The sequence below is a fragment of the Clostridium polyendosporum genome, from assembly GCF_018332455.1.
Lineage (GTDB): Bacteria > Bacillota > Clostridia > Clostridiales > Clostridiaceae > Clostridium_AY > Clostridium_AY polyendosporum.
Genome location: NZ_BOPZ01000003.1, coordinates 57,672 through 115,342 on the forward strand (window position 1 = coordinate 57,672; position 57,671 = coordinate 115,342).

Consider the following 57,671-nt stretch of genomic DNA (forward strand, 5'->3'; position numbering starts at 1 on the left):
ATCTCGTATAAGTTTATTTGTTCCTTTACTTTGAGCAGAAAAAATTGAACCTGGTACTGCTATTACATCTTTTCCTTGATCCAATGCATAGTTAGCCGTAATTAGAGATCCACTCTTTTCACCAGCTTCTATAACTATCACTGCGTCACATAATCCACTTATTATTCTATTTCTTCTTGGAAAATTATATGGCAATGGTTTTACTCCCAAAGCAAATTCTGATATTATACATCCAGTATCAGTAATTTTCTTATACAACAACTTATTATAAGCAGGATAAACAATATCTATACCACACCCTAAAACCGCACAAGTAAAACCATTAGATGATACAGCAGACTTATGTGCTTCTGTATCAACACCATAAGCCCCCCCACTTATAATGTTTACTCCTAATTTAGATAAACTATTACTTATTAGATTTGTAGCTTGTAATCCATATCCAGTACAGTGTCTGGAACCAACAATAGCAATATTTCTACCTTCATTTAATTGTTTTATATTACCCTTATAAAAAAGAGCATATGGTGGCATTTCTATCTTTCTAAGAGATTGAGGATAATCTTCATCATTAATAGTTGTGATATTAATGTTATTGCTTTTCAATTTATTAAAATACTCTAATAAAACTTTTTCATCAAATGGTTTTATTATATTTTTCTTCACGCCATTATATAAACAATATTTTACAACCTCATTATAATTAATACAAATATTTTCTTCATTATTATATAATTTTATTAAATGATGTTTTAAATTATCCGTAATGTTTAACATAGAAAACCAAACTTTGTAAGTTTCCATAAAATCACACCTACTTATATAACATCTCCATTTATAAATTTTCTATAATAAAGCGCCTCAACTATATGAGATTTATTAACTAAATCCACATCATCAAGATCTGCAATAGTTCTAGCTATCTTTAAAATTTTATCTATAGCACGAGTGCTTAAAGAAAACCTTTCATAAATATTAGCTAAAAACTCGTCTGTTTCCTTGTCTAATATTATAAACTCCTTAATTTGATTATGACTTAATTGTGAATTGTATTTAACATTTAAATGTTTATATCTTTCCATCTGTTTTATCCTTGCATTCTCAACTCTCATTTTCATTTGTGAAGATTTTTCACCTTTATTTGAAACACTTAACTCATTATAAGAAAGATATGGAATATTTATATAAAGATCTATTCGATTTAGCAATGCACTAGATAACTTCTTAATATATCTTCTTTTTTCCTGATCTGTACATACGCACACTTTTCCTTCATTTAATATCCCATCATTTCCACAGGGACATGGATTAAAAGCAGCTACAAACAAAAAATCTGAAGGATAGGTTACACTACCTGAAATTCTGGTTACGTTTACTTTCTTTTCTTCTAAGGGCTCTCTTAAACACTCTAAAACTCTTTTATCAAATTCTAAAAGTTCATCTAAGAAAAGAATTCCTCGATGTGCTAGTGTAATCTCCCCAACTTTAAGTTCCCTTCCTCCACCCACCATTGTTATCGTTGTGGTTGTGTGATGTGGACTTCTAAAAGGTCTTTTTTTTATAATGCTGCCCTCTTTATTTAACATTCCAGAAACACTATATATCTTAGTTACCTCTACACTCTCTTCATAACTTAAAGGAGGAAGTATAGAAGATAATCTTTTCGCTAACATTGATTTACCTGAACCCGGAGGGCCATAAAGTAATATATTATGATTTGCGCTAGCAGCTATTTCTAAAGCCCGCTTAGCTGTCTCATGACCATACACATCAGCAAAATCATAAACTTCACTTTCCTTTTCTTCACTTATTTTAACGTTTAAAATTGAAGGTTTCATATCTTCATAAATTAAAAAATTAGCTACTTGAACTAGATGTTTAAAAGAGAATAGTTTTAAGTCCTTTATAATTGAGCATTCATGTAAATTATCTTCAGGAATAATTAAATTTTGTATTTTCTTATTCTTACCTTCTATAGCTATTGATAGACAACCATTTACAGCTCTTATATCTCCATCAAGCGAGAGTTCTCCTACTAATAAATATTCTTTTGGAGATTTCAATTTAATTTGATTACTTTCTATTAATATTCCTATAGCAATTGGCAAATCCAACAATGTACCAATTTTCTTAATATCTGCAGGAGCCAAATTTATAGTTATTCTCCCTAAAGGAAATTTAAATCCACTGTTTATTAATGCCGCTCTAACTCGTTCTTTAGATTCTCTTATAGATGTATCCGGCAAACCTACTATACTAAAAGACGGAAGTCCTTTTGAGATATCTACTTCAACATTTATTAAATTTCCATCTAGACCATTAAAAGAAGCACTTAAAATTTTAGTAGTCATTAGCATCACCTCCTTAATGATTATTGACCACTTATTTTTATTAATAATCACTATACTATTATAACGGTAAAATTTGGTCAAAAATATAATTGTAGGAAGGTGGTATTTATGAAAAAATATAATAAGTTAATTGGCTCTTTCGGTGAAAATATAGCAAAAAACTACTTAATTAACGCAGGATATAACAAACTAATTTGTAACTATTATTGCAAATTTGGAGAAATCGATTTCATAGGGTGGGATGGTGAAGTATTATGTTTTATTGAAATAAAAAGTAGGTACAGTCTTCTATTTGGTAGCCCATCTGAAGCTGTTACCTACTATAAAACTCAAAGAATAAAAAAAATAGCACAACTTTATTTATATAAATATAAAATAAATACCTCTAACGTAAGATTTGACGTATTGGAAGTTAATCTAAATTATAAAAATAATGATATTTTAATTAATTTAATAAGAGATGCTTTTAGATAATGCTATATAAAAATTCTATATTAGATTATACTTAGCAGCTCAACGCTTGTGCAAAATTATACTATAGTAATTTTTAAGATTTAAATTTGTAGATTATATTATCTACATAAAATGTTATTTAAAAATGACATTCTATGTATTTCACTTGGACCATACTGCTGAATAGCCTCAATATGATTTTTTGTTCCATATCCTACATTTTGTTTAAATTCATATTGAGGATAGGTACTATGATAATCATTCATAATATTATCCCTATATACCTTAGCAATTATAGAAGCACAGGCAATCGATGCGCTCTTTGCATCACCTTTTACCACAGCTTTGTTTAAAATTTTTATATTTCTTACCGGATAACCATCAGATAATACAATCTCTGGCTTCACCGATAATCCATAGCAAGCATCTAAAAAAATTCTGTTGTTGCAATAAGCAATTCCTTTTTCATCAATTTCCTTATTGCTACACTCGGCTATATTATATGCTATTGCTTTTTGTTTAATAATTTTTGATAATTCTTCTCTTCTTTCATTGTTTAATGCTTTAGAGTCCTTTATACCTAAAATTATATCATCTAAGCTATGTAAATCTAAAATCACTGCTGCAGCAACTATTGGACCAGCTAATGGACCTCTGCCTACTTCATCAACTCCGGCAATATAATTAAAATCACCAAAACTTTTGTCAAAACCGTACATTAAGTTAACTCTAGAAAATTCATCCTTTAGTTTAGAGAATTTATTTTCAATTTTCCTAGAAAGTGCTTTTATATTTTTTCTCTCATCAGTAGAAAGAATTTTAGCTATCTCTTTAATAACTGATTCATTTTCCAAATCTATTTTAATATCAGATAACAATTCATTAACTTTTTTAAAGTTATATTCTGATATATTTTTCCTTAAGTCTTCTATTAAATATTCCAAAAAACCACCTCTATTTAGGCTCTTCTAAAGAGATATTTTCAGACTCTTCTAAAGAGATATTTTCAGACTCTTCTAAAGAGGTTTTTTTAGGCTCTTCTAAAGAAATCTTTCCTATTTTTCCACCTCTAAATTCATCTAATATTATGACAGCTATCCTATTATAGTCTATCTCACCACCTGATACTATTGCGCCTCTTTTTCTTGCTATACTATTTAAGGTTTCTAGTGGTTCTTCAGAAAGTTCTTCTATTTTATATCTTGCCTTTAGTAATTCAGGATGTAATGTTTGAAGTCTATCAACGAGCTTTAATGCTAGCTCTTCTATATCCATAATTTCATCCTTAATAGCTCCAGTGAATGCTAAGCTTAATGCAACTTCTTCATCCTCAAATTTTGGCCAAAGAATCCCAGGAGTATCCATAAGTTCAATACCGATTGACGTTTTAATCCACTGTTTACTCTTTGTAACACCAGGTCTATCACCAGTTTTAGCAATATTATTTTTTGCCATCCTATTGATAAATGTAGATTTTCCTACGTTTGGTATTCCTACTACCATAACTCTAGTAATAATTTTAACTAGTCCTTTAGATTTTAATCTATCATGCTTTTCCTTTAATAATTCCATAAGTATTGGTTTAATATTCTTAATGCCTTCACCTTTTAAGCAGTTTACTTCTATTGCTCTTACATCTTCTTTAGAAAGGTGGCGAATCCAGTCCTTAGTAACTCTTGAGTCAGTTAAGTCACTCTTATTTAACAGTATTAATCTAGGCTTACCCTTACACAACTCTTCTACATCTGGATTGGCACTAGAATATGGAATACGTGCATCTCGTATTTCAATAACAGCATCAACCAGTTTTAAGTTCTCCTTAATTTGTCTTTTAGTTTTAACCATATGTCCAGGGAACCAATTTATAGCCATAAAATCAGTCCTTTCAATTATTATATTTTATATAAAAGTTATAACTCGATCATTATTATAAATAGCATTTATATTAAGTTTCCCATAAAATAAGCTCTTAAAATAAATTCTTAAAATAAATTCTTAGGTAATAAAAAACGGAGCTAAATTAGCCCCTGTTTTTTACTTAATTATATTAAATTAATTCTTTAACCTTAGCAGCCTTACCTACTCTATCTCTTAAGTAGAATAACTTAGCTCTTCTTACCTTACCTCTTCTAGTTACTTCAAGCTTTTCGATGATTGGTGCGTTAAGTGGGAAAGTTCTTTCAACTCCTACATTGTAAGCAATTCTTCTAACAGTGAAAGTTTCTCTTAATCCACCATTTTGTCTCTTAATAACAGTTCCTTCGAAAACTTGGATTCTTTCTCTATTTCCTTCTTTTACTTTAACGTGAACTTTTACAGAATCTCCAACGTTAAATTGAGGTAAATCAGTTCTAATTTGTTCTTGCTCTATTAATCTTATTACTTCGTTCATGTGCATTCCCTCCTTAGTGTAATTTTGACGTTCATACCAATGAGTTGACAGAGGAACGCCCGTACTAGCACAAAGGTAATTTTATCATAAGTATATTACTTAGACAATACCTTTTTTATTTTTCTTTTAATAGTTTAACATCTTCCTTTGTAAGTTGTATTTTCTTGAAAAGATCTGGTCTTCTCTGTTGAGTTATTATTAAAGATTTTTTTCTTCTCCATTTTCTAATATTATCGTGATGCCCTGAAAGCAAAACCTCAGGTACTCTTTTACCTTCAAAATATTCAGGTCTTGTATATTGAGGATATTCAAGAAGTCCACTATAAAAAGATTCATCTTGAAAACTTTCTTCTCTGCCAAGTACTCCAGGAATTAATCTACCTATACTATCTATTATAGGAATACAGGCCATCTCTCCCCCAGTTAATACAAAATCACCAAGGGATATTTCCATATCAAAATACTCATATGCTCTTTCATCTATACCCTCATAATGGCCACAAATAAATATTAGTTCTTCTTCTTTTGATAATTCTTTCGCTATCTCTTGATTAAATGTTCTGCCTCTTGGTCCCAGAAATATAACTTTTCCTTTATTTTTTTTCTTAATATCCTTTATACAATCTACCACTGGCTGAGCACTCATTACCATTCCTGCTCCTCCACCATAAGGATAGTCATCAACTTTTTTATGCTTACTAGTAGTGTAATCCCTAATATTTATAGCTTCAATAGTAAGAGTCTCATTTTTTTGTGCTCTTCCTAGTATGCTATGATTAAAGATATCAAACATTTCTGGAAAAAGAGTTAAAATATTAATCTTCATCTTGCCATTCCCCTACTGGTCGAATTACAATTTTTTCATTTTCTATATCTATTTCTAACACTATTTCTTTTAATACAGGAATTAATACTTCTTTATTACCCTTAACCCAATAAACGTCATTACTTCCTGTTTTAATTACATCATACACTTTACCATATTCAAACCCAGTAGTATCATAAACTCTACAGCCAATTAAGTCAGCTATAAAATATGTATCCTCCGGCAACTCAATTGCCTCTTCTCTTGGAATTGTAAGATATTTTTGCTTATATTTTTCTGCATCCTCTATCGAATTAATTCCTTCTATCTTTAATATAACTCTATCCTTTTGAAACTTAACACCTTCAATGTTTCTTTCTACACCGTCTATTAAGACTTTTTTTAAATAGTTAAATCTATCAACATCTTCAGTTAGCGGAAAAACCTTAACTTCTCCCTTTAATCCATGAGTATTTACAATTTGACCAACGTTTAAAAATTGTTTCATAGAGTCACCCCTATTTCTTTATAATGTGTAAAAAGAGCTAGGGCAATCCTAACTCTTATTAGATAATTTCTACTACAACTCTTTTATTGTCTTTTACTGCTGCAGCCTTTACCACTGTTCTTATAGCTTTTGCTATTCTGCCTTGTTTGCCGATAACTTTTCCCATATCTTCAGGATCTACCTTTAATTCAAGTATTAATGATTGCTCACCTGCAACTTCTTTTACTTGAACAGCTTCTGGATTATCGACAAGTGATTTAGCAATTAATTCTACTAACTCTTTCATAAGAATCCACCGTAGGGCAATTCCTAAGGCAGAATTCACCTCCCAAGCATAATTACTTGTTTATACCAGCTTTATCAAAAAGTCTCTTAACGATATCAGTTGGCTGAGCACCATTACTTAACCATTTTGTAGCCTTTTCAGCATCTATTTTAACTTCTGCATCTGGTTTAGCTATTGGGTTATAGTATCCTATTTCTTCGATGAATCTTCCATCTCTTGGGCTTCTTGAATCAGCAACTACAACTCTGTAGAAAGGAGCTTTTTTAGCACCCATTCTTCTTAATCTTATCTTTACTGCCATGTTTTTCACCTCCTTTAAAAGCTAATTAATTTATATTTAACTAAAGAAAGGTAGTTTTCCTAACAATCCTTTTTTAGCATTCTTTTGTATTGACTTAAATTGCTTCATGTTCTTTTTCATCATCTCATATCCCTTTAGAAGCTTATTAACTTCTTGAATTGAAGCTCCTGAACCTTGAGCAATTCTCTTCTTTCTTGATGCAGAGTGTGCAACTAAACTAGGATTTCTTCTTTCTTTAGCTGTCATTGATTGAATCATAGCTTTAACTTTAGATAGTTGTTTTTCACCCTCTGAAAAATCTATGTCACCTAACTGTTGAGAATTAACTCCTGGAACCATTTCTAACAGCTTATTTAGAGGACCAAGCTTTTTCATTTGCTCCATAGCCATCAAATAGTCATCAAAATTAAATTCTTGGTTCATCATTCTATCACTAAGCTGTTGTGCTTCTTTTTCATCAATAGCTTGCTGTGCCTTTTCTATTAAAGATAACACATCACCCATTCCAAGAATTCTTGATGCCATTCTATCAGGATGGAACACCTCTACATCATTCATTTTTTCACCAACACCAGCAAATTTTATTGGCTTGCCAGTGATATGTCTTATTGATAAAGCAGCTCCCCCTCTTGTGTCACCATCTAGCTTAGTAAGTATAACACCTGAAACATCTAATGAATCATTGAAGGTGTCAGATACATTTACTGCATCCTGACCAGTCATTGAGTCAACTACTAACAATATTTCATTGGGATTTACTGCACTCTTAACATCTCTTAATTCTTGCATTAAATCTTCATCAATATGAAGTCTACCTGCAGTATCTATTATAACAAGGTTATATCCATTTTCTCTTGCATTAGCAATTCCTGCTTTTGCTATATCAACAGCGCTTACTTTGTCACCCATTGAGAAAACCGGAACATCAATCTGCTTACCAACAACTTCAAGTTGTTTAATAGCGGCTGGTCTATAAATATCACAAGCAACAAGTAGTGGCTTTTTATTCTTTTTCCTCATATGAAGCGCAAGTTTTCCACACATAGTGGTTTTACCAGCACCCTGTAAACCTACTAACATCAAAACAGTAGGTCCTTGATCTGAGTAATTAATTTTACTCTCTGAAACTCCCATTAAGGCAGTAAGCTCATCATTAACAATTTTTATAACTTGCTGTGCAGGTGTTAAGCTTTCAAGAACTTCTGCCCCTACACACTTTTCGCTTACATTAGCTACAAATTGCTTTACAACTTTATAGTTAACATCAGCTTCTAAAAGCGCAAGTTTTACTTCTCTCATGGCTTCTTTTATATCTTTTTCAGTAAGCTTGCCTTTTCCCTTGAGTTTCTTAAGCGTTTCCTGAAGTTTAGACGCTAAACCCTCAAAAGCCATGTTAACCCTCCTATCCGTTAATAATATCTTCTAAGACATTATCTATATAATCAATAATTTCAATTTGAAGTTCATACTTAACTTTTAAATCGTTAATTAATTTATTTCTTTTCTCTTTTTTTATATTGCCTTTTTCCAGCAACTTAAGTTTTTCTTCATAAGCTAGTAATTGCTTATAACATCTTTTTAGAAGATCATGTATTGCTTGTCGACTCGTATTATTGATTTCAGAAATCTCTGCTAATGATAAGTCGTCATTATAATACATAGTCATTATGTCCTGCTGCTTCTCAGTAAGCAAGGATCCATAATAATCTAATAAAAGAGAAATTTCAAACCTGTCTTCCATATAACCACCCAACTCACAAAAAATATAATATCAAAATACAATCTATGTGTCAAGTACTTTTACTTAACACATAGATTTTTTTTAAAATAGAGCTTCAGCAAAGCTTTCTGCATCAAATTCTTGTAAATCTTCTATACCTTCTCCTACACCAATGTACTTTACTGGTATATTCAAGGAATTTTTTATAGCTATTACTACTCCACCCTTTGCTGTACCATCTAGTTTTGTTAGAATAATGCCATCAATAGGACATGCCTCCATAAAATGTTTTGCTTGAATTACGGCATTTTGTCCTGTAGTAGCATCTAAAACTAAATATGTTTCTTTTTTAACATCACTATATTCTCTTTCCAAAATTCTATTTATTTTTGAAAGTTCATCCATAAGATTTTTCTTATTATGCAGTCTTCCAGCAGTATCACAGATTAATAGATTAACATTTCTTGCTTTTGCAGCTTGGATAGCATCATAAACTACTGCTGCTGGATCTGAACCCTCTTGATGTCTTACAATATCCACATTAGCTCTCTGACTCCAAATCTCAAGTTGATCTATAGCTGCAGCTCTAAAAGTATCAGCAGCAGCCAATACAACCTTCTTTCCTTCATTTTTAGCTTTAGCTGCTAATTTTCCAATAGAAGTAGTCTTCCCTACACCGTTAACCCCTATAATAAGAAGAACTTTTTTATCAGTTTCTTCAGTTTTATTATCGCCTTCTCCTTCTTTAAGCATTTCTGTAATTACTCTTTTAAGACATGGCTTTACTTCTGCAGGATCTTTAATTTTTTCCTCTCTAATTTTAACTTTTAATCTATCTATGATTTCCATTGTAGTTTCCATACCTATATCAGATGTAATAAGAATTTCTTCAAGTTCTTCATAAAGATCATCATCAATAGTAACTGCAAGATTTAGTATATCATTTATCTTGTCAGTTAAATTATCCCTTGTTTTAGTTAATCCAGTTTTTAATTTTTCAAATAGTCCTCCAAGCATATTAATCCTCCTTATGTTGTTAAATCCACAGAAACCACTTTTGATATGCCTTTTTCTTGCATTGTTATTCCATACATTATATCACTAGCTTCCATTGTTCCTTTTCTATGAGTTATAACTATAAATTGAATTTTTTCTGAAAATTTCTTAAGGAATTCAGCATATCTATATACATTAGCATCATCGAGAGCAGCTTCTATTTCATCTAAAATACAAAATGGTGTTGGCTTCATCTTTAGAATAGCAAACAATAAAGCAATTGCTGATAAGACCTTCTCACCACCAGACATAAGATTTATATTTTGAAGCTTTTTACCAGGTGGTTGAACATTAATATCTATATTAGAAGTAAGCTCATCACCTTCTGAAAGTATAAGTTCTGCACTTCCTCCTTTAAACAATTCAATAAAGGTTTCATTAAAATTTTTATTTAAAACTATAAAATTCTCTTTAAATACCTCTTTCATCTTAGAGGTCATCTCCATTATAACACCAAGCAACTCTTCCTTTGCTTTCTCTAAATCGTCCCGCTCATTACTCATAAATGTGTATTTCTTAGACAATTCTTTATATTCTTCAATAGCACTTACATTAACTGTTCCAAGTTTTGATATTTCTACTTTTATTTTTGATATATCGCCAGTATATTTTGATATATTCTCTATTTCTGTAGCTAAATCAAGGGCTTCAGCATAAGTAAGATTTAATTCATCATTAAGCTTATTGTAATAATTTTGTTTTTCAACTTCTTGCTTTGTTTTAATAATATCATTTCTATGAATTTCTTCTTCTTTTTTCCTAATCTCAAAAGTTAGACTTTCTATTCTACCATCTAAAACTTTAAGGTCATCCTTTAACTTAACTCTTATTATTTCTGAATTGGTAGCTTTATTCTCCAACTCAGCAATGGTATTAATTAGGATATCTATTTTCACTTTGTCTTCTTCAATTTTATTTTGCCAAACAACTCTATTATTTATAGATTCATCTATTAATGTATTTAATGCTTCTACTTTCTTATTAAGTTCTAAAATTTCTCTTTCTATTCTAGAAATTTCACTAATTTTATTTGAAACAACCTCATCTATCTGCGCTTTGGTAATTTTCTTTTCAGTTATTTCTTCTTTATTCTCAATTATTTTACTACTCACATTTTTTATTTCAATGTCAATATTTAATATTTTCTGCCTGTATGACAAATTTAAAGCTTCAAGATTTTTAATTTCATTATTCTTATCATTGATTTCGTTATCATACTTTTCAATCTTACTTTGGTTAAGTATTAATTCATTTTGAGCAGTCTTTATATTTGACCTTAGCTTTATAGTATCCTTATCTATATTAGATATTTCATTTTCAATTTTTGCAACTTCAACATTTTTATAATGTATTTCATCTCTTAAATTGAGATTTTCTTCATCTAGTATCTTAACTTCTTTTTTATCATTTTCTATAATAATATTTATATTACTAATACTATTTTTAGTATTTTCTAATTTAATACCTAATTCATCAATTTCTCTTTTTCTACTTATAATATTCGTACCTTTATTATATATACTTCCACCAGTTAAAGCACCGCCTGGATTTACCACTTCTCCATCTAAGGTAACAACCTTATATGAATAATTAGAAACCCTTGCTACATTTAAAGCACTATTCATATCCTTACAGATAATAGTCCTACCTAATACATATTTTATAGCATTATCAAACCTATTATCATACTTTACAACATCTGAAGCTATCCCAATAAATCCATCTACCGCTGTAACATTGCTATCAATAGACAATCTTTTACCCTTAATAATTGATAAAGGTAAAAAAGTTGCTCTTCCAAGCCTCTTCTCCTTTAAGTAAGAGATTAATTCCTTAGCAGTGTCTTCATCCTTTGTAATAATATTAGAAATTGAACTTCCTAATGCTATCTCTATAGCTGTTTCACATGTTTTTTCAACTGAAATTACTTCACCTAATACTTGACAATCCGTATCATCTACATGAACTAATTTCTTATGAATATGTTCCATTAATAACTTTACAGATTTGTTATAACCTTCATACTGCTTTTCTAAATTTGTAAGAATGTTTTGATTTGCTTCCAACTTATTAGCACTTTCAAGTAAATCTCTCAACTGTTGTTCATTCTTAACTATTTTAGCAAGCTTTTCAGATATCTGTTTTTTATTAGATTTAATTATATCTTCAATGTTCTCTATCTCAAGTTTTATAGATGATATCTTTTCCTCTAGTATAAGCTTAGTGGAAAGATTTATTTTAAGTGAATTTTCGTTATTAACACAATTTTCTTTTATTTGATCTATAGAATCATTTAGGTTTTTTAATTGATTTAATAATAAGCTTCTATTGTTATTAAATTCAGAAATTTTCTTAGTATTTTGAAGCTCTTCATCTTTAAGTGCTTGTAATTCACTCTCCTGAGATGCAATTGATTTAATTAGTTCTTCAGTCTTTATTTCTAAGTTTACTACATTTTCGTTTAGTTTTGTTTGAAGAATATTTTTTTCAACTAATTCTTTTTGTAGATTACTTCTACTATTGTCTAAACATAGTACCTTGCTATTTAATTCTTCAATCTCACTTCTATTATTATCTATGGAAACTTGTAAATTATTAATCCTTTCCTTAAGAAGCTCTATATTAGCTTGAAGTTCGGCGCATTCTTCTTTACTTTTATAGTAAACAACTCTTTCTTCACTTGAAGAACTTTCAATATCCTCTAATCTTCTTTCAATCTGCCGTAGATTATTCTTCTCATCAAGCAATTCTTTATCTAAAACTTCTTTTTCATTAAGTAGTTTGTATATTTTTCCACTCTGTTCCTCTATTACTTTTTCAATTTTTTTTATAAAATAAACATAAAGTGAAGTTTCTTTTCCTATTAATTCTTTAGAAAGTTCTAAAAAAACTTTAGCTTTTTCATTTTCAACTTTTAACGGTTCTAATCTCTCTTCATATGTAGAAATTATATCATTAATTCTAACTAAGTTTTGCTGAGTATTATCTAACTTTCTTTCTGCTTCATCCTTTCTAGTTTTAAACTTCACGATTCCAGAAGCTTCTTCAAGAAGTGCTCTTCTCTCTTCTGGTTTTCCACTTAAAATAGCTTCAATTTTACCTTGTCCAATTAATGAATAACCTTCTTTTCCAATACCAGTATCCATAAATAAACTTGTTATATCTTTTAATCTGCATTGAGAGTTATTAATAAGATACTCACTATCACCCGATCTAAATATTCTTCTAGTAATTATGACATCAGAGTAATCAATTGGAAGTTCTCCATCTGAATTATCTAAGATTAAAGAAACCTGTGCAAGGCCTACTGGCTTTCTGTATTGAGTGCCGGCAAATATAACATCCTCCATTTTTCCACCCCTAAGGGTTTTAACACTTTGTTCTCCTAATACCCATCGCACAGCATCAGAAATATTACTTTTTCCACTACCATTAGGTCCAACTACTGTCGTAACTCCTTTTTTAAAATTAAGTTCCGTTTTATCAGCAAAAGACTTAAATCCCCTTATCTCAAGAGATTTTAGAAACATATGTCCACTCCTTACTACTAATACAAGTTCAATATTTAATGAAACTATAGAGGCTCTTAACTTTAGATCCTCTTATAGATACACAACTTCATAACTAAACTTATAATTCATGAAAAAGCATTGCATGTCGAGGCTATTATGCTGCCATTTCACAAAGTGAAATCTGGCTCAAATTTAATAGGATCGATGCCTATTAAATTTTATTTAACATGAATTGTTTAGAAATTGAAGTTGTTTATCTTTAATACAATTCTCAATTTAGTTAAAAATTTTTATATATTTATACTTCTATTATAAATTGAAATAAACTTAATATAAAAATTATTGTAATCATTCCCATCATTATTTTGTTAATTCTTTTTCTAGTTTTTTTCTTCATTAAATTCAACTCCCTATTCTATATTAGTTTATAGTAAATACGCTTAAATATCAATAATTGAGTAATATAAAAAAGCCTTAGAGATTCCCCTAAGGCCTTTATTTTATCTTGGTTCAACGATAAATTTTATAGCAGTTCGCTCTTCTCCATCAATAGATATTTCCGAAAACGCTGGTACAACTACTAGATCTATTCCATTAGGAGCTACAAACCCTCTAGTAATTGCTATTGCCTTCACTGCTTGATTCACAGCACCTGCACCCACGGCTTGAACTTCTGCAGTGTTTTTTTCTCTTAACACAGCTGCTAAAGCCCCTGCAACAGATTTTGGCTGGGATTGAGCTGATACTTTTAATACTTCCATAACCATTCCTCCCTATTAACTACATAAACTATTAGGTAAATCTTATAGGAAATATATTCTATAAAAGTTTAAAATATCCTTCTATAAATTACTAACAACCAAAATTTTATATCGACAAATTATACACTTTATCGTCAACCAATATTTTAACTTCCTCTTTACTTACATTATGAGAAGTCCTCACGACAATATCTAAATTCTTCAGTTGTTTTTTTAATTGGTTAAAAAACTGCTTCTTATTTGTATAAAGTTTAGAAATATTTCTTTCATTAATTTGAATTTCAGCTCTTCCAATAACATTTTTTAAACATTGATATATTTTATTATTTATTATACTTCCTTCTACTAGCTCTCGAAAGGCTGGATGGAATGGTCCAATAACAATATCGCCACCAACATTTATATTATCAGTTGGTTGTAATCCAATTCTTATAACTTTAATATTGTTTTCTATATACATACTATATATTTGTTTTGTTATCTCAACTGCTTCGTCTAAAGAGTATGGAATATACTCTCCTCTTAAATACATGAGTTCCATTGGAGTTTCTTTAATTACTAAAGCTGGATAAATTCTGGATATATCAGGTCTCATTAATATAGATTTTCTAGCTGTTTCTATATCTTTCTCAAAAGTATCTCCAGGTAAACCTAACATTATTTGATGACCTAAAGTAAACCCAAACTCTTTAATTAGTGAAGAAGCTTTTTTCACATCCTCTTCAGTGTGACCTCTTCCTGATTTTCTAAGTACCTTATCATCTAATGATTGAACACCAAGTTCAATCACGTCTACTCCATAACCTTTCAAATGTGTCAAAATATCATGATTTATGTAATCTGGCCTTGTTGAAAGTCTTATAAAGTCAATCTTTCCAGAGTCTTTATATTCCTTTGCCACTTTTAAGAATTCCTTTTGTTTATTAATAGGAATTGCGGTAAAAGTACCTCCAAAGAATGAAATTTCAACTGTTGCATCTTCTTTTATAATTGTCTTTAGGTATTCTTCTACAGTTCTTCTTACATATTTATCATCTATACTATCTTCTTCACCAGCTATCTTGTTTTGATTGCAAAAAACACAATTGTGCGGACAACCAAGATGAGGAACAAATATAGGTATAATATAATAATTCTTACTCATTTGCTTCCTCCAAGCTCTTTAATGCTTGTTTTGCAGACATTTGCTCAGCCTCTTTCTTGCTGAAACCTTCACCCTCACCTAACACTTTATCTTCAATTATAACTCTTGTATAAAATTTTCTTCGATGAGGTGGACCTTCAAACTTTACAAGTTCATAAGAAATATTAGTTTCTCCATTTTGTTGTAAAACCTCTTGTAATCTTGTTTTAAAATCTAAGATAATTTTATCATTTATCGCCATATTAATTATATCTTTAAAATTTGTTAATATAAACTTTTTTGCTACGTTAAGTCCTTTATCTAGATATATAGCTGCTATTACTGCTTCAAGACAGTCTGCTTGAATAGACATCCTTTCTCTTCCACCGGTAAGTTCTTCACCTTTGCTCATTCTGATTATTTTCCCTAACCCTAATCTCTTTGCCACTTCATAAAGTGAGTTTTCACAAACTATTAAGGCTCTTGTCTTTGTTAATTCTCCTTCTGTCTTATTCTTACAGTTGTCAAATAAATATTCCGAAATACACAATTGTAGAACTGAATCGCCTAAAAACTCTAGTCGTTCATTATAAGGAACATCTTTCTTATATTGATTAGCATAAGAACTATGAGTTAAAGCAGTTTCTAATAGACACTTATCATCAAAAATAAAACCTAATCTATCTTCAAATTCATTAAGATTAAAATCATACATTTTCTTTGGTTCAACTCCTTAAGGCTTATTCTTCAGTTTGCTAAATTAACAAATTCAAGAATAAACTTAAATATATTTTTAAAATATAAAATCCCGCATTAGGCGGGACCTTTTATTCCTCACTATGTTCTCTAATGTATTCTACTACATCACCAACAGTTGAGAATCCTTCAGCAACTTCATCTGGTATCTCCATTTCAAGCTCATCTTCTAAAGTCATGATAAGCTCAACTATATCAAGTGAATCTGCTCCTAAATCTTCAATGAATGATGATTCCATTTTAATATCATCTTCACTTATACTTAATTTGTCTGCTATTATAGCTTTTATTTTTTCAAACATAATAATTATACCTCCTAATATAAAACCTAATTAGATAATATTATATATCACAAACATCGTCAATATAGCTTATAAATTTATATATCTATTTTTTTATAATTTAACCAAATTTATTATTTAAATTCATTTTCATTTATATTTTCGATGTCCAATTTTATCTTTTTAATAATGTTATTATTGCTAAAAATCTGTGCTTGTCTTATAGCATTTTTAAATGCTTTACTATCTGAACTTCCATGAGCTTTAATACAAACTCCGTCAACACCTAGAAATGGTGCCCCACCATGCTCAGTATAATCAAACTTTTGTTTTATACCTTTAAGAACAGGCTTAACTAAAAATGCACCTAGCTTTGCTCTAAATGTAGAAGTAATCTCATCCTTTATGATATTAAACATAGTAGATGCTACCCCTTCATACATCTTAAGTACTGTATTACCAACAAAACCGTCACAAACTAAGACATTTACATTCCCATTGGGAATATCTCTTGGCTCTACATTACCAATAAAGTTTAAGTTACTTTCCTTAAGCATCTTATAAGTTGCTTTGGTAAGTTCATTCCCTTTTTCTTCTTCTGAACCTATATTTATAAGACCAACAGTAGGATTTTTAATTCCTAATACACTTTCAAAATAAATCTTTCCCATGATTGCAAATTGCAATAAATAATTTGGTTTACAATCTACATTAGCACCAACATCTAATACCATAAATGAATTATTTTTACCTGGCATAATTGGAGCCAAAGCAGGACGTTCTATCCCTTTAATTCGTCCTACAACCAGGGTACAACCTGCAAGAAAAGCACCAGTACTTCCTGCAGAAATTATAGCATCACACTTTTTTTCTTTAACAAGTTTAAGTGCTTTATTAAGTGAAGAATCTTTCTTTTTCCTTAGAGCCATTACTGGATGTTCATTAGTACTAATTACTTCTGTAGCATTTATAAATTGCACTCTATTTTTATCATACTTAAACTTATCAAATTCATTTCTAAGTTTTTCTTCTGGGCCTGTTATATATATTTCAATATCATCGTACTCTTTAAGTGCTTCAATACACCCTTCAATCACTGCTTTAGGAGAGTGATCTCCTCCCATGCCATCAATTGCTATTTTCATATCAAATGACCCCTTTTTTTTGCATATAAAGAAAAGAAAGTCTAATGACTTTCTTATTCTTGAGAAGCAACAACTTCTTTACCTTTATAATATCCACAACTTTTACATACTCTATGAGCAAGTTTCATTTCATGGCATTGTGGGCATTCAACAATACCTGGTAAGCTTAATTTGAAATTTTGAGCTCTTCTTGAATCTCTCTTAGCTTTAGAAGTCTTTCTAGCTGGATTTCCCATAATTACACCTCCTTATTAGCAAACAAGTCCTTAAGTTTTGCCAGTCTGATGTCAACATCTCCAATATCACAACTACATCGTTTAGTATTTAGATCCGTTCCACACTGCTGACAAAGACCTTTACAGCTTTCACTGCAAAGTCTTTTAATAGGTAAGGTTGATATAATGTTGTTTACGATTATTTCAGTGATATCAAGTTTATCACCATCTGCAAGAATGATGTCATCATCATTCTCTGCTGTACTTTTATTATTTGTAAACTTCTCATTTACCTTAATATTGATAGGATATGAAAAGTTTTTCAAGCATCTTGAGCAACAAAGTTCTAAATCCGTAGTAACATCTACATCTAAAGCCACAATATCTGCACTGACAGTTAATATGCCATTAACTGTAACAGGTACTAAAGACTTTATAACCTCACCGTCGAATGTTAATTCATTCATATTAAAGGTATAGATAACTTGTTTAGTTCTTTCTCTTTTGCTTAATAAATCTGATATTTGTAGTATCATAATGTTTAGCTCTCAAGTGTGTTTTACCCAGAGCTAACATTCACACTCCTTAAATAAATTAGTAATATTTACTGACAACACAATTTATTATATAAACAAGGATTTTAAAAGTCAAGTAATTTTAATATTATTTTATTGTAAGTGCTTGAGTATCCCTAGCAATCATTAATTCTTCGTTAGTTGGTATAGCAAATACTTTAACCTTTGAACCTTCAGTACTTAATTCAGCTATCTTCCCACTCACATTATTTCTTTCAGCATCTATTTCAAGTCCAAGGAATTCTAACCCCTTACATATCTCCGCTCTTATTGCTACTGAATTTTCACCAACACCAGCAGTAAATACTATGCAATCTACACCACCCATTGCTGCTGCATATGAACCTATATATTTTCTTACTCTGTAATAGAACATATCAAGAGCTAATTGTGCTCTGTGATTTCCTTGTGCTGCAGCACTTGTTACATCTCTAAAGTCACTGCTCACACCTGAAACCCCTAATGCTCCTGATTTCTTATTTAATAAAATATTTACTTCTTCTGTAGAATAGCCTAATTCATTAATTAAGTAGAAAATAACTGCTGGATCTATATCTCCACATCTTGTACCCATTACTAATCCTTCAAGCGGAGTAAATCCCATTGAAGTATCTATTGATTTACCGTTCTTTATAGCAGTTACGCTTGAACCATTACCTAAGTGACAAGTAATAATTTTAAGGTCTTTAACATCCTTACCCATAACTTTTGCTACTTTATTAGAAACATATTTATGAGAAGTTCCATGGAAACCATATTTTCTTATATTATGTTCTTTATATAGCTCATATGGTATAGCATATAGAAATGCTTTTTCTGGCATTGTTTGATGGAATGCAGTATCAAATACAACTACCATTGGTGTATTTGGCATTAGAGCTTTACAAGCATTTATTCCGATTATATTTGGAGGATTGTGAAGTGGCGCTAATTTTGCACATTCTTCTAATTCCTTCATTACTTCATCATTTACAAGAACTGAGTTTGAATATTTCTCTCCACCATGTACTACTCTGTGACCAACAGCTGATATTTCATCCATTGATTTAATAACACCATTAGCACTGTCAACTAAAGCATCAAGAACTAACTTTATTGCATCCTGATGACTTTTCATAGGTTGTTTAATTATATATTTATCTCTTCCTTCAACTTTTTGAGTAAGTATTGAACCTTCAATTCCTATTCTTTCAACTAATCCTACCGCAAGAGCCTGTTCATTTGACATATTTATTAATTGATATTTTAATGATGAGCTTCCACAATTTATAACTAATATGTTCATTATTTTTCTCCTCCCCAAAACTAACTATATACCTAAACTAATTATACCCCTAAACTAACTATTCTTTATTGTTTGTGCTTGAACTGCAGTTAATGCTACAACGCTAACTATGTCATCTGAGCTACAACCTCTTGAAAGATCATTTATTGGTTTAGCAAAACCTTGGCAAACTGGTCCAATAGCTTCAGCGTTAGCAAATCTTTGTACAAGTTTATAGCCTATATTTCCCGCTTGAAGATCAGGGAATATTAATACATTTGCTTTTCCAGCCACATTACTATTCGGTGCTTTTTGTGAAGCTACCTTTTCAACTATAGCTGCATCTAATTGCATTTCTCCATCTATCATAAGATCTGGTCTTAGTTCTTTTGCTTTTTCTGTTGCTTTTCTCACTTTTTCAACTAACTCATGATCTGCTGATCCCATAGTTGAGAAAGATAACATTGCAACTCTTGGTTCAACTTTGCAAAGGTTTCTTGCAGTATCTGCTGTTGCAATAGCTATTGCAGCTAATTGATCTGCAGTTGGATTTGGATTAACTGCACAGTCTGAGAATAATAACATTCCCTCTTCTCCATACTTTGATCCTGGAACCATCATAATAAAGAAGCTAGATACTACGGATACTCCTGGTGCAGTCTTTATTATTTGTAAACCTGGTCTTAACAAATCACCAGTTGTATGAATCGCTCCTGAAACCATTCCATCAGCGTCATCCATTTTAACCATCATTGTACCAAAATAAAGAGGATCTCTAACGATTTTTTCAGCTTTCTCTAATGTCATCCCCTTACTTTTTCTTAACTCATAAAATCCATTGATATATCCTTGAAGTTTACCTGATGTTTCTGGATCTTCAATAGTAACTCCTTCAAGATTAACCCCTAATTTTTGAGCCTTTTCTTTTATTTTAGCAGTATTTCCTACTAAAATAACATGTGCTAAGCCTATTTCTGTTATTTTTTGAGATGCTACTAATGTTCTTTCTTCATCTCCTTCAGGAAGCACAATCTTTTTTCTATCTTGTTGTGCCATTTCCCAAATTTGTTTCATAAGTTCCATGTTAATTTCTCCTTTCAATAGAAACGAAATTGTATACAATATAATGATACTCCTAAAATACTATAAATTTCAACATATAAACTTCAAAATTCTAGAAGTTAGTATATTAAAACAATTCACAATTGTCGCAAAAAATTCTTTAATATTTTATCCGTATTCATATAATTTAATAATTGTTGTATTATATAATTATCAGATTTTTTTTGAAAAGGAGTACTTTTATGAAGGTTGTAGGAATTATCACTGAATATAATCCCTTTCACAATGGCCATAAATTACATCTTGAAGCAACAAGAGAGACAACATCAGCTGATGGTATAGTATGTGTTATGAGCGGAAACTTTACTCAAAGGGGAATTCCAGCAATTTTAGATAAATGGACTAGAGCTAAAATGGCAATAGAGAATGGAGTAGATTTAGTATTAGAAATCCCTACTCTTTTTGCTGTTTCTTCTGCCGAGTTTTTTGCTAAAGGTGCTGTTGATTTACTTAATTCTCTAGGGATAGTAGATTCTTTATGCTTCGGAAGTGAAAGTGAAAATATAGATTTAATTTATTCTATAGCAAAGATTTTAACAAATGAACCTATGGAATTAAAAATGATTATTAAAAATGAAATGGATAATGGAGAGCCATTTACTAAAGCACGGAGTACAGCAATTTTAAAATACTTACTAAATTCTAATAGCAGCCTTAATAAAGAGAGAATATTGCCACTTTTGAATTCTTCAAACAACATACTAGGCATAGAATATTGTAAGAATCTTATTAAGACACATAGTAATATTAAGCCCTTTACAATTAAGAGAATTGGTTCTTCATATAATGATGTAATACCTACATCTGAATTTGCAAGTGCAACTTCTATTAGGGAGTTAATAAATAAAAATGTATCCATAAATGAACTTGAAAGATATATACCTAAAGCTTCACTTCATATTCTTACAGATATTTTGCAAGAAGGATATAAGTTACCATCATCGGAAGAAATGTTTTATTATATAAAATATAAGTTATTAACTAACCCTACCTTAATAAACAAAATTCCAGACGTTATCGAAGGTTTAGATAACAAAATTAGAAAAGAAATTATCAACGCCACTTCACTAACAGACCTAATACTAAAAATTAAAAGTAAAAGATATACTTATACTCGAATCTCAAGAATACTTTGTCAATTTTTTATTGGCTTTGACGGATTTAATATTATAGATTTAAGAAAATGCACTCCTAGTTATATAAGAATCCTAGCATTAAATTCAAAAGGAGCTCAAATATTAAAACTAATCAAGAAAAATTCACAATTAGAAATCATAAATAAACCACCAAAGTATATTAATGATCCTATGCTAAAACTCGATATTCAGGCAACAAATGCTTATTCTATACTTAATCCCCAAATACCTATTAACTCAGATTATATTATTAGCCCAATTGTGAATTTTAAAAAATAGATTTAAATTTAAGTTAGTAATCTTATTTACCTATAATTTATTTTAGAATACTAAAAATTAGATATTAGAAATATAAATACTATATATGGGATAGGGGGTGATCACATTTATAGTATTTTTATATTAATTATAATTATAATCATCTTAGTATTAGTATTATTAAAGTTATTGAATAGTAGGACAAGCACTTTTATGACTCTTTTACTAACAATTATAATACTCTACTTTATTGTAAATCCAAAAATATGCATACAATCCGCACTTTCCGGTGCCCAATTATTTGTCAATGCAATTTTGCCTTCATTATTTCCATTTATGGTTATATGTAACATGTTAATTGCTTTTGACGGAATAACAATTTACTCAAATGTATTAGGCCCTATATTATGCAGGCCCTTAAAGCTAAGCAAGAATTGCAGCTTTGCAATCATAGCTAGTTTATTATGTGGATATCCTTTAGGAGCAAAGTATAGTGCTGAACTATATAAGAATGGATATATAACTAAAAATGAATTTAATAGATTACTAAATATAGCTTCAAATGCTGGCCCTCTTTTCATTCTAGGTTCTGTAGCAAGTTCAATGCTTAATAACATTTATTATGGTTATATAATACTTGCTGCTAATTACCTTTCTGCGTTCATAATAGGTTTAGTAACAGCAGAGAACAATCACGGGGTAACAATGGAATATAAAGGTAAAGTTCAAACAAAAAATCTCGGCGAGATAATGAAAAATGCCATCAGTGATGGCATAAATGGTATTCTTATGGTTGGTGGATATGTAATAATCTTTTCAATTATTATTTCAATCCTTAAAAATAATGTCTTATCAACTATTATATCTACCTATTTTCTAGATGGAATTACCATTAATAGAGATTTAATATCTGCATTTTTTCTTGGTATCATTGATTTAACTAATGGATGCTACATAATTACTTCAAGTAGTTTAGATATACCAATAAAATTATGCTTTCTAAGTTTTCTTTGTAGCTTTGGTAGTTTTTCAGTTATTGCTCAAACTAGCGCATTTTTTTACAAGTATGAAGTATCTCTATTAAAATATGTAGCCTATAAAATAATCCAGGGTATTATTGGTGCAATAATAACTTTTTTAGCATCAATATTCCTTCTAAATACGATACCAACTTTCAGTTCGACCCTAACTAACAGTACTATGATAGTATCTGCACCATTCATCCTTTTACTAATACTAACAATTATAACGATAATAGCAAATAAATTACTTCATGCTTCTTAACTCTTTTACATTTTCTCTTATTGTTGCAGAAGCTTTATTAAGGTTTTCTGAAAGTTCTACAGCAAACTTTTCTACATCTGTTTTTATTAACTTTAAACACTCATTTGTCTTATTATCTATTTCTTTCTCAAGTTGACATAAAACTTCATCAGCATAATCTCTTGCACCAAGTCTAATAGCTTTAGCTTCTCTTTGTGCTGAAGCTATTATTTCCTGTGCCTTAATTCCAGCTTCCTTTACGATATCATGGTTTTCAACCTGTTTTTTTATCATTTCCATCGTTTGTTTCTTTACAGCTTCATATTCTTTTTGTGCTTCACCTAAAATTCTCTCTCTTTCATTCATGACCCATTGAGCTTTCTTAAACTCATCAGGAAGATAGTTAATAATTTGATCTACTACCTCTAGAATTTCCTTTTTATCCATTACAACCTTTCCCGTAATAGGTACTTTAGCTGAACTCTCTACTATATCCTGTAAATATTCTAGAAGTTCAATGATATTAACCTCTATTTTACTCATGATTTTCCATTATTCCCCCTTTATCTTTTTTATTACATCAGGAATTATTTCATCAGGAACTAATTCCTTTATGCATCCCCCAAACTTTGCTACTTGTTTTACTGCTGAGCTACTTAAGTAAGAATACTGTGCATTAGTCATCATAAAAACTGTTTCTACCTCTGGATCTAACTTATTATTCATCAGTGCCATTTGAAACTCATATTCAAAATCTGATACTGCTCTTAAGCCTTTTAAAATAACATTAGCATTTTTTTCTTTCATAAAGTCTATAAGCAAACCATTAAAACTCTCTACCTTAACATTTTTATAATTCTTTGTAACTTTTTCAATCAGCTTAACTCTTTCATCTACGTTAAATAAACCCTTTTTTTCTACATTAACAAGCACAGCAACTATAAGTTCATCAAAAACCTTAGCTCCTCTTTCTATAATATCCAAATGTCCATTAGTTATAGGGTCAAAACTCCCAGGATATACGGCAATTTTCATTTTAGTCCTCCTCTACTCTGTAGAAACAAACTGTTGTATTTCCATACTTTCTATGATTATAAAGTTTAATCTTGCTAGTACCTTCAAAAATCTCTTCACTTGTATCTATCTTCGCAACTATAATTCCATTTTCATCTAAAAGGTTTCTTTCTTCCACTATCTTTATAGCTTCTGGGATCATATTCTTTAGATATGGAGGATCTATAAATATTATATCAAACACCTTATTTCTGTCTGCCATAGTTCTTAATGCACTATAAGCATCCGTATTTAAAGGATGACAGAAATCTTGGAATTTAAGATTTTCAATATTCTGCTTTAATACTGGAAAAGTTATTGGACTTTTGTCTACAAGATAGCATTCTTTTGCTCCTCTACTTGCAGCCTCTAATCCTAAACTTCCGGTTCCTGAAAAGATATCTATTACTACTGCATCTGGAATATACCCTTGTATTATACTAAACATTGATTCCTTAATTCTGTCTAACGTAGGTCTTGTATCATAAGTTGGTGGTGATAGAAGTTTTCTTCCTTTTGCTTTTCCTGCAATTATTCTCATTTGTTTAATCCTCCTTTAACATACATAACATTTTACCATAATAGTCAAACTTAAACAATTATTTAATATTAGTTTATAATTAACTAATAATTTAACAACAGTTATTAAATATACTGATAGTTTATTAAATCCTTGAAAATTTAAGCTTGTTTTTTAATTAAAGCATATATATTTTGAGTTTCTTTCTAAGTTTTTTGATATTTCCTCAACTAAAGCAATATTAATACAATCTTTACTATCTATAACTCTATTTGCTTCTTGACTAGCACATTTTAATATCATCATATCTTCTATTATATCAGCAAGAAGCAGCCCTGAATCGCCATGTTGTTTAACACCAAACATTTCTCCAGTGCCCCTTAACTTTAAATCCTGTTCAGATATATAAAATCCATCTGTACTTTCAGTCATTATCATCATTCTTTTCTTAGTAATATTATTCTTTGCATTTGCAATTAAAATACAATATGATTGATATTCTCCTCTTCCTACTCTACCTCTTAATTGATGAAGTTGAGCTAATCCAAATCTCTCTGCATTTTCAATTATCATTACACTAGCATTAGGAACATTTACACCAACTTCTATAACAGTTGTTGATATAATAGCTTTAACTTCACCACATTTAAATCTATTAATTATTTCTTCCTTTTCTTTACCACTCATTTTTCCATGAAGCATAGCAATTTCAATATCACTAAAATAAGTTTCCTTTAATTCATAAAAAAGCTTTTCTACAGAATTTAAGTTTCCTTTTTCATCTTCTTGGATTAAAGGACACACTATATATATTTGTCTACCTTTTTCAATTTCTTTCACAGCAATAGAGTAAGCTTTTGCTCTTAAATTATTTTGAAAAAATACTGTTTCTATTCTTTTTCTTCCTGGTGGAAGTTCATCAATTACCGAGACATCTAAATCACTATAAAGATAAAGAGCTAAAGTTCTTGGAATTGGCGTCGCTGTCATAACTAGTACATCAGCTTCTTTGCTTTTATTAATAAGCTTACTTCTCTGCTCAACTCCAAATCTATGCTGCTCATCTGTTACCACTAATCCAAGGTTTGCAAATTCTACATCATCTTGAATAAGAGCATGAGTACCTATAACAACAACAGGAGTTCCGTTCTTAATAATCTCTTTTATTCTTCTTTTTTCTGCTAAAGATGTATTTCCAGTTAATTGTTCAATATTAATATTAAAACCTTTAAAAATCTTTAATGCTTCTTTATAGTGTTGAGAAGCTAATATTTCAGTAGGAACCATTAATGCTACCTGGTAACCATTCATATAAACATTAAACATAGCGATAAGCGCAATAATAGTTTTTCCACTCCCTACATCTCCTTGTACCAATCTATTCATTGGATATGGACGCTTTTGATCCATAAGAATCTCTCGTATAACTCTAGTTTGAGCAGTAGTTAACTGGAAAGGCAATGAATTTTTTAAGTCTTTTAACTCTTCTGCCATCTTAAATTCAATACCACTTTTAACTTCTTTTATATGCTTCTTAACAAGTAATAACTTCATGGAATATGTAAAAAGTTCTTGAAACTTCAACCTTGCTATAGCTCTTTCTAAACCTTCCTTATAGCTTGGAAAATGGATATTCCTAATGGCATCATCTAAAGATACAAGATTATATTTTTCAATAAGGTAATATGGAAAATTCTCAGTTATTTTTATTTTATCCAATACCTGATGAATCAGTTTTGATATTATCTTATTAGTTAAATCATTTTTTAATGAATACTTAGGAACTATTTCATTTTTAATAGCATCATTACAGGCGATAATAGGATTAATTATCTCAAGTGTATTTTTTTCTTTTTTAAATTTTCCCATTAAATTATAATTTTCACCTGCTCTAAAATTATTTTTTATATAGGGCTGATTAAACCACTTTGCAATTACTTTGTGCCCCATATATTCAAAATTTAAGGTAGTTAATCTTTTCCCTGTTTTTGTTCTAAAATCTTTCTCAAAGCATATTGCTTTACATGTTAAGATTTGTTTTTCATCATCCACAATCTCATCAAAAGTACTGTTACCAGTTACAAATTCATAATCTTTTGGAAAGTATAGTAATAAATCTAGTACTGTAAATATTCCTGTCTTATTTAATTTTTCCTCTAATTTTAAACCAACACCTCTTATACTACTTACTTCGCTATATATATTCATTAAATCACCTCTAACGCAGAATAAACCTTAGCAGACATAGAGCCTATTCAATTTTAGCCAGATTTCACTTTGTGAAATGGCATCAAATAAAGAAAAAGCGACAAAGCCGCTTTTTTATTCAACAGAAATAATGAAGTAGTATAATGGTTGCTCACCCTTATAACACTGAACATCAATATCGCTATACTTTTCTTCAATGTTAGTAAAAAAGACATCAACTTCTTCTTCTTTACAATCTTGACCGTAAAACAACGTGATTAATTCACTTTCATCATCTATCATTTCATCAAGTACTTTTTCCAGAACATCAAAAACGTCTTCTCCAACTTCCTTTATTTCTCCCTCAATTAATCCAAGAATATTACCTTCTTTGATTACAACTCCATCCATTTCAGTATCTCTTACAGCATAAGTGATAGATCCTGTTTTAACCATATCTGTAGCACTTGTTAACTCTTCCACATTCTCTTCCACATCAGCTTCGGGATTAAACGTGGTTATACAAGTAATACCTTGAGGTATAGTTTTAGTTGGTATAACTCTGATATCTTTGTCTGATACATCTGCAGCTTGGTTTGCTGACATTATTATATTTTTGTTATTAGGTAATACAAATATATGCTCTGCATTTAACCTGTTTATACAATCTAAAATATCCTGAGTGCTTGGATTCATCGTCTGACCACCTTCAATAACATAATCAACGCCTAAATCCTTAAATATATTCTTTATACCTTCTCCCATAGCAACTGCAATAAACGCATATCTTTTTAATTCTTGATAACTATCTTCTACTGCTGCTGTTTTTTCTTCTATAGCAAATTCATGTACACTTTCACTTAATAGACTTCTATGTTCTTCTCTCATATTATCAATTTTTATTTTTGACAATTCACCTAATTGTATAGCTTTAGATAAAACTATACCTGGATCATTTGTATGAATATGCACTTTTATGACATCATCGTATCCTACAACAATAATTGAATCTCCATGTAATTCTAAGTCATTTTTAAATTGAGTTACTTTTTTGCTATCACCTAGAATTATAAATTCTGTACAATAACCAAACTTAATATCCTGAGTATTATAATTATTTATTACTGAGACCGTATTAGCTATTGATTTATCTGTAGTTAAAACCTCTATATTATCTCTAAGCACTTCCATAATACCTTCAAATATAATTATTAGCCCCATTCCTCCAGAATCTACAACTCCAGCTTTTTTTAAAGGAGGAAGCATCTCTGGAGTTCTATCAAGCATTATTTTACTTTGTTTGTATACGCTATCCATTAATTCAGTAATATCATCCGTACAACAATTTACTGCAGTCTCTGCTGCAGTCTTTATTATCGTAAGTATAGTGCCTTCTGTTGGTCTCATTACAGCTTTATAAGCTGATTTACACCCTTCCCTTAAAGCATTTGCAAACTCTTGTGAATCAGCCTCTACCTTATTTTCTAACCCTTTGGAAATTCCTCTTAAAATTTGCGAAAGAATAACTCCAGAGTTTCCTCTAGCCCCCATCAAAGCACCTTTTGCAAATTTTCTTGATATCTCACCTATAGATAAATGCTTTGAATTTTCAATTTCTTTAACTGCGGCTCTAAGAGTCATTGACATATTTGTTCCAGTATCTCCATCTGGTACTGGAAATACATTTAAGGAGTTAACAAAACTACTTTTCTCTTTTAGCTTATTACTACCATTAACCATCATATTATAAAAAGTTTCGCCACTCAACTTCGTATGTTGCATTAATGTTACCTCCTAGACTCTTACAGCTTGAACGTTAACAGTAACTGCTGACACCTTTAGTCCAGTATGATTTTCAACATTATATCTTACTTTTTGAATTACATTGTTAGCAATTACAGAGATTTTTGTACCATACTCTACCATAACAAAAAGCTCTATAACAAGTTTTTCATCCTTGAAGCTTATCTTTACTCCTTTACCTAAATTTTCGACCCTCATAAGCTCCCAAAAGCCATCAGTAGCGCTTTTTGATACCATACCAACGATACCATAACACTCCATAGTAGATAATCCAACAATTTTTGCAATCACTTCTTCAGAATATGTTATATTTCCAAGTTCATTTGAAATTCCTAACATAAATATTCCTCCTCAATTATATCCATTAAATATATTCTATATTAAATAGGAATATTATTCAAGAATCATATAGCATGCTTAATATTTATTGCAATATTATTTTTATATTTTACTTGCATAAATTATACATAATGTGATAGAATATTATCTGTCCTATTGAAGAGTTTTATCTTCAGAGTCAAGGAGGTGTTTTCAGGTGTCAAGAAGATGCGAAATATGCGATAAAGGTGTTATTTCAGGAGTACAATACAGCCACTCACACAGACAAACAAAGAGAAAATGGGCTCCAAACATAAAGAAAGTTAAAGCTATCGTAAACGGAACGCCAAAAACTGTTCACGTTTGTACAAGATGCTTACGCTCAGGCAAAGTTCAAAGAGCTATATAATGTTTCTTTAAAATGCAATTGTATTTAAAACAATTGCATTTTTTCTTGGCTAAAACTGAGTAGGTTGATACATACTCAGTTTTAGCAATAAAAAAGCATGCAGAACTACTGCATGCTTTTTTACTCTTGATAATTTTTACTTTTCCTATGTAAGTTATTTATTATCTTTTCTTACAAATAACCTTATAATGCAAGATAAAAATTTAGGCAATTTAAAAGCAATAATTTTCATATTTTACACTCCTTTATTATTAAAGTCTCAGTTACTTATTATTAATTAATCATTTAAAAAAAAGTCCAATAAGATAAGCTATAATCAATCTTTTCTCTAAAATGAACTCATAGTAATAAATGTTAATAGTATTTAGAAAAACCATATAATGGGCAATAAAAAATCACCAATAAGTTGCTTTGCTATTATTTTATGCAATAGTCAACTTATTGGTGACAATTAATCTCTTGAATATATAACTAATAATTTTCCAGATAGGAAATCTACTTCTATAGGGGTATTTATGAATTCATTTGATACTGTTCTGCTATCCCCTATTTTCAAATCATATTCCTTAAGGGGATACTTTGCACCCTCTATAGATAATTTTTTCACTACATCACCATAACACTGAAAGGAAATTGTTTGTCCATAATTACCACATAAAGTAGTCTTACCTTCTACTAAAAAAATAGTATTATTATCATCTTTTATTTTAGCCCTTTTATTTAATTCTAACGCTTTTCTTAATAACCCTAAATTTCCTAAAACATGATCTAATCTAGAGCCAGTACAACCAAGTAATACTATTTCTTCTGAACCTTTTTCTATAGCTCTATTAAAAGCCAGTTCGCTATCTGTATAATCCTTTTCTGGCAAGAACTTCACCATTTCCACATCTCGAAAGTAATCTATAACTATTTTATCAGCAGAATCAAAATCACCTATTAAAATATGCGGCATTACTCCATATTCGTAAAATACCTCAGCGCCTCTATCTGCTGCAATTAAGCAATCTGCATTCTTAATTTCACTTAAGAAAAGCTCCTTTGATGGCATTTTTCCTCCAGCAACAATGACACTTTTCATACTAAATACCTCTTTTTAACGCTTCCATATTTTCTTCTATCTTGTCACCATTAAATACAGCTGAACCTGCCACTATAACATTAGCACCAGCTTCGACTACCTTATTTATATTAGTGGTATCAATACCTCCATCTACTTGAATTAAAATTTCTTTTCCAATATCTGAAGCCATATTTTTAATCTCTCTAATCTTATTAAGAGAATAATCAATAAATTTTTGTCCTCCAAAACCAGGATTAACTGACATGATAAGAACCATATCTAATGATGATAATATGTCTTTTAAAACTACTGTTGAAGTTCCTGGATTTATTGCTACTCCAGCTAATTTACCTTTACTCTTTATGTAATTTATAGTTCTATCAATATGTCTATCTGCTTCATAATGTACTGTTATCATATCAGCACCACTATCAATAAATTCATCTATAAACCTTGATGGTTCTTCTATCATTAGATGTACATCAAATATTTTTTTAGTAATAGGTCTTAATGCTTTCATTATTGGAAATGCAAAAGAAATATTCGGAACAAACTTTCCATCCATTACATCAATATGAATGAATTCTGCCCCTGCTTCGTCTATTCTCTTAATTTGTTCTCCTAATCTAGCAAAATCTGCTGAAAGTATTGAAGGTGATAATTTTACCATTTTGTCTTCCTCCTATTTAATATTTCTTCTAAAGTTTTCGTATAAAATTCATATCTATAAATATTAATCTTTCCATCTTCAACCGCCTGCTTTACTGCACAGTTTGGTTCCTTATAGTGATTACAGCCAGTAAATTTGCAAAGATTATTGTACTCCTCAAATTCAGGAAAACTAAATTTCAAATCGTCTTTCTCAATAAAATCAATTTCTAGAGTTGAAAATCCTGGTGTATCAACTAAGAAACCTTCTTTTACCTCTATCAATTCACTGTGTCTAGTAGTATGTTTTCCTCTTCCTATTTTTTCACTTACTTCTCCAGTTTGCATACGTTCTTCTATTCCTGACAAATAATTTAATAATGTTGATTTACCAGCACCAGAAGGTCCACATAATACTGTTACATTGTTTGTCAATCTTTCTTTTAACTGCTCTACTCCTATTCCCTGTTTTGCTCTTATAAACAAAACCTCATATCCTATATCATTAATTTTCTTTCTAATTTGCTCTTTTTCTTCTTCAGTACACAGATCAACTTTATTTAAACATACTATTGCCTTAATATTATTGTGCTCACAAAGAACTAAGAATCTATTAAGCAAATCATAATTTACATCTGGATTCTTTATTGCAAAAACCACAAAAGCTTGTGTTACATTTGCTACTGTAGGTCTTATAAGTTCAGAAGTTCTATCTAGTATTTTTTCAATAACTCCCTTATCTTTTTCTATTTTTATTTCTACTTTATCTCCTACCATAGGTTTTAACTCATTGTGTCTAAATTTTCCCCTTGCTTTACATTCTACTATTCCAGAATCTGTCTTGATATAGTAAAATCCGCCTATGCCTTTTATGATTATTCCTTTCATAATACCTCCAGATCACTTAATATTTATAAGGATACCTACATTTAATTTTTATTAGACCACAACATTAATCTTGTTTTTAATGTTTTATCTGAAGTTATAAATTTAATTACAACCTTATCAAACTATACCCCTATATATTTATAATGATCAATTTATTAGAAAAAATTCATAAGGTGCCAGTAACTACTGACACCTTATGAAATTATGGCTGCTTAACAGATTTATTTAAGAGTTACTTGAATTGTCCCGCCTTCAGCTACCTTATCAGTACTAACCTTGTAGACTCTAGCGCTATTGTCACTATTTTGACCACTATAGCTTATTTTTATTCCTCTTGAATTGGCCCAAGCAACTGCCTCTTCGCTAGTTTTTCCCATTAATTCTCCAGTATTATAAGTCTTCTTTTCTGGTTCTTTTTCTGGTTCTTTTTCTGGTTCTTTTTCTGGTTCTTTTTCTGGTTCTTTGTAAGTATAGTAGTATACAGTAACAGCTGTACCTTGTTTTACTTCAAAGCCCGAATCTGGATTTTGTTTGTAAATTTTGCCACTGACATTCTTTTTACTATCATCTGAAGTTACTGTTTCTACCTGTTTCATATCAAGCTTTAATTCATCTAAAAGTGTCTTAGCCTCATCTAAGGATTTCCCTGCTAAATCTGGTATCTTAGCAGTCACTATCTCTGGTCCTTTACTTACTACTACATTAATTTTTGTATTTTTTTTCACTTCAACATTAGCATCAGGATCTTGTGATATTATTGTATCTTTTTCCACAGTACTACTATATTCATAATTTACATTACCTAAATCAAGTCCAACAGATGTCAATGTATTACGTGCTGCTTTTAAACCCATACCCCTAATACTTGGAGTTTCTATTTTTTCTTCGCCCAGACTAACCACAACTCTTATTTGATCTTTTGGTTTTGCTTTTTGATCTGGAGAAGGTGACATTCTCAATATAATTCCTTCAGGTTGATTACTATTCTCTGTACTAGCTTCAACATAAATAAGTCCAGCATTTTCAATAATAGTCTTAGCTTCATCTTTACTTTTACCAACAACATTAGGTATAGTAATTAATTCCTCTGACGCCTTCGTCTTAAGATTTCCTGATTGATTTTTAATCCAGAAAGATGCAGATACTGCACCAAATGCTAGTACCAATACTGCTAATAGTGAAAAAATTACACTTCTCTTTATCTTTATTGGTATCTTACCTATGTGTATCCTCTTTATTGGTGTAGTTCTCTTACTTTTATTTATTAGCTTTTCATTCTTCTCTTTATTCTTATGCTTATCCTTATCTTGGTTATAATCTTGATTATAATCTTTATTATTTTCATCAGCTTCACTATAATCATCTTCGCTATAATCATCTAATACCTTTTGATCATTAGAACTATCTACTATTACTGGAGCCATAATTATTGTATGATCTTCTTCTAAATCACTTTGCTGTGATGCTATTATTGCATTTGGATTTTCTTTTATTCTTTCAAGATCACTAATAATTTCTTTAGCTGATTGATACCTCTTAACCTGCTCCTTTTCCATAGCCTTCATAATAAGATTATTAAGACTATCAGGAATCTTTGTATTAAGATTTTTAGGAGGTGTCAATTCTTCCTGTATATGCTTTAATGCTATAGCTACAGGACTATCTCCATTAAATGGTACTCTACCTGTTACCATTTCATAAAGTACTACCCCTAACGAATACAAGTCTGTTCTACAATCTGTATATACGCCTTTAGCCTGTTCTGGTGAAAAATAATGAGCTGACCCCATAACACTGTTAGTATAAGCAAGCGTAGAAGAATCTGTTGATTTAGCTATACCAAAATCAGTTACCTTAACAATCCCTTCTTCTGTAACAAGAATATTCTGAGGTTTAATATCTCTATGAATAATATTGTTTCTATGAGCACAATCTAAGGCATTAGCTACTTTTAATCCAACATTAATGGCAGTTTCATAAGATAGCTTTCCTTGTTCTTTTATTATTTCCTTAAGATTTTTTCCCCTTACATACTCCATAACAATATAGTGAATACTATCTTGTGTTCCTACATCGAGAATATTAACAATATTTGCATTGTTTAAATTTGCTATGGCGGTTGCTTCCCTTTTAAACTTTTCAACAATTTCTTCATTACTATTAAAGGTTTCTTTTAGTATTTTTACTGCAACAAATCTCTTTAATTTATTGCATCTAGCTTTATATACGAAAGACATACCGCCTTCGCCAATCCTTTCAACCACTTCATATCTTTCCCCAAGTATTATGCCAACCATAGTTATATCTCTCCTCCAAAAATCATTACTGTTATGTTGTCTTTTCCCCCTCTGCCATTCGCCAAATCAACTAAAACACTACAGGCCTCTTCAAAACTTGATTTTGATAAAACTATATCTCTAATTTCTTCTTTGGAAACCTCATTAGTTAAACCATCCGAACAAATCACGTAAATATTATAAGTTCCTTTTTCTATGTTATATATATCAGCCTCAACATTAACACCTGTTCCAACAGCTCTGGTAATAACATTTTTTCTTGGATGATTTAATGCTTCATCTTCACTGATAGACCCACAGTCTAATAATTCTTGTACTAAAGAGTGATCCTTTGTAATCTTAATTATCTCTTTATCCTGCAATCCAAAACAACAACTATCTCCAATATGTGCAATTTGTGTTATATTATTGGTTATTAAACATGCTGTTAAGGTTGTTCCCATGCCATTTAATCCTTCGTTACCTAAAGAGTATTTAAATAAATCAAAGTTAGTTTCCTTAATTGCATTAGCTAGAAGACATGTCTCCTCTATTATACCATAATTTTTTCTAACATATGTAATTACACCCTCAACTGCCAATCTACTAGCAACTTCTCCTGCATTATGCCCACCCATTCCATCTGCAACAATATATAGACAAAAATCATCGCAAGTAACATAACCAGCATAGTCTTCATTTATTTGTCTTCGATTACCTATGTCAGTTTTTATGCCTATCATAAAATTCCCCCTCATTTACTTTGGGACTTGATATAATTTCTCCTTAATTGACCACACGCTGCATTTATATCTGATCCCATCTCTCTTCTTACTGTAACTTCAACACCATAATTTTTCAATATATTTGCAAAATCTTCAATAGTCTTTTTAGATGATTTTTTAAAATTATTTTCTTTAACTTCGTTAACAGGTATTAAATTAACATGACAAAGTAACCCTTTAAGTAATTGGCTAAGAGCCTTTGCATCTTCTTTAGAATCATTAATATCCTTAACAAGAGAATACTCAAAAGTAACTCTTCTGTTTGTTTTTTCTATATAATATCTACAGGCATCTAGAATCTCTTTAATCATATATTTATTTGCAATCGGCATTATTTCCCTTCTTTTTTCATCACTAAAAGCATGTAGGGATATTGCTAAAGTTATTTGCATTCCCTTATCAGCAAGTTCATAAATCTTTGGAACAATACCACAAGTCGATAAAGTTATATGTCTTTGGCCAATATTCAATCCATAGTCGGCATTTACAAGTAAGAGAAATTTCATTACATTGTCAAAGTTATCAAATGGTTCTCCACTTCCCATTAAAACAACATTAGAAATTCTATCTTCTAATATTTTTTGTCCAATCATTATTTGAGATAAAATTTCTCCTGCAGTAAGATTTCTAACCATACCTTCTAAAGTTGAAGCACAAAATCTACATCCCATTCTACATCCAACCTGCGTAGAAATACAAATTGAATTTCCATGCTTATACCTCATTAATACTGCTTCAATTACATTACCATCCTTAAGGCCTAGTAATATTTTTTGTGTATCATCTTTCTCAGATTTGCTTACCTCAACAACTTCTGGAATACCTATATAGAAATTATTATTGAGCTTTGAGATTAAGCTTTTTGAAAGATTAGTCATATCTTCAAAACTCCAAATCTCTTTTTTATAAATCCATTCCATAACTTGCTTAGCTCTAAAGGCCCCTTCACCATTATCTTTCATCCATTGTTGCAATTCAGTTAAACTAAAATCAAGTATGTTCTTCATTTTTTCACCTACCACGTTTCATTAGTTTAGCTATATAGAATCCATCCATTCTGCTATTTGGTATTATAGTTAATGAACCATCATTATTATATATAAGATTATCAGCTTTTCCCACAAACAACTTCTCAATAACAGCATCTTTATGCTTACTCAAAAACCATTGAATATTTTCTTCATTTTCTTTCTTATTTAGAGTACAAGTAGAATAAAGCATTATTCCATTAGGCTTTACATAATTCCAACCATTCTCCATAATTTTTCTTTGTATATCTATAATATCTTTTAAGTCTTTAGGAGACTTAGTCCACTTAATCTCTGGTTTTTTCCTAATTATGCCCAGGCCAGAACATGGAACATCTATTAATACTCTATCTGCACAACTAACATACGCACTATTTAGTTTTGTAGCATCCATAATTTGTGCTTCAATATTAGTAAGTCCAAGTCTCTTACAATTTTCTTTAATAAGTTCTAGCTTATGGTCATATACATCAAAAGCTAAGATTCCGCCATGGTTATTCATAAGTTCACCAATATGCGTTGTTTTACCTCCCGGAGCACTGCATAAATCTAAAACTTTTAAATCATCCTCAAGATCCATTGATGGAGCCACGAGCATAGCACTTTCATCCTGTACAGTAATACATCCCTCTTTGAAGAGAGGATTAACCTCTATATTTCTTCCTTTAATAATATTAATAGCTTCAGGACATATAAAACCCTCTTCTACCTCATACCCCTGAATCTTTAATTGTTCAAATACATCATCATAATCTTTCTTTAATTGATTTACTCTTACTGTTACATCTGGTGTAGAATTTAAACCTAAAAGTATCTTCTTTGCTACTTCTTCTCCGTATTGTCTGATAAATAATTCTACCATCCATTCTTCCATTGAATATTCAAAAGCTAATCTTTTTATATTCGACGTTCCTTTATTAAAGTCCTTATCTTTGTTTCTTAAATAATTTCTTAATACTCCATTTACAAATTTAGAAGATTGTAAAGATACTCTTTTAGCTAAATTAACCGCCTCATTAACTATAGCATAATCTGGGATTTTATCTAAGAATCTAATTTGGTAAATAGCACTTCTTAAAACATTAATAAGCTTTTTATCAATTTTATTGATATCTTTAACAAAGCTTGAAATTATAAAATCAATTGTTTTTTTATACTTAACAGTTCCATAAATCACTTCAGTTACTAATGCCTTATCCTTATCATTAAGATTACTCTCATTAAGACGCTTATTCAATTCAATATTTGAATAAGCACCATGAAAAAGAACACTATCAAGTATATCAACTATAACTTTTCTGCTGTTCATTATCTTCCCTCAAATCTTTAATCATTTCTGTCACTTAATATAATTAATCTAATTAGCTGTGACACCGCCATTAAGGTTGCTGCTACATAAGTCATAGCTGCAGCATCAAGAACTTTTCTTGCACCTTTTATTTCATCATTATAGAGAATGCCTCGTGAACTTAAAATTTTTAAAGCTCTTGAAGATGCATTAAATTCTACAGGTAAAGTTATTAATTGAAAAATAACAACCCCTGAGAATAATATTATCCCAAAAGTTACTAAAGGTTGGATTCCAAGAACAATTCCAAGTAAAAATAGAATCCACGATAATCCTGAACCTAAATTAACTACAGGCACGATAGAGTTTCTAACAATTAAAGGTATATAAGATCTTTGGTGTTGAATTGCATGACCAACCTCATGGGCTGCGACACCAATTGAAGCTACTGAGTTACTATAATATACATCCTGTGAAAGTCTTAAAACTTTATTTTTAGGATCGTAATGATCAGAAAGCGATCCTGGCACTAACTCAACTGGAATATTATAAAGTCCAGCATTATCTAGAAGCATCCGTGCTACCTGAGATCCTGTTAAACCGTTATTACTTCTAACTTGTGAATACTTTTTAAAGGTTGAAGAAACCTTCATTTGTGCATATATAGAAATCAATAAAGCTGGTAGAATTAAAATATATGTTGGATCGAAAAACATAAAATCATCTCCTATCTTCCTAAGACTGTTCCTTCTTCTATGGTGTTACCGTTGATGTACTGTTCTACCCTTAAAGGCTTACCATTTGGAAACTGAATCTTTTCTATTAATAACACCTTATCTTCAGTTGCAACTTCAATACCATTTTTAGAAACATTAAGAATTGTTCCAGGTTCTTTATTGCACTGTTTTTCTATTACTTTAGTTTTGTATAGTTTCATCATCTCGTTATTGTAATAGGTATACGCTATTGGCCATGGGTTTAATCCTCTTACTAAATTATGAATATCCTTCGCACTACTTCTCCAATCTATTACGGCTATTTCTTTGTTTAACATCGAAGCATAACAAGATTCTTCATCATTTTGTTTAATTGGATTAATTGTACCATCCACCATTCCTTTTATTGTTTTAACTAATAGCTCTCCACCTGTTATCATAAGTTTATCATGAAGTTCACCAGCAGTCATTTCCTCTGTTATTTCAAATTCATTTTTTAACAACATATCGCCAGTATCTAGTCCTACATCCATAAGCATCGTAGTATTACCAGACTTCTTTTCTCCTTTAATTATACTCCAATTAATAGGTGCAGCCCCTCTATACTTTGGAAGTAATGATGCATGTAGATTTATACAACCATACTTTGGTATATCCAACACTTCCTTAGATAGTATCTGTCCAAAAGCTACAACTATTATGAAATCTGGTTCCATTTGCCTTAGTTCCTCTATAGTTTCAGGCTCATTCTTAAGCCTTACTGGCTGATATACAGGTATATTATATTCAACAGCCACCTCTTTAACTGGAGATATAGCTAGTTTTTTACCTCTTCCCTTCGGTCTGTCAGGTTGAGTAAATACTGCTTTTACTTCATATTCCTCTATTAGTCTTTTTAGTGATGGAACTGAAAAGTCTGGAGTTCCCATAAATACAATTTTCATTACTATACCTCCTACTGCTTCTTAACATGGTCTACAAATAATATTCCATCAAGGTGATCATTTTCATGGCATATAGCTCTTGCCAAAAGATCTTCTGCTTCTAGAATAAACTCTATTCCTTTTTCATCTAACGCCTTAACTTTTACCTTTTCTGGTCTTTCTACTTCGCCCTGTTCTCCTGGTACACTTAAGCATCCTTCTACATCTATTTTACTTCCACTCTTCTCTAAAATTTCAGGATTTATAAATACCTTCGGACCATTTCCATCGTAAATATCAATTACAAATATTCTCTTTAATATCCCTACTTGAGGAGCTGCAAGGCCCACACCATCTGCATCATACATTGTTTCAATCATATCTTTAATAAGAGTTAATACTCTTTCATTTATTTCATCAACATTTCTGCTTTTCTTTCTTAATAAATCTTCACCAATTTTTCTTATATTTCTTTTTGCCATAAAAACTCCTCCTAAGTCAAAGTATTTGGATTTATATCCATACTTACTCTTACTACATTATAAACATCTTTTAATTGATCATAAACTATTTCTTTAATATTGTTAGCAATATTGTAATCAAATTCACCCTTGATTATAATCTGCCACCTAAACATTTCATTAATCTTTTGAATAATAGAAGGACACGGTCCTAAAACATCAATGTGATTTTCATTCATTAATCTTTCTTTTACTTTATCTCCAAGAATCGTTGAAAATTTAATTAATAAATCTTGCTTTTGTGAGCTTAAGTTTATTATCATAATCTTAGAGAAAGGAGGGTAATTCATTATTTTTCTAATATTTAACTCTTCCTTGAAAAAGCCATCATAATCATAAATTGACGAATACCTTAAACTATAATGTTCAGGTGAATAGGTTTGAACTATAACCTCACCTTCCTTATTGCCTCGTCCTGCTCTTCCAGCCACCTGGGTAACTATCTGGAATGTTCTTTCAGCGGATCTGAAATCAGGTAAATTTAAAGAAATATCTGCTGTTATCACTCCTACTAGAGTAACATTAGGAAAATCAAGACCTTTCGAAATCATCTGAGTTCCTACCAATATGTCTGCCTCACCATTTTTAAATTTATTATAAATTTCTTCATGAGAATTTTTCTTTCTAGTAGTATCTACATCCATTCTAAGTATCCTTGCCTTGGGAAAAGACTGCTTTAATGCAACTTCAACCTTTTCTGTACCAGCGCCAAAATATTTTACATATTTACTTCCACATTTTGGACATAAATTAACCTGTTTTTTTGCAGACCCACAATAATGACAAACAAGATACCCGTTAGTGTGATATGTCATTGAAATGTCACAATGTTCACACTTAAATACATAACCACACTTTCTACAGGACACGAAGGTTGAGTATCCTCTTCTATTTAAAAAAATTATAACCTGTTCTCTTCTATCAAGCCTTTCTTGAATTTCCTTATGAAGCTTTCCGCTAAATATTGATTTATTATTTTCTTTAAGCTCTTCTCTCATATCAATAATATTCATTTTAGGAAGTACAGCATTATCAACTCTTGAATTTAATGACACAAGTTTAATTTCATCTTTTAAAGCTCTATAGTAGCTTTCTATACTTGGTGTTGCAGAACCATATACTACTTTACAGCCAGTAAGCCTTGATTTTAACTCAGCAATTTCTCTTGTATGATATTTAGGATTCTGATCAGACTTGTATGTACTTTCATGTTCCTCATCTATGATAATCAAACCAAGATTATGAAAAGGTAAAAAAATTGCTGAACGTACCCCAATTACAAGTTTAACCTCTCCATGCTTTATTCTATACCATTCATCAAATCTTTCTCCATCAGATAACTTACTATGAAAAATGGCTACATTCTTACCAAATCTCCCTTTAAACCTTTCTATCATCTGCGGTGTAAGTGAAATTTCTGGCACTAAAACTAGAGAAGTTTTATTTTCTCTAAGCATTTCATTAACAAGATTCATATAAACCTCTGTTTTACCACTGCCAGTAACCCCTTTGAGTAAAAATTGTGTTGCTGTTGATGTTAGTATTGTATCAACAGCATTTTGCTGTTCAGTATTTAAAATCTTTTTAGAGTATTCAACATATTCTTTTTGATTAGATCTATCAATTTTTTGTTCTTCAAGCTTTAGAAAGCCATTATCCAAAAGCTTATTTAAGGAATATAAAGAAACATTGAACTTTTCATTCAGTTCACTTTTAGTATATATTCCATCATTTTCTTTTACAATATTAATTACATTAATAAAATTAGATTTATTAAAGTTTTTATCAAGTTCTTTTGAAAAAGCAACTAAGCTTTTAGTTTTTATCTTGATTCCCTTCATTATTCCAGTAGGTATAAGAACTCTAATAGCTTCTATATATTTGCATAAGTATCTTTCTCTCATAAATTCTATGATAGTTAAATCTTCTTTGGTTAGAATAGGAGTCTCTTCACAGAGAGTTTTTACCGCCTTAAGTTTTGATATATCTCCCTGAAAAAAATTACTAAGAGTTATTACAAACCCTTCGATAAGCTTATTTCCCTTACCAAATGGCACCTTTACTCTATGACCAATTTTCACCCTATTACTTATGCCTTCATCAACTAAATATGTAAAAGGCCTATCTACCTGGACTGAATCATTATTAACTATAATTCCTGCAAAAATATTCACATATCCCACCCTTTATAAAATCAGTAGAATTTATATAAGATTATATAAATTCTTATAAAGTAAAAAAGCGCACTTAGCGCCTTTTTATAATATCAAATAAATTCTTTGCTACTTCTCTTTTACTCATCTTATCTAGAAATGAGGTTTCTCCACATCTACTTATAATAGTTACCTTATTATCCTCTGTACCAAATCCAGTATCACTAGAAGTAATATCATTTGCTACAATATAATCAAGATTTTTTCTATCAAGCTTAGACTGAGCATTTTCTAAAACATCATTACTTTCTGCTGCAAAACCTACTAAAATTTGATTTTTCTTTCTCTCACCTAATAATTTTAAGATGTCATTATCTCTAGTGAATTCAACCAAAAGATTTTCGGAACTTTTCTTAATTTTTTTACTGCTGTAGTTTTGAGGCTTATAATCAGCAACTGCAGCAGATTTAATAACTATATCTATAAAGTCAAAGTGCTCAAGTACTGCATTTAGCATTTCTTCATTTGTTTTTACCCTTACAACTTTCATACCAAAAGGATCTGGTAAAGATGTAGGGCCAGAAATTAATACTACCTCAGCCCCTCTATCCCTTGCTTCCTCTGCAATAGCATACCCCATTTTTCCAGAAGATCTATTTGTAATATATCTTACAGGATCGATTGGTGCTATTGTAGGACCTGCGGTTACAAGGACTTTCTTTCCAATTAAGTCTTTTTTCTCATTCAACATAGAAAGTACAATTTCTGAAATCAATTTCGTATCTGCTAACTTTCCTTTGCCCTCATCCCCACAAGCAAGCCTTCCACTGGCTGGTTCAATAAACTTGTAACCATATTCCTGTAACTTTTTAATATTTTCCTGTACCATCAGATTTTCATACATATTTGTATTCATGGCAGGAGCAAAAACTACTGGTGCTTTCGTTGCCATAATTGTAGTGGAGAGCATATCATCTGCTATCCCATTAGCAACCTTACCAATTATATTTGCAGTTGCAGGAACCACAAGAAATAGGTCTGCTCTTTTAGCTAAAGAAATATGCTGAATTTCCCAAGCTTTAGGCTCATCAAACATGTCTGTAATGACCATGTTTTGACTTAAAGATTGAAATGATAAAGGTGTAACAAATTCAGTTGCAGATTTAGTCATTATAACCCTTACTTCAATATCATTTTTTCTTAAGGTACTAATAACATCCAGTGCCTTATAAACAGCTATGCCACCGGTTACTCCTACAACAACACACTTTTTATCCATTTTTACTTAAAGCCTTCCTTTATTTGCTCATATTTTACTAATTCTTGATTTACCTCATTAATTGACACTGTTAATGGTTTATTAGAATCAACCTTTACAAATGGTTCTGCACCATCTATTATTTGTCTTGCTCTTTTTGATGTTACTATTACAAGAGAATATCTATTATCAACCTTTTGTAATAAATCAACTATTGATGGATTAATCATAGAGTTGTTCATGAATTAAACCCTCCTTTGAATCAAGTATTTTCTCTTTAATTCTATCAACTCTGCATTTTTCAGCCTGAATAATACTTTCTATTTTTCTTACTGCTTCTCCAACAGTATCATTAACCACTGCATAATTATATTTTGATACATAATTTATTTCTTGATACGCAGCTTTGAATCTAGTCATTAAAGATTCTTGAGTTTCACTTCCACGTTTTATAATTCTTTGTTTAAGCTCTTCCATAGACGGAGGAAGTATAAATATAAAAACTCCATCTTTCGCATTTTCTTTTACTCTTAGAGCACCTTGAATGTCAATTTCTAGAATAACGTCCCACCCTTTTTCAAGCATTTCTTCAACCGTTGATTTAGGTGTGCCGTAATAATTACCATAAACTTCTGCAAACTCAAGAAAATCATCAGATGCAATTCTATCTAAAAATTCTTCTTTTGTTAAGAAATAATAATTAACTCCATCTTCTTCTCCCAGTCTAGGCTTTCTTGTGGTAGCAGAAACTGAGATGAACAAGTTGGGATTCTTTTCCAAAAGAGCCTTACAAATGGTTCCTTTACCGGCTCCAGAAGGACCTGATATTACTATCAATACTCCTCTGTTATGATTTTTCATTATTCATCAACCTCTTCTACATCATCATCTTTTGTTGATAATCTATGTGCAACAGTTTCAGGTTGAACTGCTGATAAAATTACATGATCACTATCTGTTATTATTACAGCTCTTGTTCTTCTTCCATATGTAGCATCAATTAACATACCTCTATCTCTTGCTTCTTGAATTATTCTCTTAATCGGTGCTGACTCTGGACTAACAATCGCAACTAATCTGTTTGCTGAAACTATGTTACCAAAACCAATGTTTATTAATTTAATACTCATTTTATTCCTCCTAATTATTCAATGTTCTGTATTTGCTCTCTTATCTTTTCTATCATGTTTTTTATATTAATAACTATGTTAGTTATTTGCAAATCTGTTGATTTAGATGCTATAGTATTAGTTTCTCTATTCATCTCTTGTACTATAAAATCAAGTTTTCTTCCTACAGGTTCATTTAATTTAAGTGTATCTCTCATTTGTTTAAGATGACTATAAAGTCTTGTTATTTCTTCATCGATAGTAGCTTTATCTGCAAAAATTGCAATTTCAGTGGCTAATCTATTTTCATCAACCTCTACATTACCTAAAAGATCTTTGATTCTTTCTTGCAATTTTTGTCTGTAAGCTTCAACTACTGACATAGACTTCTCTTCTATAATCTTTATCCACTGCTCAATTTCACTACACTTTGATATAATATCCTCAGCGAGTTTATTTCCTTCCACTTCTCTCATTGCTATAATTGTACTTAATGACTTATTTAAAAGTGGAAAAATATCTCCCCAAAGTTCTTCTAGATTTTCTTCTTTTTCTTCTAAAGTTATAACATCTGGAAATCTTGCAACAAGAGATACTGAAAAATCATCCTTTAGATTGTATCTGCCCTGTAATTCTTCAAGACATTTTACATAGCTATCAGCTAAAGTTGTGTTTATTTTAGCTATAGTATCAGACTGTCCATAATTCTTATAGTTTATAAAAATATCAACTTTTCCTCTATTTAATCGTTCATTTACTATTTTTCTAATGCGTTCCTCTAAAGAAATCATTGATTTTGGCATTCTTATGTTTAAATCTAGGTATCTATGATTAACACTTTTTATTTCTAAAGAAAAAATATGATTACTTCCTTCTTCACTAGTTGCTCTTCCAAAGCCTGTCATACTTTTTACCATTTTCTTATCCTCCTTTTATTTAGCTTTTTCCGTACATAAAACTCATAATACATTTATATTATTTATTTATTCCATTGTCAATGACTTGTTAACAAAATGTTTACATTTATTTTAAAAGAATTACCTCACCAGCTGTACTAGTGAGGTAATTCTTTATATGTATATATAATTGCAGAAAACTATTTTAATGATTTGATACCAACTTTACAATAAACATTATTGCTAAAGCAAACATTACAGATGATATCTTCTTCTTTTCCTTATTAAATATGTTATTAACAAAATTAAGTACTACATAAGATAATATTCCTACTATTAAACCATCACCTATTGAATATGTTAGTGGCATTAATATAATTGTTAGAAATGATGGTACAGCTTCCGTAACCTCTGAAAAATCTATTTCTTTAATAGAGCCCATCATTAGATATCCAACATATATAAGTGCTGGTGCTGTAGCTGCTGATGGAATTGCAACAAATATTGGTGAAAAGAACATTGCAATTAAGAATAGTACTCCTGTTGTTAATGCTGTATAGCCTGTCCTACCGCCTTCTTCTACTCCAGTAGCACTTTCTACATATGTAACTATCGCTGATGTTCCCATTAAACCTGCAGCAGTAGTTCCTATAGCATCTGATAAGAGAGCTCTTCCTGAGTTTGGTACTTTCCCATTTTCATCAATCATATTTGCTCTAGCAGCAACACCAACAAGTGTACCAACTGAATCAAAAAAGTCAACAAATAAGAAAGTTAACACTATTGATACGAATGTTAGTATATTTCCAGTTGATGTTAACCATGAAAAATCGACTTTACCTGCAATAGGTGCTATAGATTCGAATTTAAAAATTCCATTTGGCAGGAATATACCAAAAGCTTTAGCACCTTCTGTATCATAAAGAGCGTATGCCCAAGCTATTAACGTACTACCTAAAATACCCCAAAGCATTGCCCCTCTAACTTTCTTTTTCTCAAGCACAGCTATTAATAATAAACCTATTAAAGCAACTGCTACTGATGGAGTAGTAAATCTACCTAATGCTACAAAGGTAGCTTCATTTTTAACTACAATACCAGAATTAGCTAGTCCTATAAATGCAATAAATAATCCAATACCACCTGTAACTGCTAACTTTAAACTCATAGGTATAGCATTAACTACCGCTTCACGTACACTTAATACGGATAAAAGTATAAATATTACACCCTCAACAAAAACAGCAGTAAGTGCAACTGTCCATGGTACTTGTTTTCCTAAAACAACAGTATAAGCAAAGAATGCATTTAGACCCATACCAGAAGCAAGACCTAATGGAAGATTTGCATAAAGTCCCATTACTATAGTTGCTAAAGCCGCTGATAAACATGTAGCAGTAACTAACGGACCAGCTGGCATACCAGTTTTACTAAGTATAGCTGGATTTACAGCAATAATATATGCCATAGCTAAAAATGTCGTGATACCTGCTATAACTTCTTTTTTGTAGTCAACATTAGTGTTTGATAAAATTGCCAATTTTCTTTGTTTAAGATTATTACTTTTCATGAAAGATCTCCTCCTATGTTTAATGATCGATGCTACACCAAGAACAAAACTTGATCAACATCATTTTAAATGTGGTTGTTAACTAAACAGAATCGCTCATAGTCAGATATTTACGGCATCTGGTAGAAACTTTTGAACCATATCATCAAAAATATATGAGTGATCTTATCACGAAAAATATTATATATTTTTAGAAATATAATTGTCAACGTTCCGAATATCCTTATGTTAGTATTTTTTTCACTTCATTTAATTATTATATAAGCCTCTTTCAAATATTTCTTTTATTACCTTTAAGTCATTTGTAAAGCTTAATGCAGTAATCAACTTTATTCTTGCCTTTTGTCCTGGCATATTATCTCCAAAAATTACACCAAGATTTCTTAGTTCCTTCCCTCCACCATGATATCCATAAGAATCAAAAACTCTTCCTTCAAAGCATCTTGAAACTATAACAACTGCAATATCCTTCTCTATAGCTCGTTGTATACCCCCAACCATTTTAGGAGGAATATTGCCTCTTCCCATTGCCTCAATAACTATACCCTTGTCTCCTTGAGAAATGAAAAAATCGATTAATCTTGAGTCCATTCCAGCAGCACATTTTATTAAGCTTACCTCAGCACTTATGTTACTAATTGGAATATGTTGCTCTTTTCCACTATTCCTATAGAATATAACTCTATTATTATCAACTATACCTATAGGACCAAAGTTTGGTGTTTTAAATGCATTGAGAGCCATAGAGTTAGCTTTAGTTACCTCCCATGCGCTATTAAGTTCTCCATTAAAACAAACCAATACGCCCCTATCCTTTGATTCTTCAGATATAGCAGTACAAATTGAAGCTGCTAGATTAGAAGGACCATCATAGCCAAGTTCAGAACCACTTCTCATAGCTCCTGTAAAAATTACCGGTTTTTTAGTATTTAAGGTTAAATCTAAAAGATATGCTGTTTCTTCAAGAGAATCCGTACCATGAGTTACTACTACTCCATCAACATCCTGCCTATCAACAAGCTTTTGTACATATTTTGATAACTCAAGCATAATTTCAGGAGTAATATGTGGTCCTGGAAGACTAGAAAAAGTATATGATTCTATATCAGCAAAGCTTTCTATACCTGTTACCATAGACATTATTTCTTCCCCTGTAAGACTTGGCACTGCTGCCTTTATCCTAGGATCAACCTTCATTGAAATAGTTCCACCATTAAATACTACTGCAATTTTTTTCATAGTTATTCCTCCAAGCTCTATAAATGTAATGTAACTAAATTTTTATCAAAAAGTATTATACTTTATACACATGAAATTGTATAGTCATCCAGTATATTCAAATTTAGCCAAATTTCAATCTGTCAAATACAATAAAATAAAAATTTCACCATAAAACAAAAAAGCTAAGACAAAAATAACTTTAGATAGAATTTATTTAAATTACTTAGAAAAATTTTAAATTTAGTTATAAAAACCAGTATTGAGATATTACTATAATATCTCAATACTGGTCTTTTTATTTACAAGATAATGAATAATATATAAATTTTATAAAAATCTACTTTTATCTCACTCTCTATTTCTACGATTAATATTTTCAATCCTCGTATACTGTTGAAGATTATTTACACTAGTTAGAAAATCATGTATAAAATTTGCTCCTCTTGAAATCAATAGTCCAGTCAATATTTGCCCAACGTAATCAATTTTTGTAGGTAGACCTACAACTTCAAGAAAATTTGCACCAGTGGCTAAACATAACAAAATTCCTATTAATATAGCACCTAGTCTATTAATATTAAATTTACCTTCTGTAAAAATCATCTTTAAATGTTCCCATACTGCTTCTGAGATAGCAGCTAAAATAATAATTTCAGTAAATCCATTCATTCTTATCCCCCCTAAATTACAATATTCCAGGGGATAAAATATTATACTAAGAAGCACCTTATCAATATATTATTTTGCTTCTTTTGCAGCTTTTAAAATTTCTTCAAAATTTGGTTGATTTGTAATCTCTTCCAAATATTCAATATAAACAAATTCATTGTTTGAATCTACAACAAATGCAGCTCTAGTTAATAACCCAAGCTCTTTTATATAAGTTCCTGTAATTTCACCAAACTTTCTATCTTTATAATCTGAAAGAGTCTTAACATTTTCTACTCCCTTTGCAGCGCACCATCTTGCTTGTGCAAAAGGTAAATCCATAGATATTGTGTAGCATGTAACTTCAGGCATTTCCTTTATTCTTTCATTGAATGTCGCTACTTCTAAATCACATACTGGTGTATCAACAGATGGAACTGTTAAGAATATTCTTACTCCTTTTGTATCTTTCAAAGTAACTGGCTTTAAAGAATTATCATATGCAACAAAATCTGAAATTTTCTCTCCCTTGACAACCTGATTTCCTACTAAAGTTAATTCATTTCCTTGAAAAGTAATCTTCATTATTTAATCCTCCTTAATTTTTCTAACGATTAATTATATTATTATTATATACCTTACAAACCTCTTTGTAAATAATAATTATTAATTAATAATTATTATAATTAAAAAGAGAGCTTTTCAGCTCCCTTATTCAGCATTTTTTCTATTCTTAGCGTGTTTCTCTTGATTATCACATGCAGGAGTACGTTTTGTACCTATGTTAACTTCTTGTTTGTTTAACTCACTTTTTTTACCTTTAGACACATCTTTCACTCCCCTCAAATTTATCATTTCCAGTTGTACATTTAAAATACGAAGTAAATTAACAGGAAACCTTGAATTTTAGCTAGATTTCACCTCGTGAAATGACAACAAATAAGTGGCTCTAAAAGAGTTCTATAAAAATCAAATTATCTTCTTCTATTTTGCACCATATCAATAGCACCTAAAACTATATGAGCTAATCCAAATCCAACTAGAGCTGTTTCAGCCATTGGTACAATATCTCTTTTCTTTAGCCTATTTTTTCTTAAGTCATTTGCCCTTAGAGCTGCTGCTCCTAAAGTTACTGCTGTTCCTAAAACTGTAGGAATTGTGCCTTCTCTTAATCTCATAATAACGCCTCCTTCCTATTTATATTTTTTTGGTTTTATCAATGATTTATTCTTATTTTTCTTTTCCTATTTTTCATTTATATTGAAATAAAATTTTAATTTTATTTTTTTAATTCCCATTTAAGAGAATATTATTTACAAGCATATATATTTTAAAAAATTCTCTTATTAAAATTCAGATATTCTAACTCTCAAATATTTATATAGACCACTTTCATAGTGATTATTATACTTATTTTTATATAATAAAATTTTAGAAAACAAAAAAAGAGCCTTTAAGACTCTCCCTTACTTATAATTTTTGTTAAACCATTTAATAATATTGTTTATTCCATCCTCTTCATTATCATGTTCAATAATGAAACTTCTTACATCAGAATTAGGCATACTTACATCAACTATGAGTAATCCTTTTTCTTCTCCAACTATAACAGTTCCCTCTTTCTCAGGATTATTTTTTCCCGTAAACATCATGCTCTTTGTATGAGTATTACTTTCAATAGATCTTATACTATTAAATTCAATAAGATTACTTGTATTATCTTTTATAACTTCTAATATTTTTTCAAATTCCTTAGTGTGAAAACTATTCATATATATTAACCCCCTTGCACTAATCATACCTTATGTTTTAAAATTCTACCCATTATTAATAACTTTATTCTTTTAGATAAATAACTTCATAACTCAATTAATTAAGAATTAAATCTATTTATCTTTATCTGCTGCTATTTAACAAAATGAAATCTTATCAAACCTCAGCAAACCTTAAGTTCACTAATGGTCTTGTTACAAAAAGAAAGGAGCTGCAAGGCCCCTTTATGATCTTCCTTTACTTGTCTCTTCTAATTCCCATAATTCTTTTTTCTTTTTTTCTTCTTGTTTCTTTTCTTCTTTTTTTTCTAGATAATCTTGTCTTCTTTTTTCATCTCTTGATGGCATAAAAATCACCTCATATTTAGTTTCTCCTTTGGATAGAGGCTTTATGCGGTATTTTAGCTTATGTGTTAAGAAGATCTTAACCTTGCCTTTTTTTATTATAAAAAAGGTGGCAGTAGCCTACTTCTTTCCCCAGTATAATAAATAGCTAATTCGTGATAATATTAAATTTTACTCCAACATATATGTTTCTACATCTACTATAAGTTTATCATTCATAGAATTAATAATTTTTGGAACGTTAATTACTAAGTTTAATCCATCAAAACTTCCTGTAATCCTTGTAATATCTACATTAGGAACATAAAAAGACTTAGATATATTGCTACTTTGCTGAACTATAAATACATTTCCCATTAGACTATTATTTGCTACTCTATTCACCTTTACTGTAATTATTAAATGGTTATTATTATAATTAATACTTATGTTATTTCTTTTTACCCCTTGTAACTTACCATAAATAAGATACTTATCATCAAGCTCATTCATATTTAAGTCTATATTATTACTACTTAATTCATTAATGATTTTAAGTAATCCAAACATATACTACTCCCTAATAAATTCTTTCTCAATTCATTTTATTAGGAAACCACTTCTTTGTTCCTTTATATAAAGAAATTAAAACTTAAAATAAATAAGCTTAAAACTAAAGCCGAGCAGTCTGGATGCCTGCTCGACTTTAGTAAAGATTGAAATTGTTTATTTTTATTTAGAATTTAGGCAGTTCTTTACTTTCATAAAAGCATAGTCTATGGCAGAATCAAGATTATTAGTATTCTTTCCACCACCCTGAGCAGAGAAGCTGCTTCCTCCACCATTTCCATCAATTAAGGTAATAGCATCTTTTAAAAGAGAATTCATACTAATATCTTTTAAGTCCTTTGAACACATGAATATAAGATGTGCTTTATCTTCTGATTTAACAGCAAACAAAGCTATAACATTTTTAAAAGCTGTTAATTTTGAAGCTAGGAGATTAACATATTTAAGATCTGAATCAGTATATATAGATTTTACTATACTAATATTATTTATTTTTTCGCTTTCATTAATCATGTTTTGAATTTCATAATCAGCTATTTCAGATTTTAAAGCTCTATTTTCAGCAATAATTTTATTAAAATCTTGTGTAAGTTTTTGTATGTAAGCTAAAGCATCACTTTCACTACACTTTAAAGTACTGCATATTTTTGAAGTGAATTGGTACTTTGATAAACTGTCTGAAATAGCTCTTTTTCCACATAGAAATTCTATCCTTGTAGTGTTTTTATATTTTTCCCATTTCCTAATTTTAATTAACTGAACTTCTATTGTTGATCTAGGATGTAGTCCACAGCATGGATTTACATCTATATCTCCAATTTTAACTATTCTTATTTGTTCACCTGTTTTAGGAAGAGTTTTTTTGATAGGAAGTTTTTTTAGTTCAGACTTAGAAGGAAATAAAAACTCAACTGGAACATTGTCTAATATAATATTATTTGATAGATTTTCAGCTTCTTGTATTTGTGTTATATCAAGCATTTTATCCACATCAATTGTGCAATAGTCTTTCCCTAAATGAAATCCAACAGTATTTGCATTAAACAATTCAACAAAACAAGAAGAAAGAATATGTTGACCAAGGTGTTGCTGCATATTATCAAATCTTCTATCCCAATCAATAGAACATTTAACCCTATGAATTTTTATAGGTTTTTTTGAAGCTACATGGTATATAACTCCTTCATTTTCATATACCATCGTTACAGGAATTGATTCTATGTATCCAGTATCACTAGGTTGTCCTCCACCTTCAGGGTAAAAGTAAGTTTTGTCTAGCTGGATGTGAAATTCCTTATCTTTTTCAATTATATTTACTATTTCCGCAGTAAACGCTTTTTCATATTGATTTTCATAATAAAGCTTTTGCATTAGTATACATCTCCTTTGAGTAGGTATATTTAAAAGTATATATAACTAGTTTCTTTAATAAGAGTACTATTAAAGATTATAACCTAAATCATCTATGATAGATTATAACTCATTAAAATAATTAAGAAAAAACTAATATAACCAAGTAAAAAGAATAAAGCTGAGCAGGTATTGAACCTACTCAGCTTAAGTCAAATTTCACTTCCTGAAATGGCAGTTTATTTTATTGAAGCAACTTGTTGCTTTAATGAACTTTGTGTTTTATTTTCATTGTTTTCTACACTATCTTCAGTGTCTTGTTTTTCTTCCTTAAAGCCTAATACTAATGTACCTGCAAATGCACCAGCAAATGCTATTATCATACCTATAATATAATTAATCATTGATGGACCTGATACTATTGCAATACCTGGAATACCTGTTACTCCAAGTCCATTCATTCCAACCTTAGTTAATACAATGTATCCTCCACCTAATGCTCCACCTATAGCAGCTGCTATGAATGGTTTAACAAGTCTTAAGTTAACTCCAAATATGGCTGCTTCTGTAATACCTAATAAACATGATAATGACGCTGGTACTGCAACTTGCTTAAGCTTTTGGTTTTTAGTCTTAAAATATACAGCAAGAGCTGCTCCACCTTGTGCTATGTTTGCCATTGCCCATATTGGTAATAAGAAGTTTATTCCTATATCCTTATTTCCTAAAAGTCCTGCTTCAATAGCATGGAAGCTGTGGTGAATACCTGTGATAACTATTGTTGAATATAATCCTCCAAATAAAAGTCCAGCTACTGGTCCTAAAGTATTATAAAGTGTTTGTAAACCAATAGAAATACCATCACCTATCATTCTGCCAGCAGGTCCTATAACTATTAATGAAAAGAATCCTGTAATCATTACTGTTAAGAATGGAGTTAGAAGTATATCTAATACGTTTGGTATTATCTTTCTTAAACTTCTTTCAACATATGCCATTACCCATACAGCTATAAGTATTGGTAATACTGTTCCTTGGTAACCAACCATACCTATATTTAAGCCAAATACATTGATTGAGTTTTTTATACCATCTCCAAGTGTCCATGCATTTTGTAATGCTGGATGAATCATTATTGCTCCAAGAGCAGAAGCTAAAAATGGATTAGTTCCAAATTCTTTTGCAGCTGAAAATGCTATAAGTACTGGTAAGAATACGAAAGCAGCATTTGAGAACATATCTAGTACTTGGAATACACCACTCTTACCATCTATCCATCCAAATCTTGTTGACATGCCTAAAAGTCCCATTAAAAGACCGGATGCAACTATTGCCGGAATAATTGGCACGAATATATTTGAGAGCATTCTAGCAAATCTTTGAAGAGGATTCATCTTCTTCATTGCAGATTTCTTTTGTTCACTTACAGAGGATTGTGCTATAGATCTACCTTTTAGAAGTTCTGCATAGACCTTATTTACAGCACCTTGTCCTATAATTATTTGATATTGTCCTGAGCTTAAGAAAGCTCCCTTTACTGCATCAATCTTTTCAAGTTCTTTTGTCCTTGCTAAAGAGTCATCCTTTAACATAAAACGTAATCTAGTTGCGCAGTGAGTAACACTTTCAATGTTGCCCTCTCCCCCAACTAAAGGTAGAATTTGATTTGCTAATTTGCCATAATCCATTAAAATTCCCTCCCTTTTTCTACTTAAACATTTACATTTTTGCTTCACCTTAACAATGTGTTTTTAAAGAATTTAGTTTCTAATTATACGTCAAGCTATAGATGCTATTTTATTTTTGTCTATGATACTAAATTTGGAGAAACAAAAAAACCCAAACCAAAATGATAGAACACCTCTATCCATTGATTTGGGTTTTGCCTGCATCACCAGTAACAATCCCTAGGGATTATTCTCTTTACATTTTTAATTATATCAGCCCATGTAAACCTTGTCAACAAAAATTGTAATTTATTTTCGAACAATAAATTAGTTAGTTAAAACTACTAGTACCTAAAGGTTGAAGCTAGAGAAAAGTATACCCAAACTGATGGAAATCAAAAAAAGATTCTACAGTGACAATAATGCTAATATTGCAGCATTTCTTTTCTTACAAAAGCCATTTTCTCCCACTTTTTAGTTTTCCATCTCCATAGCATAAATACTCCTCTAAACCACTCATCACATGCAAAAGCTGCCCATACGCCTACAAGACCAAAACCTAAATGAATTCCGAAGAGATAGGATAATGTTACACTTATTCCCCACATAGATAAAACCCCCATATAAACTGGAAACTTAACATCCCCAGATGCTCTTAAAGCATTTATAACCACAACGTTAAAGGAACGGCCTGGTTCAAGGAAAGCATCTACAATAAGTACCATGCTGCCTACTGCTAAAATAGATGTATTCTTTGTAAATAAGGACAATACTTGAAATCTAAAAGCTGCAAATATAAGTCCCATACCAAAGGAGATAATTATAGCAAGCTTTAGACTTTTAAGACAGGTTTCATAGGCCTTTTTCTTTTCATTCGCTCCAACTAAATGCCCAATTAATATTTCCGTCCCCTGACCTATAGCTCCCGAAAAAAGAAAAGCAAACATCACTATGTTTTGTACATAAGCTTTAGTTATAAGAGCTTCATTTCCAAGAAAATTGATAAAATAAGTGATTGTGAGCTGTGAAATATTATAGGAAAGTTGCTCTCCTGCAGTTGGGATACCTATTTTTAAAAGATCTGTTACAATCTTTTTAGGAAAAGACCTTAGATGTCTAATACTAATTCCTCTCTCCACATTTCTGAACACTACATAAAGCATTACTATAAGACCTAATATTTTGCTAATGTTAGTAGAAATAGCAACTCCACTAACTCCTAATACAGGAAGACCAAATGGTCCAAATATAAAAAGATAATCAAGGATTACATGAATAATATTCATTACTAAAGTTACAAACATTGATATCTTAGTAAAACCATGACTCCTAACTATAGCGGTACAAGTCATAAGTACTGACTGAGAAAATAAAAAGCCACCTACAATTTGAAGATACTCCATACCATACTTCATAAGTTCCTGACGTATTCCCATAGTGCCTAAAATCCAACGAGCCCCCAAAAACATTATTAAGCTAAGAATAAGCCCAAATAAAAAGTTCATAATTAATGAAACAGTGGCAACCTTTGAAGCCACCTCTTTGTTCCCTGCTCCAAGATTTTGAGCAATAAGTACAGAAGTTCCTGTAGCGAGAATTCCAAACATTATATTCATCATTCCTATGAGCTGATTGGAAACTCCAACAGCAGCTACAGCATTATCAGAGTATTTACTTAACATTAAGGTATCCACACTACCAAGCAGCATAAAAAGTAAAATTTCAATAAATATTGGCCAGGTCAAATTAAATACTGTCATCCTCTTTTCAGAATTAGCACTATATATCACAGTAATCATCCCCATTTCATAAAAAAATAGGAAGCGTAAATTCTATTAACTCTTTACGCTTCTCCAATTAATTATTTCCTAATAATATTTTATTGCTTCATCTTTTAAAATAATCTTGAGTGCTGCCTTTTTATATCAGCCTTTTCATTTACTTTCTACTATAGCAAGTGCTACTGCACCTATAACTCCAGCATCAGTTCCAAGTCCTGCTGGAACAATTCTGCATACCTCTGCCATTGCCTTGAAACACCTTTTATTTACAACCTCTTGAACCTTATCAAATACAATTTGACCCGCCTTTGAAACACCTCCACCTATAATAACTACTTCTGGATCAAAGGTTGATATTGCATTTGCTATACCTATACCTAAGTAGTTTAAAGCTGTATTTACTATATCCTTAGAAACATCATCCCCAGCAGCTGCTTCCTTAAACACTTCTGCTGAAGTTACAGTACTATATTTCTTTAATGAAGTTTCTACCTTACTTTCTACTGCTTCTCTTCCTCTCTTACCTATTGCTGTCCCTGAAGCCACTGCCTCTAAGCATCCAAGATTTCCACATCCACATCTTGGACCTTCTGAAACCACTGTCGTATGTCCTATTTCAAGTGCATTGCTTGTGTTACCTCTATATACCTTTCCATTAAGAACAGCTCCACCGCCAACACCTGTACTTACTGTAAAGTAAACCATATTCTCTGTTCCTTTTGCGGCACCAAACATAAATTCACCTATTGCAGCAACATTGGCATCATTATCTAAATAAACCGGCAATCTGAACTTTTCTCTAATAGGTTCTACAAGATTAAAGTTCTTAAATGGAAGATTAGGTGTTGTAATAATTATCCCTTTTTTAGCATCTAGTGGTCCTGGAGAACCAATGCCAATAGCTCTAATATCATCAGTTGTTAGATTTCCTGTTTTTAAAACATATTCTACTGTTTCAATAATTCTATTTAATACTGGAATTTCACCTTCATGGGCATCTGTTGGAATTGTTATCTGGCTCTTAACATCTCCATCTAAATCGGATAATGCAGTGCTTATTTTTGTTCCTCCTAAGTCTATTCCTATTACAAAGTTTTTCATTTTTATCTCCTCCATATAATTCGTGTTACTTAATTATAAATAAGGATATACTTAGTAGACTCCTAGAAAGTATATCCTTATAAAGTATGCATAGATAAAAAATTATGCAAATTCACAGCATCATCTAACTGAAAGTTTACATTTATTGAATCCCTTTACATCTAGCCTTACAATAATATTATATCTACATTGCTATTTATAAACTTGCTTTATTTTGTCTAAAAATAACACTATTTTGACTGAAAAATTAGGAAAATGCCTAAACACCGCCAAAATATATACTTCTAATATAGCTGCACCTTAGAATAATAAAAGGGTGTTATAAATATTAAAGAGGATATCTTCATAAAAAGATACCCCCTTTAACAATTACTTTTAAAAACTATAATATTATACCTATATTTTAAGTCAGCACTACTGTAGCCACCGCAATAGTGGCTTAATGAAACAAATTAATTAGCTTTAGACTTTCTTAAGAATAAAATTGCAAAGAATACTCCTAGTATCGCAAGTAAGAACATTAGATAAAACGTATAGATATA

General features: G+C 30.6%; 61 protein-coding genes and 1 riboswitch (2 of these 62 cut by a window edge). Of the genes, 4 read left to right on the plus strand and 57 right to left on the minus strand.

Features of this window, described 5'->3' with window-relative positions; genetic code table 11:
* Positions 1-804 carry the 5' portion of a DNA-processing protein DprA gene (gene dprA / locus CPJCM30710_RS02385; protein WP_212902573.1) on the minus strand. 252 nt of this gene lie to the left of the window's left edge, so only the first 804 of its 1,056 coding nucleotides appear in the window; its start codon is at positions 802-804; its stop codon lies beyond the left edge, outside the window.
* A gap of 14 nt (positions 805-818) precedes the next feature.
* Positions 819-2,351, minus strand: coding sequence for a YifB family Mg chelatase-like AAA ATPase (locus CPJCM30710_RS02390; RefSeq protein ID WP_212902574.1), 1,533 nt, complete (start codon positions 2,349-2,351; stop codon positions 819-821).
* Between the two features lie 108 nt (positions 2,352-2,459).
* Between CPJCM30710_RS02390 and CPJCM30710_RS02395 the strand changes: the two genes are divergently transcribed.
* Positions 2,460-2,825 (plus strand): YraN family protein, encoded by a 366-nt coding sequence (locus tag CPJCM30710_RS02395; RefSeq protein WP_212902575.1) that lies wholly within the window; start codon positions 2,460-2,462, stop codon positions 2,823-2,825.
* Positions 2,826-2,923: 98 nt separating this feature from the next.
* Here CPJCM30710_RS02395 and CPJCM30710_RS02400 read toward each other — a convergent pair whose 3' ends face one another.
* The 20 genes from CPJCM30710_RS02400 to pta form a co-directional block, all read right to left on the minus strand.
* Positions 2,924-3,748, minus strand: coding sequence for a ribonuclease HII (locus CPJCM30710_RS02400; protein ID WP_212902576.1), 825 nt, complete (start codon positions 3,746-3,748; stop codon positions 2,924-2,926).
* Between the two features lie 10 nt (positions 3,749-3,758).
* Complete coding sequence (gene ylqF, locus CPJCM30710_RS02405) at positions 3,759-4,676, minus strand: ribosome biogenesis GTPase YlqF (RefSeq protein ID WP_212902577.1); 918 nt, start codon at positions 4,674-4,676, stop codon at positions 3,759-3,761.
* A 175-nt stretch (positions 4,677-4,851) separates the two neighbouring features.
* Entirely contained in the window at positions 4,852-5,196 is a 345-nt protein-coding gene (gene rplS / locus CPJCM30710_RS02410; protein ID WP_212902578.1) for a 50S ribosomal protein L19, read from the minus strand.
* 115 nt (positions 5,197-5,311) lie between these two features.
* Entirely contained in the window at positions 5,312-6,022 is a 711-nt protein-coding gene (gene trmD, locus CPJCM30710_RS02415; protein WP_212902579.1) for a tRNA (guanosine(37)-N1)-methyltransferase TrmD, read from the minus strand.
* Positions 6,012-6,509, minus strand: coding sequence for a ribosome maturation factor RimM (gene rimM / locus CPJCM30710_RS02420; protein WP_212902580.1), 498 nt, complete (start codon positions 6,507-6,509; stop codon positions 6,012-6,014). Before rimM ends, trmD begins: the two co-directional genes overlap by 11 nt.
* A 58-nt stretch (positions 6,510-6,567) precedes the next feature.
* Positions 6,568-6,795: a KH domain-containing protein gene (locus tag CPJCM30710_RS02425; protein WP_212902581.1), complete on the minus strand. Its 228-nt coding sequence runs from the start codon at positions 6,793-6,795 to the stop codon at positions 6,568-6,570.
* A gap of 52 nt (positions 6,796-6,847) precedes the next feature.
* On the minus strand, positions 6,848-7,096 hold the full coding sequence (rpsP, locus tag CPJCM30710_RS02430) for a 30S ribosomal protein S16 (RefSeq protein WP_212902582.1): 249 nt from the start codon (positions 7,094-7,096) through the stop codon (positions 6,848-6,850).
* Positions 7,097-7,132: 36 nt separating this feature from the next.
* Positions 7,133-8,488: a signal recognition particle protein gene (gene ffh, locus CPJCM30710_RS02435; protein WP_212902583.1), complete on the minus strand. Its 1,356-nt coding sequence runs from the start codon at positions 8,486-8,488 to the stop codon at positions 7,133-7,135.
* Positions 8,489-8,498: 10 nt separating this feature from the next.
* Positions 8,499-8,837, minus strand: coding sequence for a putative DNA-binding protein (locus CPJCM30710_RS02440; protein ID WP_212902584.1), 339 nt, complete (start codon positions 8,835-8,837; stop codon positions 8,499-8,501).
* Positions 8,838-8,918: 81 nt separating this feature from the next.
* On the minus strand, positions 8,919-9,833 hold the full coding sequence (ftsY, locus tag CPJCM30710_RS02445) for a signal recognition particle-docking protein FtsY (RefSeq protein WP_212902585.1): 915 nt from the start codon (positions 9,831-9,833) through the stop codon (positions 8,919-8,921).
* Between the two features lie 11 nt (positions 9,834-9,844).
* A complete protein-coding gene (gene smc, locus CPJCM30710_RS02450) occupies positions 9,845-13,402 on the minus strand; it encodes a chromosome segregation protein SMC (RefSeq protein WP_212902586.1) in 3,558 nt (1,185 codons plus the stop codon).
* Between the two features lie 482 nt (positions 13,403-13,884).
* A complete protein-coding gene (locus CPJCM30710_RS02455; protein ID WP_212902587.1) occupies positions 13,885-14,145 on the minus strand; it encodes a stage V sporulation protein S in 261 nt (86 codons plus the stop codon).
* Positions 14,146-14,251: 106 nt separating this feature from the next.
* On the minus strand, positions 14,252-15,289 hold the full coding sequence (locus CPJCM30710_RS02460) for an elongator complex protein 3 (RefSeq protein WP_212902588.1): 1,038 nt from the start codon (positions 15,287-15,289) through the stop codon (positions 14,252-14,254).
* Positions 15,282-15,983 (minus strand): ribonuclease III, encoded by a 702-nt coding sequence (rnc, locus tag CPJCM30710_RS02465; protein WP_212902589.1) that lies wholly within the window; start codon positions 15,981-15,983, stop codon positions 15,282-15,284. The genes CPJCM30710_RS02460 and rnc overlap by 8 nt, the downstream gene beginning before the upstream one ends.
* 112 nt (positions 15,984-16,095) lie before the next feature.
* Positions 16,096-16,326, minus strand: a complete 231-nt coding sequence (gene acpP, locus CPJCM30710_RS02470; protein WP_212902590.1) for an acyl carrier protein — start codon at positions 16,324-16,326, stop codon at positions 16,096-16,098.
* 113 nt (positions 16,327-16,439) lie between these two features.
* Positions 16,440-17,450: a phosphate acyltransferase PlsX gene (plsX, locus tag CPJCM30710_RS02475; RefSeq protein WP_212902591.1), complete on the minus strand. Its 1,011-nt coding sequence runs from the start codon at positions 17,448-17,450 to the stop codon at positions 16,440-16,442.
* Between the two features lie 53 nt (positions 17,451-17,503).
* Positions 17,504-17,686 carry a 50S ribosomal protein L32 gene (gene rpmF / locus CPJCM30710_RS02480; protein WP_212902592.1) on the minus strand — a complete coding sequence of 61 codons (183 nt, stop codon included), beginning with the start codon at positions 17,684-17,686 and terminating at the stop codon, positions 17,504-17,506.
* A 2-nt stretch (positions 17,687-17,688) separates the two neighbouring features.
* Complete coding sequence (locus CPJCM30710_RS02485; RefSeq protein ID WP_212902593.1) at positions 17,689-18,201, minus strand: YceD family protein; 513 nt, start codon at positions 18,199-18,201, stop codon at positions 17,689-17,691.
* A gap of 127 nt (positions 18,202-18,328) precedes the next feature.
* Positions 18,329-19,525, minus strand: a complete 1,197-nt coding sequence (locus tag CPJCM30710_RS02490; protein WP_212902594.1) for an acetate/propionate family kinase — start codon at positions 19,523-19,525, stop codon at positions 18,329-18,331.
* Positions 19,526-19,579: 54 nt separating this feature from the next.
* A complete protein-coding gene (pta, locus tag CPJCM30710_RS02495; RefSeq protein ID WP_212902595.1) occupies positions 19,580-20,587 on the minus strand; it encodes a phosphate acetyltransferase in 1,008 nt (335 codons plus the stop codon).
* A 221-nt stretch (positions 20,588-20,808) separates the two neighbouring features.
* On the opposite strand from pta, the gene CPJCM30710_RS02500 reads away from it, so the two are divergent.
* Together CPJCM30710_RS02500 and ylbJ are read left to right on the plus strand one after the other, a co-directional pair.
* The gene (locus CPJCM30710_RS02500; RefSeq protein ID WP_212902596.1) at positions 20,809-22,041 is read left to right on the plus strand and encodes a nucleotidyltransferase; all 1,233 of its coding nucleotides are present in this window, start codon (positions 20,809-20,811) and stop codon (positions 22,039-22,041) included.
* A 192-nt stretch (positions 22,042-22,233) separates the two neighbouring features.
* On the plus strand, positions 22,234-23,304 hold the full coding sequence (ylbJ, locus tag CPJCM30710_RS02505) for a sporulation integral membrane protein YlbJ (RefSeq protein WP_212902597.1): 1,071 nt from the start codon (positions 22,234-22,236) through the stop codon (positions 23,302-23,304).
* Here ylbJ and CPJCM30710_RS02510 read toward each other — a convergent pair.
* The 6 genes from CPJCM30710_RS02510 to CPJCM30710_RS02535 all read right to left on the minus strand — a co-directional run bounded on the left by CPJCM30710_RS02510 (position 23,287) and on the right by CPJCM30710_RS02535 (position 29,185).
* Positions 23,287-23,826, minus strand: a complete 540-nt coding sequence (locus CPJCM30710_RS02510) for an ATPase (RefSeq protein WP_212902598.1) — start codon at positions 23,824-23,826, stop codon at positions 23,287-23,289. The genes ylbJ and CPJCM30710_RS02510 overlap by 18 nt on opposite strands.
* A gap of 9 nt (positions 23,827-23,835) precedes the next feature.
* A complete protein-coding gene (coaD, locus tag CPJCM30710_RS02515) occupies positions 23,836-24,318 on the minus strand; it encodes a pantetheine-phosphate adenylyltransferase (RefSeq protein WP_212902599.1) in 483 nt (160 codons plus the stop codon).
* Position 24,319: 1 nt separating this feature from the next.
* Complete coding sequence (gene rsmD, locus CPJCM30710_RS02520; RefSeq protein WP_212902600.1) at positions 24,320-24,877, minus strand: 16S rRNA (guanine(966)-N(2))-methyltransferase RsmD; 558 nt, start codon at positions 24,875-24,877, stop codon at positions 24,320-24,322.
* Positions 24,878-25,030: 153 nt separating this feature from the next.
* Positions 25,031-27,064 carry an ATP-dependent DNA helicase RecG gene (recG, locus tag CPJCM30710_RS02525; RefSeq protein WP_212902601.1) on the minus strand — a complete coding sequence of 678 codons (2,034 nt, stop codon included), beginning with the start codon at positions 27,062-27,064 and terminating at the stop codon, positions 25,031-25,033.
* Between the two features lie 114 nt (positions 27,065-27,178).
* Positions 27,179-28,825 (minus strand): DAK2 domain-containing protein, encoded by a 1,647-nt coding sequence (locus CPJCM30710_RS02530; protein WP_212902602.1) that lies wholly within the window; start codon positions 28,823-28,825, stop codon positions 27,179-27,181.
* 12 nt (positions 28,826-28,837) lie between these two features.
* Positions 28,838-29,185 carry an Asp23/Gls24 family envelope stress response protein gene (locus tag CPJCM30710_RS02535; RefSeq protein ID WP_212902603.1) on the minus strand — a complete coding sequence of 116 codons (348 nt, stop codon included), beginning with the start codon at positions 29,183-29,185 and terminating at the stop codon, positions 28,838-28,840.
* A 196-nt stretch (positions 29,186-29,381) separates the two neighbouring features.
* Between CPJCM30710_RS02535 and rpmB the strand changes: the two genes are divergently transcribed.
* Entirely contained in the window at positions 29,382-29,573 is a 192-nt protein-coding gene (gene rpmB, locus CPJCM30710_RS02540; protein ID WP_212902604.1) for a 50S ribosomal protein L28, read from the plus strand.
* A gap of 451 nt (positions 29,574-30,024) precedes the next feature.
* Here rpmB and CPJCM30710_RS02545 read toward each other — a convergent pair whose 3' ends face one another.
* The 29 genes from CPJCM30710_RS02545 to CPJCM30710_RS02680 all read right to left on the minus strand — a co-directional run.
* Complete coding sequence (locus CPJCM30710_RS02545; protein ID WP_212902605.1) at positions 30,025-30,654, minus strand: thiamine diphosphokinase; 630 nt, start codon at positions 30,652-30,654, stop codon at positions 30,025-30,027.
* A 1-nt stretch (position 30,655) separates the two neighbouring features.
* Entirely contained in the window at positions 30,656-31,306 is a 651-nt protein-coding gene (rpe, locus tag CPJCM30710_RS02550; protein WP_212902606.1) for a ribulose-phosphate 3-epimerase, read from the minus strand.
* Positions 31,300-32,172 carry a ribosome small subunit-dependent GTPase A gene (gene rsgA / locus CPJCM30710_RS02555; protein WP_212902607.1) on the minus strand — a complete coding sequence of 291 codons (873 nt, stop codon included), beginning with the start codon at positions 32,170-32,172 and terminating at the stop codon, positions 31,300-31,302. The genes rpe and rsgA overlap by 7 nt, the downstream gene beginning before the upstream one ends.
* 221 nt (positions 32,173-32,393) lie before the next feature.
* Positions 32,394-34,469, minus strand: coding sequence for a Stk1 family PASTA domain-containing Ser/Thr kinase (gene pknB / locus CPJCM30710_RS02560; RefSeq protein WP_212902608.1), 2,076 nt, complete (start codon positions 34,467-34,469; stop codon positions 32,394-32,396).
* Positions 34,470-34,471: 2 nt separating this feature from the next.
* A complete protein-coding gene (locus CPJCM30710_RS02565; RefSeq protein ID WP_212902609.1) occupies positions 34,472-35,191 on the minus strand; it encodes a Stp1/IreP family PP2C-type Ser/Thr phosphatase in 720 nt (239 codons plus the stop codon).
* Positions 35,192-35,202: 11 nt separating this feature from the next.
* Entirely contained in the window at positions 35,203-36,240 is a 1,038-nt protein-coding gene (gene rlmN, locus CPJCM30710_RS02570) for a 23S rRNA (adenine(2503)-C(2))-methyltransferase RlmN (protein WP_212902610.1), read from the minus strand.
* Positions 36,241-36,244: 4 nt separating this feature from the next.
* Complete coding sequence (gene rsmB, locus CPJCM30710_RS02575; RefSeq protein WP_212902611.1) at positions 36,245-37,570, minus strand: 16S rRNA (cytosine(967)-C(5))-methyltransferase RsmB; 1,326 nt, start codon at positions 37,568-37,570, stop codon at positions 36,245-36,247.
* 17 nt (positions 37,571-37,587) lie between these two features.
* The gene (locus CPJCM30710_RS02580) at positions 37,588-38,265 is read right to left on the minus strand and encodes a zinc metallopeptidase (protein ID WP_212902612.1); all 678 of its coding nucleotides are present in this window, start codon (positions 38,263-38,265) and stop codon (positions 37,588-37,590) included.
* Between the two features lie 11 nt (positions 38,266-38,276).
* Positions 38,277-39,209: a methionyl-tRNA formyltransferase gene (gene fmt, locus CPJCM30710_RS02585; RefSeq protein ID WP_212902613.1), complete on the minus strand. Its 933-nt coding sequence runs from the start codon at positions 39,207-39,209 to the stop codon at positions 38,277-38,279.
* A gap of 11 nt (positions 39,210-39,220) precedes the next feature.
* Positions 39,221-39,670, minus strand: a complete 450-nt coding sequence (def, locus tag CPJCM30710_RS02590) for a peptide deformylase (RefSeq protein ID WP_212902614.1) — start codon at positions 39,668-39,670, stop codon at positions 39,221-39,223.
* Between the two features lie 11 nt (positions 39,671-39,681).
* Complete coding sequence (priA, locus tag CPJCM30710_RS02595; protein WP_407644969.1) at positions 39,682-41,877, minus strand: primosomal protein N'; 2,196 nt, start codon at positions 41,875-41,877, stop codon at positions 39,682-39,684.
* 79 nt (positions 41,878-41,956) lie between these two features.
* Complete coding sequence (gene coaBC, locus CPJCM30710_RS02600) at positions 41,957-43,141, minus strand: bifunctional phosphopantothenoylcysteine decarboxylase/phosphopantothenate--cysteine ligase CoaBC (protein WP_212902616.1); 1,185 nt, start codon at positions 43,139-43,141, stop codon at positions 41,957-41,959.
* Positions 43,142-43,143: 2 nt separating this feature from the next.
* Positions 43,144-43,362 carry a DNA-directed RNA polymerase subunit omega gene (gene rpoZ, locus CPJCM30710_RS02605; RefSeq protein WP_212902617.1) on the minus strand — a complete coding sequence of 73 codons (219 nt, stop codon included), beginning with the start codon at positions 43,360-43,362 and terminating at the stop codon, positions 43,144-43,146.
* A complete protein-coding gene (gene gmk, locus CPJCM30710_RS02610; protein WP_212902618.1) occupies positions 43,343-43,981 on the minus strand; it encodes a guanylate kinase in 639 nt (212 codons plus the stop codon). Before gmk ends, rpoZ begins: the two co-directional genes overlap by 20 nt.
* Complete coding sequence (gene remA / locus CPJCM30710_RS02615) at positions 43,981-44,250, minus strand: extracellular matrix/biofilm regulator RemA (RefSeq protein ID WP_128213994.1); 270 nt, start codon at positions 44,248-44,250, stop codon at positions 43,981-43,983. Before remA ends, gmk begins: the two co-directional genes overlap by 1 nt.
* A gap of 14 nt (positions 44,251-44,264) precedes the next feature.
* The gene (locus CPJCM30710_RS02620) at positions 44,265-45,146 is read right to left on the minus strand and encodes a YicC/YloC family endoribonuclease (protein ID WP_212902619.1); all 882 of its coding nucleotides are present in this window, start codon (positions 45,144-45,146) and stop codon (positions 44,265-44,267) included.
* A gap of 184 nt (positions 45,147-45,330) precedes the next feature.
* Positions 45,331-46,695 carry an NCS2 family permease gene (locus tag CPJCM30710_RS02625; protein ID WP_212902620.1) on the minus strand — a complete coding sequence of 455 codons (1,365 nt, stop codon included), beginning with the start codon at positions 46,693-46,695 and terminating at the stop codon, positions 45,331-45,333.
* 79 nt (positions 46,696-46,774) lie between these two features.
* A riboswitch (purine riboswitch) is annotated at positions 46,775-46,874 on the minus strand.
* 70 nt (positions 46,875-46,944) lie between these two features.
* Positions 46,945-47,934 (minus strand): asparaginase, encoded by a 990-nt coding sequence (locus CPJCM30710_RS02630; protein ID WP_212902621.1) that lies wholly within the window; start codon positions 47,932-47,934, stop codon positions 46,945-46,947.
* Between the two features lie 330 nt (positions 47,935-48,264).
* Positions 48,265-48,585: a hypothetical protein gene (locus tag CPJCM30710_RS02635; RefSeq protein WP_212902622.1), complete on the minus strand. Its 321-nt coding sequence runs from the start codon at positions 48,583-48,585 to the stop codon at positions 48,265-48,267.
* A 69-nt stretch (positions 48,586-48,654) separates the two neighbouring features.
* Positions 48,655-49,149, minus strand: coding sequence for a thiol peroxidase (tpx, locus tag CPJCM30710_RS02640; RefSeq protein ID WP_212902623.1), 495 nt, complete (start codon positions 49,147-49,149; stop codon positions 48,655-48,657).
* 389 nt (positions 49,150-49,538) lie between these two features.
* Complete coding sequence (locus tag CPJCM30710_RS02645) at positions 49,539-49,742, minus strand: asparagine synthase (protein ID WP_212902624.1); 204 nt, start codon at positions 49,740-49,742, stop codon at positions 49,539-49,541.
* Between the two features lie 288 nt (positions 49,743-50,030).
* Positions 50,031-50,336, minus strand: a complete 306-nt coding sequence (locus CPJCM30710_RS02650) for a hypothetical protein (RefSeq protein ID WP_212902625.1) — start codon at positions 50,334-50,336, stop codon at positions 50,031-50,033.
* Positions 50,337-50,561: 225 nt separating this feature from the next.
* On the minus strand, positions 50,562-50,684 hold the full coding sequence (locus CPJCM30710_RS17995; RefSeq protein WP_281413945.1) for a hypothetical protein: 123 nt from the start codon (positions 50,682-50,684) through the stop codon (positions 50,562-50,564).
* A gap of 168 nt (positions 50,685-50,852) precedes the next feature.
* On the minus strand, positions 50,853-51,230 hold the full coding sequence (locus CPJCM30710_RS02655) for an Hsp20 family protein (protein WP_212902626.1): 378 nt from the start codon (positions 51,228-51,230) through the stop codon (positions 50,853-50,855).
* A gap of 162 nt (positions 51,231-51,392) precedes the next feature.
* Positions 51,393-52,601 carry an alanyl-tRNA editing protein gene (locus CPJCM30710_RS02660; RefSeq protein WP_212902627.1) on the minus strand — a complete coding sequence of 403 codons (1,209 nt, stop codon included), beginning with the start codon at positions 52,599-52,601 and terminating at the stop codon, positions 51,393-51,395.
* Positions 52,602-52,819: 218 nt separating this feature from the next.
* Positions 52,820-54,268 carry a sucrose-specific PTS transporter subunit IIBC gene (locus CPJCM30710_RS02665; RefSeq protein WP_212902628.1) on the minus strand — a complete coding sequence of 483 codons (1,449 nt, stop codon included), beginning with the start codon at positions 54,266-54,268 and terminating at the stop codon, positions 52,820-52,822.
* Positions 54,269-54,672: 404 nt separating this feature from the next.
* On the minus strand, positions 54,673-56,037 hold the full coding sequence (locus tag CPJCM30710_RS02670; RefSeq protein ID WP_246503433.1) for an MATE family efflux transporter: 1,365 nt from the start codon (positions 56,035-56,037) through the stop codon (positions 54,673-54,675).
* Positions 56,038-56,181: 144 nt separating this feature from the next.
* Complete coding sequence (locus CPJCM30710_RS02675; RefSeq protein WP_212902630.1) at positions 56,182-57,129, minus strand: ROK family protein; 948 nt, start codon at positions 57,127-57,129, stop codon at positions 56,182-56,184.
* A 452-nt stretch (positions 57,130-57,581) separates the two neighbouring features.
* Positions 57,582-57,671: the 3' end of an MFS transporter gene (locus CPJCM30710_RS02680; protein ID WP_407644970.1), read on the minus strand. 708 nt of this gene lie beyond the right edge of the window; 90 of the gene's 798 nt are visible here — the last part of the coding sequence; the start codon falls outside the window, past its right edge; the stop codon is at positions 57,582-57,584.

Bases quoted from the DNA above. Each gene is read 5' to 3' on its own strand.
- recG (WP_212902601.1), bottom strand. From the start codon at position 27,064: ATGAATATATATAGCGAAGTAAGTAGTATAAGAGGTGTTGGTTTAAAA.
- CPJCM30710_RS02460 (WP_212902588.1), bottom strand. From the start codon at position 15,289: ATGAGTAAGAATTATTATATTATACCTATATTTGTTCCTCATCTTGGT.
- CPJCM30710_RS02675 (WP_212902630.1), bottom strand. From the start codon at position 57,129: ATGAAAAACTTTGTAATAGGAATAGACTTAGGAGGAACAAAAATAAGC.
- CPJCM30710_RS02655 (WP_212902626.1), bottom strand. From the start codon at position 51,230: ATGTTTGGATTACTTAAAATCATTAATGAATTAAGTAGTAATAATATA.
- CPJCM30710_RS02440 (WP_212902584.1), bottom strand. From the start codon at position 8,837: ATGGAAGACAGGTTTGAAATTTCTCTTTTATTAGATTATTATGGATCC.
- rpoZ (WP_212902617.1), bottom strand. From the start codon at position 43,362: ATGAACAACTCTATGATTAATCCATCAATAGTTGATTTATTACAAAAG.
- trmD (WP_212902579.1), bottom strand. From the start codon at position 6,022: ATGAAGATTAATATTTTAACTCTTTTTCCAGAAATGTTTGATATCTTT.
- rsmB (WP_212902611.1), bottom strand. From the start codon at position 37,570: ATGAACAGCAGAAAAGTTATAGTTGATATACTTGATAGTGTTCTTTTT.
- CPJCM30710_RS02580 (WP_212902612.1), bottom strand. From the start codon at position 38,265: ATGTTTTTCGATCCAACATATATTTTAATTCTACCAGCTTTATTGATT.
- CPJCM30710_RS02490 (WP_212902594.1), bottom strand. From the start codon at position 19,525: ATGAACATATTAGTTATAAATTGTGGAAGCTCATCATTAAAATATCAA.
- ylbJ (WP_212902597.1), top strand. From the start codon at position 22,234: ATGACTCTTTTACTAACAATTATAATACTCTACTTTATTGTAAATCCA.
- coaBC (WP_212902616.1), bottom strand. From the start codon at position 43,141: ATGGATAAAAAGTGTGTTGTTGTAGGAGTAACCGGTGGCATAGCTGTT.
- plsX (WP_212902591.1), bottom strand. From the start codon at position 17,450: ATGAAAATAGCAATTGATGGCATGGGAGGAGATCACTCTCCTAAAGCA.
- CPJCM30710_RS02650 (WP_212902625.1), bottom strand. From the start codon at position 50,336: ATGAATAGTTTTCACACTAAGGAATTTGAAAAAATATTAGAAGTTATA.
- CPJCM30710_RS02500 (WP_212902596.1), top strand. From the start codon at position 20,809: ATGAAGGTTGTAGGAATTATCACTGAATATAATCCCTTTCACAATGGC.
- CPJCM30710_RS02395 (WP_212902575.1), top strand. From the start codon at position 2,460: ATGAAAAAATATAATAAGTTAATTGGCTCTTTCGGTGAAAATATAGCA.
- CPJCM30710_RS02455 (WP_212902587.1), bottom strand. From the start codon at position 14,145: ATGGAAGTATTAAAAGTATCAGCTCAATCCCAGCCAAAATCTGTTGCA.
- rnc (WP_212902589.1), bottom strand. From the start codon at position 15,983: ATGTATGATTTTAATCTTAATGAATTTGAAGATAGATTAGGTTTTATT.
- CPJCM30710_RS02645 (WP_212902624.1), bottom strand. From the start codon at position 49,742: ATGAGATTAAGAGAAGGCACAATTCCTACAGTTTTAGGAACAGCAGTA.
- rpe (WP_212902606.1), bottom strand. From the start codon at position 31,306: ATGGTAAAATTATCACCTTCAATACTTTCAGCAGATTTTGCTAGATTA.
- ftsY (WP_212902585.1), bottom strand. From the start codon at position 9,833: ATGCTTGGAGGACTATTTGAAAAATTAAAAACTGGATTAACTAAAACA.
- CPJCM30710_RS02425 (WP_212902581.1), bottom strand. From the start codon at position 6,795: ATGAAAGAGTTAGTAGAATTAATTGCTAAATCACTTGTCGATAATCCA.
- smc (WP_212902586.1), bottom strand. From the start codon at position 13,402: ATGTTTCTAAAATCTCTTGAGATAAGGGGATTTAAGTCTTTTGCTGAT.
- CPJCM30710_RS02565 (WP_212902609.1), bottom strand. From the start codon at position 35,191: ATGATAGGCATAAAAACTGACATAGGTAATCGAAGACAAATAAATGAA.
- gmk (WP_212902618.1), bottom strand. From the start codon at position 43,981: ATGAAAAATCATAACAGAGGAGTATTGATAGTAATATCAGGTCCTTCT.
- CPJCM30710_RS02660 (WP_212902627.1), bottom strand. From the start codon at position 52,601: ATGCAAAAGCTTTATTATGAAAATCAATATGAAAAAGCGTTTACTGCG.
- CPJCM30710_RS02620 (WP_212902619.1), bottom strand. From the start codon at position 45,146: ATGGTAAAAAGTATGACAGGCTTTGGAAGAGCAACTAGTGAAGAAGGA.
- ffh (WP_212902583.1), bottom strand. From the start codon at position 8,488: ATGGCTTTTGAGGGTTTAGCGTCTAAACTTCAGGAAACGCTTAAGAAA.
- def (WP_212902614.1), bottom strand. From the start codon at position 39,670: ATGGCAAAAAGAAATATAAGAAAAATTGGTGAAGATTTATTAAGAAAG.
- remA (WP_128213994.1), bottom strand. From the start codon at position 44,250: ATGAGTATTAAATTAATAAACATTGGTTTTGGTAACATAGTTTCAGCA.
- CPJCM30710_RS02485 (WP_212902593.1), bottom strand. From the start codon at position 18,201: ATGATACTACAAATATCAGATTTATTAAGCAAAAGAGAAAGAACTAAA.
- CPJCM30710_RS02510 (WP_212902598.1), bottom strand. From the start codon at position 23,826: ATGAGTAAAATAGAGGTTAATATCATTGAACTTCTAGAATATTTACAG.
- acpP (WP_212902590.1), bottom strand. From the start codon at position 16,326: ATGTTTGAAAAAATAAAAGCTATAATAGCAGACAAATTAAGTATAAGT.
- CPJCM30710_RS17995 (WP_281413945.1), bottom strand. From the start codon at position 50,684: ATGCCATCAAGAGATGAAAAAAGAAGACAAGATTATCTAGAAAAAAAA.
- CPJCM30710_RS02635 (WP_212902622.1), bottom strand. From the start codon at position 48,585: ATGAATGGATTTACTGAAATTATTATTTTAGCTGCTATCTCAGAAGCA.
- fmt (WP_212902613.1), bottom strand. From the start codon at position 39,209: ATGAAAATTGTATTTATGGGAACTCCAGACTTTTCAGTTCCATCACTA.
- CPJCM30710_RS02530 (WP_212902602.1), bottom strand. From the start codon at position 28,825: ATGCAACATACGAAGTTGAGTGGCGAAACTTTTTATAATATGATGGTT.
- CPJCM30710_RS02665 (WP_212902628.1), bottom strand. From the start codon at position 54,268: ATGGATTATGGCAAATTAGCAAATCAAATTCTACCTTTAGTTGGGGGA.
- CPJCM30710_RS02625 (WP_212902620.1), bottom strand. From the start codon at position 46,695: ATGAAAAGTAATAATCTTAAACAAAGAAAATTGGCAATTTTATCAAAC.
- rpsP (WP_212902582.1), bottom strand. From the start codon at position 7,096: ATGGCAGTAAAGATAAGATTAAGAAGAATGGGTGCTAAAAAAGCTCCT.
- rsmD (WP_212902600.1), bottom strand. From the start codon at position 24,877: ATGAGAATAATTGCAGGAAAAGCAAAAGGAAGAAAACTTCTATCACCA.
- CPJCM30710_RS02535 (WP_212902603.1), bottom strand. From the start codon at position 29,185: ATGTTAGGAATTTCAAATGAACTTGGAAATATAACATATTCTGAAGAA.
- pknB (WP_212902608.1), bottom strand. From the start codon at position 34,469: ATGGTTGGCATAATACTTGGGGAAAGATATGAAGTGGTTGAAAGGATT.
- tpx (WP_212902623.1), bottom strand. From the start codon at position 49,149: ATGAAGATTACTTTTCAAGGAAATGAATTAACTTTAGTAGGAAATCAG.
- CPJCM30710_RS02545 (WP_212902605.1), bottom strand. From the start codon at position 30,654: ATGAAAAGTGTCATTGTTGCTGGAGGAAAAATGCCATCAAAGGAGCTT.
- rplS (WP_212902578.1), bottom strand. From the start codon at position 5,196: ATGAACGAAGTAATAAGATTAATAGAGCAAGAACAAATTAGAACTGAT.
- CPJCM30710_RS02390 (WP_212902574.1), bottom strand. From the start codon at position 2,351: ATGACTACTAAAATTTTAAGTGCTTCTTTTAATGGTCTAGATGGAAAT.
- ylqF (WP_212902577.1), bottom strand. From the start codon at position 4,676: ATGGCTATAAATTGGTTCCCTGGACATATGGTTAAAACTAAAAGACAA.
- rsgA (WP_212902607.1), bottom strand. From the start codon at position 32,172: ATGAAAGGAATAATCATAAAAGGCATAGGCGGATTTTACTATATCAAG.
- rlmN (WP_212902610.1), bottom strand. From the start codon at position 36,240: ATGAAGAACATACTTGATTTTAGTTTAACTGAATTGCAACAATGGATG.
- pta (WP_212902595.1), bottom strand. From the start codon at position 20,587: ATGGAACTTATGAAACAAATTTGGGAAATGGCACAACAAGATAGAAAA.
- rpmF (WP_212902592.1), bottom strand. From the start codon at position 17,686: ATGGGAAATCCAGCTAGAAAGACTTCTAAAGCTAAGAGAGATTCAAGA.
- coaD (WP_212902599.1), bottom strand. From the start codon at position 24,318: ATGAAAATTGCCGTATATCCTGGGAGTTTTGACCCTATAACTAATGGA.
- CPJCM30710_RS02630 (WP_212902621.1), bottom strand. From the start codon at position 47,934: ATGAAAAAAATTGCAGTAGTATTTAATGGTGGAACTATTTCAATGAAG.
- rimM (WP_212902580.1), bottom strand. From the start codon at position 6,509: ATGAAACAATTTTTAAACGTTGGTCAAATTGTAAATACTCATGGATTA.